The sequence below is a fragment of the Vibrio sp. A1-1 genome, assembly GCF_021728175.1.
In the GTDB taxonomy this organism is placed as follows: Bacteria; Pseudomonadota; Gammaproteobacteria; order Enterobacterales; family Vibrionaceae; genus Vibrio; species Vibrio diabolicus.
Window position 1 is genome coordinate 1 of record NZ_JAKKCL010000019.1, and the last position, 51699, is coordinate 51699.

Below are 51699 nucleotides of genomic sequence, written 5' to 3' on the forward strand. Positions count from 1 at the left end.
ATCGACACACTCGAATTTGGCGGCCAAAGCTTCATAACGGGTGTTCAAGAGCATCAGACTCGGCTGCTTAAGCTTCTTGGTGTTCTGTATGAAGCAGTTTATTCCTAAATTGGCTGCGAAATCTCGGCCCGATATCTCCAATTCAGATCAAGGCAGTCAGTTTACCAGCACTGAGTTCACACAGAAGTTGATCGACCATAATGTACGGATCATCATGGATGGGAAAGGTCGTTGGATCGACAATGTTTTCATCGAACGATTATGGCGAAGCCTGAAATATGAGGGGATTTACTTAAAAGCCTATACCACACCTCGTGAAGCCGAGCTTGAAATCGGTCACTACATGGTGTTTTATAATGAGGAGCGTAACCATCAGGGACTCAATAACCTTACCCCTGATGAAGCCTACTTCGGCAGGCAGAGATACGCAGCATGAGCTGGATCAACCACTTAAGGAATTAGCTTATGTGTCCAACCATTGGGGTCCACTTCTAATAATAATACTGTGGTAAATATGAAAAGAGATATAAAATCCTCCACTAAGTTCGTTTTTACCTACTTTGTGTTTGCGTCGCTATGGGTTTGGTTGTCAGATAAAGCAGTAGAACTCCTATCGAGCAATACACAAGTCTATACCTTGGTTCAATCACTGAAGGGAATGTTATTTATAGTGGTCACATCTTTATTGCTGTGGGGACTGGTAAAAAAGAACAATCGAGAACTTGAACAGGCGAATGACATTGACTCTGTAACAGGTTTACACAGCCCTTTGGTATTTTTTCGCTGCCTAGAACAAAAAATCCAAAATGCCAAAGAAGATGAGCACTACGTTCTTTTTCTTCTTGATATTGATAACTTTAAACCCATAGCCGATCGCCTCGGTTTTACGAAAAGTAGTCAGTTTTTAAAGGATATCGCACAATCTATTGACTCTCATACGGTCTTTCCTCTTCTCTCATCACGAATACACTCTGATGGGTTTGCTTGTTTGGTAAGAATGCATGATGAAAATCAAATAGCTCTGCACTTAGCTCGCGTTCAAAAGCAGTTTAATCAACATGCAAAAAATCATGAAATTGATGTGACATGCTCTATTGGTGTGGCCTTCTACCCGTATGATGGAGAGAGTGTCAAGCAACTCATGTCGTCGGCAAAATATGCTCTAGCTCAGGCAAAAAAAACAAAAAATACTATCCGATACCACGACAAAAAACTCGCTGAAGAAGATTTCCAAAAACAACGCATGATTATAGAGTTGCGTCATGCGATTCAAGAAGAGCAAATACAGATAGTCTTTCAACCAAAATATCGCCTAAAAGACAAGAGAATGACGGGAGTTGAAGTGCTATCTCGCTGGACCCACTCTCAATACGGAGATATATCTCCATCAGTATTTGTCACGCTGGCAGAAGAAAATAATCTTAGTAGCGCTTTAACGAAGCTAGTAATCAAGCAAGCATCAAAGCAACTTAAAGAAGCTCAGCTCCTAGGCCGTGTCATCCAAAGCGTATCTGTAAATATTTCAGCGACTGAGCTAAATAGCACTGAGGGTATTCATCAAATTGAGTATCAGCTAAATCAAGACACTGAACTTTCAAAATACCTATGCCTTGAAATCACAGAGACAGCCTCACTTAAGAATATAGAAAAGTGTGCAAGCCTAGTAACAAAAATGAAAAGGTGTGGTGTAGCGTTCTCTATCGATGACTTTGGGGTCGGTTATACCTCATTTAGAATTTTCAATAGACTCGACGTCGATGAAATCAAGATAGATCGTGGTTTCATCAAAGATATTGCGGTTGATTATCGTTCAAGAGCGATCACTTCAGGGATTATCGACATTGCAAAAGGGTTCGGAATTCAAGTCGTTGCGGAAGGAGTAGAAACCGATCACCAGTTACGAATTCTTGAAGAGTTAGGCTGTGAACAAGCCCAAGGTTTCTATCTAAGCCCCCCAATACCTGTTGAAGAATTAAAAGACAAATTAAATATATAGCGACAAGCGAAAGCTGGCTGTACTTGGCGGTAATTATTGACCTTTACTCAAGACAAGTAATTGGATGGTCTATGGATACCAGAATGAAGGCTACGCTGGTCTGTGATGCGCTATCAATGGCGTTGTTCCGTCGCGGATTCCCCGAGCAGGTTATCGTTCATAGTGATCGAGGTAGTCAGTACTGCTCAAAAGATTATCGAGATCTCATAACTGCTTATAATCTAGAAGAAAGTATGAGTAGGAAAGGAAATTGCTGGGACAATGCTTGTGTTGAGTGAGAGCTTCTTCCTTTCTATGAAAGTGGAAGCGATCCAATATGAGCCCATTATGACGAGAGACCAGATGCGCCAAACGATCTTCGAGTATATAGAGGTTGATTATAATCGGATGAGAAGGCACAGTGCTCTTGGGTATCTAAGCCCAGTTAACTTTGAACAACAAAATGTCGCTTAATGAAGTGTCCAGTCTGGATGGAGCAGATCAGTTGGTCACTGGCATCAAATATTGATTGCTCGGGATGGCAGTTAAGGGAGCAACTGTACTATTGAAAGTATTCAGCAAAGCATTACACCTCTTACAATTCTTAGATAGATAAGCGATTGACTCTCACTGCCTGTGTGCAATACTGGATTCATTAAACATTTAAAAAAAGTTTCACGAGATGAGCAGAAAGATTGCGGGAGTTAGCGTCCCACCAGCAAAACCCACTGATTTCATTAAAGTAGTAGAGTTAATCGACAAGCTAGACCCAATTAAATACGGGTTTGACAGTAGCGGTAACTACTTGCATTGGAATGACTTTCAGTACCGTTCAAAAGAGTTTAAACGCGACCAAAAGAACTATGCTTGGCATGCCCTAAAAATTAGACGTAGCCTTAACGACATTTCGCTTGTTGATGAAAAGGGCAATCCGTTCCAACTTAGTGCCGCCAGTCTCGACGCTAAGCTATTCCGTATCGATAAACAGCTCAAATTAGAAGATTTGCCGCTATCTGCGCAAGATAAAAAGGCGCACCTAGTGAAAAGCGTGATCATGGAAGAAGCCATTAGCAGCGCCCAATTGGAGGGAGCGGCCACAACGCGTAAAGTCGCTAAGGAAATGCTTGAAACAGAACGTGAGCCTAAAGATGACTCCGAACGTATGATTATCAATAACTGGCGTTTGATCATGATGGCCGATGATCTTAAGGATGTAGAGCTCACACCAGAATTGATTAGCGGGTTTAATGACATTGCCACCGATGGCGTGTTAGAGAATGAGCACGTTGCTGGCCAATACAGAACGGATGCGGTCATGGTTAGAGACGTGGCCACTGGCGATATTGTTCACGAAGCGCCCGAACATGAGCACGTTTTGAAGCTCATCGAGCAACTATGTGACTTCGCTAATACCGACCATACCACCAGCACCAATTTTATTAACCCAATCGTTAAGGGTTGTATTCTGCACTTTATGATTGGCTACATACATCCATTCATGGACGGCAACGGGAGAACGGCTAGGGCGCTTTTCTATTGGTTCATCCTTAAGCATGGTTATGAGAACTTTAAGTACGTCTCGATCTCTGCTCCACTAAAACTCGCGTCAACCAAGTACGTTAGAAGCTACGTTTACACCGAAACGGACGACAACGACTTAACGCACTTTGTGGACTACCAGTTAACGGTCATCATTAAGGCGATTGAGCGCTTTAACGAGTACATCAAATCTAAAATTGAAGATACGAGAGAGGTGCGCGAGCTGCTAGACGACTCCAAGCTTAAGGATGTGTTGAAGCTGCCGCACATTGTGATTCTGGCCAAGGGATTAGAAACAGCCGGACGTGTCTTTTCAGTTAAGGAAATTCAGTCTGATTTTGACGTGTCTCATACCTCTGCGCGCAAGTATCTTGAGAAGCTGGTGGAGCTGAAATTGCTGTTCAAATCAAAGGATGGCAACGAGAATACCTACATTGCACCAGCCGACTTGAAAGATAGGCTAACCAAAGCTTAAGAGCATCAAAAAAGCCGCCAAACTGGCGGCCTTTTTGTAGGGAATAGAATAGGACTGGTTGGCGATTAGAAATCTACCCAGTTGTATTGCAGTGTGATAGCTGGCTTAACAAGTGCTGCTGAATCTTCTGTCGATAGGTCGATCACGTCTGAACGTACTTTTACGTGCTCCAAACGGAATCGATGCGAGGCTGCACCCTTACCCTTAGTTGATTCTGGCGTAGACTCGATAACGACAGTGACCATTTTCTTTTCACGAACGATCTCACGTAGCATTTCTAGCACTGTACCTGTGATCGTTTCTACGCACGTCACCGCGATTTCGCCTTTGTTCTCAAGCGCACCATTTTGGATGTAGCCCAAGCCCATTTGGCCAAAATCTTCTACGTCTGCACGACCCATTGCTGGAAACTGAGTAGAACGAACCAAAACGCTGATATTTGGGTATTCTTCGATTTTCATTTCGAACTCTGTACCCATCATCTTTTCGCCAGCTTGGACGTTCTTAGTGAATTTCTGTTTCAAGAAATTCATATCGCCTTTTGCGTTAAATGCTCCGGCCATAATTACACCTATTCTATTGGAAGTGGTTTGGAATCTGTGACTGATTAATCATTTGCTTAGGAGCGGCGGTAATAGTTACCGTGTTGTAAGCGAAATTGCCGTCTCGCGTCTTAGGGGCGTTAATGTCATAACTCACCTCGCTAATACGCATAGGTAGATTGAGCGCTTTGCCAATCTTGAATCTCGCATCATTTGGAACACGGCCACCAAGGCCATCGGAACTGACTGGAACAGTATTTTGGAGCTCGGGACTGATCATCTGAGCCAGGTATTTAATGGGATCATTAACCTCTGATTTGGCATTGGTGAACGCGACAAATTTCAGCGTTGCTGTGATTTCTGGCGGTTCGTTTCCTTGCCAAACTTGCTGACTGTTCCATAGTGTTTTACTCGTCTTATCCGACACGGTTTGCGCGACTGAGGACGTTTTATCTAGGGCATTGATGTTACCCACGGAATCGCCCTCAAACGGCGCTTCCCATATCGCTCTAAAGGCAAGCTGACACTCATCAGTCATGTAACCAATGACCGTAACCTCTTGACCGCCTATGACTTGTGTAATGGCGCATTTATTGTGGATAGACACGCCATCATCATTAGGTACGCCGACAATAACAGCCATTGCTTACCCTTACTTGTCCATACCGCGAGAATCGCGCATGCGGTTAGACTTTTTGCGAGCTGCTTTAGCCGCTGAGCTGTGAGCTTTCGCGCGCGCTTTCTTAAGTGCTGCTTTTTGTGCTGCACTCATACGGCGCTTACGGCGATTGGTTTTGATGTAAGTTACCTTGCCGTCACGGATCACTTTCTTAAGCGCTTCAAGCATCATGGATTCACGAACGGCGAACTCTGCAATCGCTTCGTCTGAGTCCACGTTGTCTAGGCCACGCTCTAGGGATTCAAAGATGCGATCTGCTGCTTCTGGATCTTCCAGAGCTTCTAGCATGTCGCCCTCTTTTGGCTGGCCAACTTGAGCAATGAACTCGCTAGCCGCTTCTTGTAGCGATTCGTATAGTGCTGCTTGGCCATCGGTTAGCTCTGCATCGTCATCGCCACCAGCCATGCCAAATAGCATTGCGTCTAGGTTGTCGATTGAGCTGTCACCACCGTTAACCCACTGAACACAAGCCGCTGCTGCGTCTTGGCGAGCCATGATGGTTGATGCACGGTTGATTGACTCAAGAAGTTGGTCTTCTGTTACAGACTCAAAAAATGCAGTTTCAGTTTGTTCCTGCTCGGCCACTTGTGGCATCACAAATGGGCGAGCAAGAACAGAACCCTCAGAAAACATTGATTTCATTCTATTCTTGCTCTTTTGTTGATTAACGGATTAGTACAGGTTCACCAAGGATTCGACGCGCTGAGCCAGTTGGACAGAACGACCAAGTGACTTTCCAGTAGTCGATTTCGACTTGCTTGATTTCCAGTGTCCAAGCGCTTTCGCCGTCTTGGTTTGGATTACGAGGTGTCACTAGCGCACCAACGGCTTCATAGCCCTCTAGGATGCTGGCCATGCCGTCAGTTAGACCCTCAAGCGTTGCACCGTCAGGTTGGTGTTTTAGGCGATTACCTAGTGCGTAGAAGTCGCGTGAGATAGCGTCAGCAATAGACACGACTTGCTCAAAACGTAGGTAGTTTTCAGCCGCAGATGCCGTTAGGGAGTCATCAATAAACAGGTTGCCGTTTTCGTCTGTGCCTAGTTTGTTTAGACGTGCCTTGTACATTTCTTGGTAGTTAGGCTCGCCAGCACCTTGGATTGGTTTTAGGCCAGTACGTTGGATAACAGCACGTTCAACACCTGCTGGTGTGTAGTGCCAACCGCCGACCGGAGAGGTCTTAGCAACGCCAAGCGCTTTAGCTGCAAAGCCGATACCCGAGCCGCCCCATACCGCCATGTTGCCGTAGAAACGACACTTAGCTTGGTAAGGGATATGCACGAATGAAGCGCGATGGTTGTTGAAGTTCAGACCTTTTTTGAACTCCAATGCCGCTTCGTGCGTTAGGCGAGGATCAATATCGAAGTAGCCAGAAATGCGTTTGTCTTTACAGATTTGCGCTAGGTCAGTGATTACCGCTGTTTCGTAGCAGCCCAAACCACAAACGTAGTTGTAGCTGTAAACGGTAGTGCGTAGTGCTTTCACTGCTTTCTGGTAATCTTCAGCCGTAATGTCGCTAATATTGCCGTTGGTTGCGCCAGTGAATTTGGTTTTAGCAATTGCAGTAACTTCGCGTTTCGCTACTTCTGCATCGATACGACAAGTTAGGTACTGCGAACGTTCTTCAAGAACAGTCTCGATAAACGCAGCGCTACCCATTTGGTCTACTGCTGTAGGCTCTAGGGATACAACCCATTCTTCTAGCACTACAGAGCCACCAGCCGCCTGTTCTTCCTCTAGGGTAAGAGTGAACATGCCAGCGCCGTAAGTCGCTTCGTCTGCTTTCGCAAGCGTGATAGAGCGGTTGTCGGATTGAGCACCGTCTTTGATAGCGATCGCTAAAAATTCGCCATCTTCAAGTGACAGGTCAGCCGAGTAGTTGATCGCTTCATTTGTGATCGTTACTTCGTCTGCTGGTTTGGTTAACTTGATAGATGGATAGGTTGCCGTTTTTGGTACGACACGAACCACATAGCCATTACCGCCGCGCAATGCTTCATCAAGAACGCGCATGCCGTCAGCCAGTTTGCCAAGGCTTGAGTGGTAAGGTTTACCTAGCTTATCTAGGAAGTTAGCCGCAGTTACCGGAATAACCTCGAACGGCTTACCTTTTTGAGACACAATCACACCGCCAAACACTAGCTGGTTAGAGCCAGTGCCTTGCTTAGTTGTCGAGTCAGCGTTAATTGGCGCAACCGCAACTTGTGAGACGTTATCCATTGAAAATTCAATCTTACTCATTCTCTGTCTCTTTCAGCGTTAGATCCTGTGCTGCAAGCTGGTCTACAATTTCTTGCAAACCCGCTTGAGCAATACCTTTCACCGCAATCACGTTGTCTTTCGTCATTTCGGTTAGTTGCTCAACCGTTGTCACACCGTGGTTAATCAGGGCTTTTTCAACGCTTGCGCTTAGCTCAAGTGCTGATAGCGCTGTGCCTTTGTCGCTGGTGGCTGTGTCTGGTTTCGTTTGAACTTCTGGTAAAACCGTTGGCTCAAGGCGAACCGAAACGAGGCCGTTTGGATAGGCCGCTTCCACTTCGTGTTTGAAGCGGTTCACGTTGAAAACTGAGAGAGGGAGATCTTTGGCCAGTGGCGGCATAACGTGACCCTGTACCGTGATTTCCTTTGGTGTGTGGTTGGTGATTAAAACGATCGTTTCTTTCATCGAATCCCCCAAGAGCGGCAGCCCGTAAGACTGCCGCTTACTTGCCTTATGCCGCTGCTGCTACAGGAGCTTCGTCGATAAGTTTCACACGGTAGAAGTAGTCTTCTCCGTCGAATGGATGGATTTCGCCGTAGGCCAATTCGTATAGCGTGTTAGACGCTACTAGACCTTTGCCGATTGGATGTGTGTACATGGTTGCTGCGATCGCATCACCCGCTACGTAACCCGCTTCTGAGTGAGAAGAACCGCGACCGTAACAAAGCATGTCGTTCGTACCGATAACTACCGGACACTCGAACACTTTCCACATACCGAACAATTTACCCGCGTAGTGGATAGCGTTTTTCTGTTGGTAGTTAGCCGGAGCAACGAAATACGGAGCACCAAGAGACTTAAGGATTGTTGACGCGCCAGTACCAGCAAAGATACCTGTCATGCCAGTTGTGCGAGTCGCTTGTAGGATCTTCGTAGAAACGTTTAGAAGAACTTCGTTTAGACGTTCACGATGTAGACGCCAATCTTCACCAGCTGCTACGTAGATATTGAATGTTTCTTCGCGCGTACAAGCAAAGTCCATATCTACTAGGTGGCGAGTCGCTTTTTCCGATGCCAATGTGTTGCGCATGTGGCTCATCTGTAGAGATTTCAGATCTTGGCCAAACTCGCGTTGCATTGTGAACATCGCTTGGATAGTCGCGTCTGCTGCGATTGCGTTTTGACGTGGGCGTAGCGTGCGAGAGTCCATGTCGTGATCGATAGTTGGGATCAGGTCAGGGCGTCTTTCAATGTCTACTTCGAACTCGATGTGCAGAATCGTCCCTGCTGATAGGGCTGATGTTGGAGTGACGGTAACTTTGCCTTTTGCATGGTCTATCTGACAGTTAATAACCATACCATTGTGAGTACCTGTCATTATTTGACTACCGTTGCTGTCTAGGTCGCGAGCCACACGTTTATGGTTAATAAATAGGGAAACAGATGTCTTCGTGAATGGGATTTCAAACTTGGTGTGTTGTAGGTCAGTCTTAGAGTCAAAGACGTGAGTTGTCTTAGTGCCGTCTGGTTGCTGTTCAGCGACAAACTTGTAGCGCTGACGCATAGACGAGTATTGGCCAACCGTTGCTTGGTCGATTTCAGTACCCGCAGCGAAGTCACCAAAGTTTGAGCCAGTGCGGCGGTACACTTTGAAGATCTCAACTTCGTTCGCACCCGCTGGGATCATGGTTACAGCGTCAAGTGTTGCTGTTTCTAGAAGAACAGGCAGCACTAGGCCAACCATTTTCGCGCGGATTTCAACACCCTCTGATGTTGATAGAGACTGGTTGATAGACTCAAGCATCATTGCGCCTGTTGAGCCATCGCGCTTAGCGCCCTCTAGCGTCATCATGTTACGCATAGTTGCGTGAGCTGATGCCATTAGCTCATCGCTAGGTAGGTGGCCGTAAGTCTTTTCGTATTCACGTACCGCAGACTGCATGCCTGATACGATGCCAACCGCTGTTTCTTGAGACACTGACTCGAACATAGGCTCATTCGCAATGGCTGACAAAATAGCCGCGCCACGAGAATTGTCGTCAGTTAGAAACATGCCTGTTTGTGAATCGAATTGGGATTCGATACACAGATTACGCATTGCTTGAGCGCCTAAATGAATCGCCTCAATGCGTTTGTTGAAGTTAGAACGTTTATCTGCCATGTAAATAAACCTTAGTTATTAATTGAGTGTGTTCGGAATCGTTAAGCCGCAAAAAAGCGGTAAAAATTCGCTCAATTTCGGATAGTAATTAAGATTTATTGCGAAAAAAACAGGGGTAAAGTTGCGTTTAACTTATTGTTATATAATGAATTTGTGTCTTTTTGTGCGCTTTTGTGGGAATGGTAACGACAGGGGATTTCTATGTCGTTGATCGTGTGTTTTTGTTGAGAGAAAAGGGGATAGGAAAGGGCATCTAAAAAAATTTTAAAAAATTTTCAGTTGTTATAGGGTTCCTGCCAAAAAGCCGAACACGTTGCTTAGTAGCTCTTGTGTGTCAGTCTCTAAGCTTGGAAGCTCAACTCCATAGAAAACGGCCAAAAAGTCACGAACAATGAGTTGATAAATGACCACCAGCGCGATGCTCCACATCATAGCGGCGCGTCCAGTACGTACCAATGTGTTAGAGCTGGCCGCTTCAAGCTCTGCCAGTTTGTAGGCAAACTCTTTGCGTTCTTCGTCACTGGTAAACACACGATCACCAAACTCGGTCAGTTCGTGGATAATGCCACCTACTTTCTCGCTGGTGGCGCTCTTAAATAGACTACTTGTAAACACTTTTGCTAGTCCCATCATTAGTTGCTCTCTTTAATGTGTTCTGCGAACGCTTCTGCCAGTGCTACGGCTAGCTTTTCGCGCAGTTCCAATCCCTTTTGTAACGACTCGTCGTTAGACAAAAAGAACGGCTCCAAAATCACGGCTGGCATTTTGGTTTTCATCAAGAAACGCCAACCGCGAGTATCAGTACCAGTGTTCGAGATAGGCTTAAGGCCACGATCACGCTGTCCGATAAGTCCAGCCACCGCTTTTTGTAGGCGCTGAGCAAGTGCTTGACTCTTGTCCGACTTATGCCAATGCAATGTCTCTGAACCTTGAACTGACTTATTGGCCACGCTGTTACAATGTAACTCGATGGCATAGTCAGCGCCCGATTCGTTCACATCACCGATCATCCGTGAGTAGGTGTCTCGATACATGATCACTGGAAGAATGTCTCGCTTATGTAGCTCGGCGGCCAATAAGCTGGCTAGGGGATGGTTGTATGTGTATTCATTAATTCCGAATGATTTATTGTATGCGCCACCATCTTTGAAGCTATGACCAACAATAACACAGACTTTTTTCATTTTCGGATTTCCAAACTCAAGTTAACTAACATAGGGTTAGTGGTTGACTGTGTTCGGAATAGGAAATATATTATTTAGGTCAGCTCGTTGTCCTAGTCGAGCTGCGGTCATTGACACTGGATGAGTGTTTTAACTTCATTCAACTTTACAAGCCTGTAATTTAGCTTCTGCACTTGCCGCGAACCATCTCACTGTCGCGGCTTTTTTTGCCTGTCGCATAGAAAAAAAACCAGCGCGAACGCTGGCTTTACTTGGATTATGGTCGGTTTTGAACTGGCTCTATCTTGTTTGATTTAAAGTAATCAATAATAGGGCTTACTCGATACGGCTCTACATGGAAGCTGGCCATTACCTGATCGTTGCGCATCAAGTAAAACTGATTTCCGTTGTATCGTACCGCATCAAATATCACGTTCATCCGGCATCCATCGTACATGTACTCGCCATCGACGCTAAGGCTTTTGCGTACCACAAAGGATAGGCGCGCCTTGGTCGCTTTAAGCTCGTTACGGACTTTAACTAAGTTAATCGCCAGTACGATAAGGAGCGACAATAATCCGCATAGCTCGTATGCGTTAAGGTTAATTGCATAGCTCATATTGTTAAATTTTTAGTACGAATAGGAAATTTACAAAATACCAAACCATTCTACAGGGGAAATACCTCCGCTGTCGCGTTTTTGATGCTCGTTTTTTTCGTCTGGTTGCTACAAATGGTAAACGAAATCGCCTTAGTGAAGTAGTCCAGCGCTAAAGTACGTTCCTCTTTTGACGCAATGATCATTGCCTCAATCACTTTGCTTGAGCTGGCCACACCACCAGCAAGGGGAGCCATTACCTCATTTAGTGCATCGGCCTTGTTGGCCAGCTCTGGCGGTAAGACTGGCGGCGGCAAGGTTGCACCGCCACCCGTACCACTACCGCCCGTTGGTGGCGCTGGTGGCGTTAATGCGCCGTTGATTTGTGCCATTAGGGACACGGCTTCATCAACACGGCCAGAAAGACCGTTGATCACTGCCTCAAGCGCTTTCAGTTCTTCCTTGCTGGTAATTGGCAAGATACTCGGAGCGGGTACGTTGTCCTCTGTGCCATCTACCTTGTGTTTGACGTTCACACCAATAGACACTTGTTCGAGGTCGGTTGGGTCGGTGATCAACACTAGGTGCTCATTCCATTGCGTTAACGTGGCCACGGTCGCGCTCACTGAGTCATTTAAGCCCTTAAGCGTTGCGACTAGCTTTGATGCGCCTTGGTAGTCCTCAATATCCTCGCTCACGCAGCCTGATAGCTTCTCTGATTCACCTTAAGGGATTTGCCTCGGGTAAGGTTCTCCGCTTCCTTGAGGCCGCCTAAGTCTAAAAACTGGCGAAACTGCTCGATTTGCTCTTGTGTGTCTAACATCAAATTGCCTCAATCAATCGTCATCAAGTCGTTACCGTTCACCAGCGTAGCGCCACACCCAAGGGCATCGCCTACCACGGCGACCGGAACGCCATTAACAGTAAGTTTTGAACTACCAGTAATAACGCCAACGTGCGGCGGGTTATCTGGTTTTACGTGCATGACGGATATATCACCCGTACCTAATACATTGATTCCATTCACGGTCAGTAGTGGCCGACCAGTAACAAAAACACCTGGACTAAAGCCACCATGACCACTATCTACACTCCCTACAATTCCTACGGCTGGCATAGTGCATTACCCTAATGTAAATGGAGCTGCGGCAGCTTTAACAGCGAACTGGCCACCAGCGTCGATATTGACGTTACCACTCGCTTTAATGGTCACTTCATTGCCCTCTAGGTTGGCTTTACCGGACGCTTTAACGGTCGCATTACCACCCGCCTCGATGTTTGCATCGCCTTTCACTTTGATAGTTAGTGCGCCACCGACTTGCTCCAATGTGCTCCCTGTTGAGCTGCGAAATGCATTGCCCTCGACGTGGATAACACATTGGCCATCTGGTGTGATTTCAATGGCCGTGCCGCTTTGGGTATGCGTTACTGAGTAGCCGCCTTGATGCGTGATGAGCTCGCGCAAACCAAATCGCACAAAGAGCGCATCTTTGCGGTCATAGGCTGGTGGCTCGGGTTCACCCTCGGCTCGTTTAGGCTGATAGGCTTCGCCGTTCACCTCGCTTGGTAGGTACGATTCGTAGTTAGGCGCGTAGTAAAGCGATCCGGTAATACGGGGATAACGGGTATCGCCATTGCGAGGAAAATCCACCCAAACCAGATCGCCTTTTTCCACTGGCACGACTTGGCCACAACTCGGTTTTGCACCTAATGGCAGTAGAAACTCGGCAAAGGGGAGATCTTTATCGGGGATAGCATCCCAATAGCCAAGCAAGCGAACGGATACCATGTACAAGCCTTTCGGATGGACAGGATTAACCACCTCGGCCTGATAGCTACCAAACAAGCGGTTAGTGACGTTGGTGCGTGTTCTGTTCTCTGACGAATCACTCATAGATTTCGCACTCCTAACTCGATACGACACTGATACCGGTTCCCACGTTGGCAATGGGCGACACGGTTCATGATTTGTTTCTCTGGCATGGATTCATCCAGCTCGGTAGCGGGTAGCCGTTTATGGAATAGCACTGAGCACACCGAAAGAGGCGTAAAGGCAGTATTTCCGGTGAGCTCCACATCCAAAATAGGGATGATGGCCATGTGTTGATTATTCAGCGCCTTGGCTTGTGGAACGCTAACCATAACCATAGCGCCCGAACGTTTACCGCCTTGGAAGCCCTCGACGGTATCCCAAGAGGCATAGTTACGGTTAAGAACGCGCTCAAACAGGGCTTCCTCTCCGATAATGGAGTAGTTCGCAATGCTGTGCTCTGCTTCCTCTGGATTCGACTGTTCCAGCTTGAATTGCTCGCTCATATCCATGTTCTTGAGCGACTTAAAGTGCATAACACCACGGCAGATAAACGCCGCTGAGCCGTAATCTCTGGCCATTGTTCGAATTAGGCGAGACTTAGTGCCACCAGCGTTTAAATGGTACGTAGCGCCACGTTCAAAGCTGTCACATTCGATTTTTAGGTCGGGTAATAGCTCGGCCAGAATGTCTCTAGGCTGCATTTCGACAAAGAATCGAGGCGTTGTGACTGGCTCTTTAAGTAGGTGCGCATCCTTTTGGAACGCTTGAACCGTTAGCATGCCGTCAGCGCTGGTGGACTTGGCCACAATGAATTTTTCAATCCAAACCTGATCGCCTCGTTCGTTCACATCGGCCATCGTGACCTCTATCTCTGAACCGCGCTTAATCCCGTAGTCATCCCGATAAACGGCAGCCTGATCCATGATTTCCATAACCAGCTTGTTGCCGTCCATCGAAGCGCACTCAATGTAGGTAAACGAATGAATGTGCTCGATAGGTATGTCATTTTCGTTGGTGACAACTTTTTGGGCGAGAAAGTATTCTTTATTACTCAATGACTCGGCCTCCCATACCAATCGCGCCCTGACGGACAGTGATCGACTCGGCCTCATAAACCTCTGCAATCACTTCAAAAGAGATTGAGGAAGCAAACAGGCGAGTATTTTCATGGTCTACTTCGGCGGGTTCGGTCATCGCATCTTTACGGCCACGTATCTCGATGCTGATTTCCATTTCAGTATCAGCGAGCATGGTTTTCGCTCTGAATACGTGCTTACGCTTGCCCTTGGTATGACGTAGCCAAACGATTAAACCTAGCGCTAGGCGGCTAAGGGTAGACTGGTTCCAAGCTAGGGCATTAATGCGGTAGGTAAGTGCGACAAAGGACTTATTAACCACGGCATAAGGTTGATCTTGCTCATTGGTTAGTTCGCCACAATCAGCAATATCGACGTACTCCGCGCCATCAACAAATCCAATCACCGGATCGCGCGTGATATAGCAAACAGGCAAAAGCTCATTACGGTTTGCTTTCACCTTGTCACCTAGTTTGGCTGTCAACTTAGATAGGAATGACACTGGATCGGTAAAGTTGCCGTAATAAATCTTTCTCGATTTATCACGGCCAACAAAGCGAGAAAACTCACTGTTCTCTCGCCGTTTAGTGTCAGTCACAACTAAGGAATCAAGCACGTTCTGGAAAAAGGCAGCCACCGCACGATCGATGTCGGTTAGCTCTGTGTGTTCCACCTTGCCATCGAATGTCACTACATCGCATGGGATTTCAAAGAACGTCTCATTCAGTTGCATGATTAGTCCTCCAAATCGTCCAGCTCGTAATACTTACGGCCTTTTACGATAGTGATGCACTTATCGCTTCGGTGTAAGGTCACATCGAACTTGTGGAAGTTGCTCGTTAGGATAGGGAGGTAAGCCGATACTGGCTCATTGCGCTGGTAGCCGTCTCGCGTTTTGCGGCCTTTACCGGATCGGTTGCCCTCATAGATTTGAATGACCGCGCAATCAAAATCAATCTTGGCCATATCTGCGATCGCTGCGTCTAGGTCTTTGCACACGTTAAGTACGTTCGCGCATAACATGACGCAAAAACGGCGTTTTGAGCTGTCAATTTCGGCAATATTGTTTACTACGTCTAACGATTTCGAGTTCGGGTCATAGTGAGTGACTGTCATGATCTGCTTGTGGTAGTTAGTGAGGTATTCTTCTGTTAGGTCGGGAAACTTACCGCAACCAAAGTTAAGAATGTTATTCGCGTATGACCAGTTAGGTGCAAGTCTACTAAGGCGCTTGGCACTGGCTGGCACCTGCTTTCGGCTAGTCTGTAATGTCATGCACACTCCAAAATTGGAGTGGCGCTTTAAGGATGGGGTGGACTAGGGCTGATATGAGCGCAAATTATACACCTCGACGCTATTAACCCTAAATAATCAAAATGGCGCATATAAATGTGATGCGCATCATATACATCTCGTTAACTCTCGAGTAAATAGCACACTATTAAAAATCATTATCATTTTCATTGGCGTCAGTTAAGTAGCAAGGGCTGTATTTATGCGTATTTATACTTTGATATTTTTCTTCCTCTTTTCCACTATTACACCAACTCTCGCAATGGCTGACTATCCACCTCTTTGTAATATTGTAAAGGCAAAAGAGCACCATAAAATCCCTAGTGAAAGCCCATACTGCATTGAAACAGAAAAAGCTCAGATCACGTTTGTTAATCTATCGTCAAACCCTGTTGAAGTGGTCAGCTTAAAAGATGCTACTCACCTTGTTTATCCAAATGAGTATGTAGTTACTACAGGCAGATTTGTAGTCGCAAACTCTAAAGGCGCTGTAGTTGGTAAAGAAGAACGAGGCATCGTTGTGGCTCGTGATTATGGTGGTAAAAAAGCAAATGTGAATCAAAGGATTGCACCTTTAGCCGTTTGGATTCCTAGCGCTGTTGGTGGAGCAATCTTGGGCGGAATGGGAGTTGTAGCTTCGAACCCTAGCGCTGGCCTTAGACCTATTGTGATTGGAGCATTCTCAGGAGCGCTTGGTGGAGCATTGGGTCCATTGATGGGAGCTGGTCAGTTTGGAGTAGTTGCAGGTGGTGCTTTAGGTGTCTCTGCTGGTGGAGCGTGTAGCAGTTGTCATATTTAATCTGGACGTTTGCAGTCGCATCATACTTGGTGCTTTGCTTTACTCTGTTAAAGGGAAAGAAAGAACGATTATTATATGGCTGCATAATAATCAGTTTAATTGTAGTGAACATCATATTTGACATCAGGGAGCCTCATTTTTTTGATGTTTTGTCTGCGTTCATTATCTATTTTCTTTCTAAGTGGGTTAAAGCAGATCCTAAGTATTTTCTTATCACAACCACAGTCATATATTGGCTCTACCCTCTAGTGTTGAGTATTCCAAATACTTGAAACTAAAGTAATCATTATATGACTGAAAAGAGTCGCCGGAGAGGCGACTCTTTCTTTTATAAACGCTATAAACAAGCCAATTGCGTTGCGTTTGATGTTTAGGGTGGCATTAGAATGCTCGGTAAGAATCAGAAAATAGTCCGTGGTTTTCAGTTAGCTCGTTGCAAGCATTAATGGCATCAGCATTTTGCTCTAACCATTCAGCTTTCAGGCGTTGACTCACTTCTTTCTCAAGTGCCTTTTCCTTTGGCGCTTGCGTACTATATGCGTTTCTCAAGAAAGTAACCTATGCGTATTGTATGTGCGCCTAAAATATAGGCACAGTACAAGCATATAACAAGGCGTTTAAGATGGGGTCAAGCTCACTCCATGATTGAAGCGGCGCTTTAAGGATGGGTTGGAATAGGGCTGACATGAACGTTAAAGCTCGATCACTTCACCGTCTTGTAAGTTTTCTTCCGGTTCTGGTAAGAAATCTTCCTCCGGCTCTGGCTCAATCGAACTATCCGGTAATTCCGGTAAGTTCGCTGGTGGCTGGTTAAAATCACGCATTGGTATGCAGATATAAATCACGCCCACGTTCGCCGTACCATAGCCAACGGCCTTGTGTACATACCACCACACGGTTCGTAATCCCTCGGCGGTTTCTTCATCCCATTCCAGTACACTACCGATAGGAACATGGTGCGAAGCAATACGCAGCATTAGCGGCTCTAAGGACTCGCCAAGGTTTTCGTCGCCATCGTCCATCATGAAAAAGTTCTCTTGCTCATCTGGACAATCCAACACGGCCACCAGCTCGGGATCGCTATAAGTGAGCGTGTCTTGGTTGGTTTCGAGCTCTAATACTGACTCGCTTTGGTAATTATCATCCGTTGGTGCCGATTCTGGCTCAACAGGGCGATACAGGGACGCTTCAAAGTGATCAGGTGATAGTTTGATAGCCTTAATCCAATCTTCCCTTAAAACGCGATTAAAGGGCTCATGGCCTTGGTATCGAGCCTTTCTTACTACAGGTTTAACTACGTCACTCACTTGATGATTCTCTCTAATTTGCTTGGTGTTACGTTCATCAATTTTGCGAAGTCGGCCAGCGCTTCACCCTTAGTCTTTCCTTGCAGCTTGTAGCCGTCATGGAAGTTCTGGAAGCCGACCTTAATCATATCGATATAACCTTTCTTCTCGTTGGACTCCTTACGCAGTTTGCGCGCTTGGCGCTTGATGGTTTCGCTTTCCCGTTTCTGTTTGGCGATCTGTTTTTCCATTGCTTTCTGAGCGCGTAGATATTTCGCGTGTTCGCGCGTAGCGGCGGCCTTATCCACCACCGTTTTACGGTTACGTGCGGCAGCTTTCTTCTCGCGTTCGTTGAGCAAGTACGTTTTGTTATCTGAGCCAAAACCAACACGGCGCGCTTGCTGCTTCATTTGGTTGGCCAAGATGCGTTGCCATGCCAGCGATTGCAGCATGGTTGTTGCCTTGAGAACGTGTTTACATGCCACACCGGACAATTCAGGGTTTCGGATTTTCGGGAACGCAAACTCTTTAGGCGGCGCTATGCAGTAGTTACCCATAGTGGCCAAGTATCGATACCAATACTGGTGACGGCCACAGTCGCAATCAAAGGAAATACGGCCAGCACACGCCAGTTGCACCGCTTGGTTGTAATCCCCATTAGGCGGTTCGTGTAGTAGTTCATCCCACTGCTCAAAACGCACCTTTACTCGGTGTTCCTCATGTTTCGATACGCTTGAGGCTCGGACACGAATCAGCGCGATATTGTTCTTAATACCGAACATCGTGGCCTTGTGAATGCCTGTACCGTCATCGACACGGTTGTTTGCACGGTCTACGTCGATTTGACGCGAGTTCTTCACCAAAAAGGCGTAGGTGATACCCGCCGTCTTGCTGTCATAGATCTCTTTGTGTCGCTGGCGAGCCTTGTCGAACTTGATCAGGTCTTCTTTGGTAAACCGTTGCCCTTTAGCCTTTTCGCCTAGCGCCTTTAACGCCTTGTTCGTTGGTTTGGTCAGCGTTGAGGCGGTCAGCGTTCGCTTAGCATTGCGGCGGTTTTTCTTTTGCGCCTGTTCAATCTTGTTGAATAGCTGGTTGAACTGCTTTTCATTGAGGCCAAGGCTGGCAAATGAGCCGTTATCCCGTTTTTCCGCTTCAAACTTCTTCGGCATAGGTTACAGCCCCATTTCGTCCATGAATTGACGCATAGAGCGGCGCACCCACGCTGCTGGTGGCAGTTTGATAGTTTGGCCAACGGGTAGCGGATTCATTGGGTCATCTACGTCACAAACCAGACTCACTAGCCAATCAAGCTCAACCGTGCCATAGGCGCGATAAGAGGCCAGATCGGCACGGTAGGTTTCATCAAGTCGAATGGTGTACTCAAACAGCTCGGTATTGCCCGAACGGTTGACGTATTCCATGACGATGGCAAAGAAATGTGCCCGTAGAATATCGTCCTCGATGTTCTCTGCTGAGAGGCGGGATAACTTACTCATTATCGCCACCCATACGATACTTACCGTCTGCGATTAGCCCCGTTTTAGCCTTAAACAGTCCAAACGCGCGCGAGGCCATTTCCGGCTCTTTCTTGGGCTTGCGTAACATGCCAAACAAGCTCTTAAGCGTTACCGTGTCGCTAAGGTTGTCTTGTGTGGCCGCATAGACCACAAACATCAGCGCGTAGGTATCAGGGCGCAGTTCTGACCAGTCGATGTTGTACATTGGCTTGCCATCTGTTCCCCGTACTTCTTCCACGATGGACGGCGACACTTCATAACGGCCACCAGCATTAGGCGGGTAGGTGATAGCATTTAGGGATGAGAGATAGTTATAGGCTTCCATTGCCGACACAATGATCGGTCTGCCTTTTGCGTCCGGCTCGGATAAGCGAACGGCGCGCCCATACTTCGCAAAATAGGGCGTAACCTCGTCCACCAGCACAATAAAACCGCCTTTTTTGAGCTTTTCTAGCTTCTTAGGCAAGGTAAGTTTGAGGCTCATTAAAGAGCGCTCTAATTGCTGGCATTCGATGATATGGAGTTGGCCATCATCCACACCAGCAAGCATAAGCCGTGGCTGGCCGGATGATAGAGTAAGTACAGCTATGCGCTTTCGTGCCATGTTGTGACCTCTAAGCGCGCTTTTTAAGATGGGGAATCTTGGTCAGTTTAACACCATTAACCAAGCTTTTGAGCCTCGTTAATGGTGTTTATGTTAATTAATGTTCGGAATACTTAGGATAAATATTTTCCAGTAGTTCAAGCGGCAATCCCGCCAGTTTATAGACCTTAAACAACAGTTCTATCTCTGTACCGTTGTAGATCTTCCATTGCGCCTTACCGCCGTATTTCCCTTTCGCATGGAGCGGTATCATATCTGGATATTGCTCGCGCTTTTCTGCTTCCAGTAGCGTGTCGTGGTGATAACAACACAAGGGCAATACATACGCATGCGCCCGTTCTCCAACACGGCCAAATACATGATGTAAGGAGATCACCGGATTCTCTCGGCCATGCAGCCAACACGCAATACATGGTAATCGGCCAATGGCATCCATGATGCGCCTTTCCTCTGCCGTTGGCGTTCGGCCTTTCAATCCCTTACTGGCGATCTTCTTGGTTGGTTTCTTCACTACAGGCTTCGCCTTTTGGCGCTCGATGCGCTGCTGCTGTTTGTCACGCTGCTTTTTCTGATATTCGGGATCATTTAAGCGCTCGATTTGGCGCTGGCGCTGACGTTCTTGTTGCTGTAATTGCTTTTTGAAGCGCTTCTCCCGTTCCTCTGGGTCATTCATCTTGGCGATTTGCTTTGCGCGCGCCCGTTCCATTGATTGTTTTTGCTTCTCTCGTTGTCTTTGAAGTTTCTCTGCTATTGTCAAAGCCATTAAAAACACCTACTATTCGCTTTGCTCATGTTTCACATTTGCTGGTGGAACACGAAAAGGCTGGTAACTCGAATTTTTGCTGATTCGAACTGTTTGCTAAGGCCAGCCGCAAAAAAACCGCGTTTATTCGCGGTTTTTTTGTACCTATCAAAAGTAACTCTCAATCAAAACCCGATGGCATGGCTTGCCCTCATCGTTGCTAAGTCTCTGCCCTAAAGTGACGATCTTCATCAACTTGCCCTCATAGTCCCAAGGCTGGTTTCGAGTTAAGCACTCTTTGGCTCGTTTAAGTGCTGGCGAGCCAACTAAGAGATAAACGGCCTTTCTAGGTTTCATGCAACATCCTCCGTAGCAATGCTTCAGGAAGTGATCATTGATAGGGAACGTTCGGCAAACTTAAGCTCTGCTTTGCGCATATCAATGTCACGCTCTACATGTAGAGTGAAGTTGTCACAGAACACGCCTTTCTCTTTCTGGTGCGCTGTTAACTTCTCTTTAAGTTGAGCGATTTCTTGGTTTAGTTTTTCAATGTACGACTTGAAGTACGTCTCGCTGCCGATTTCCAGCATCACCGATGCAGGACTGCGAATGATGGACAGGTCGCGGCACGTAGATTCGTTGCGTAAAAGGTCAAGAACGCGCTCACCATCTTGAGTTAGGCTGTAGTTCTTGCGGTCTGGTTTGCCGTCTTGAGCCTGCAATTCGTGCGATACCAAGCCCATTTCAGCCATGCGGTTTAGTTCACGGTACACTTGCTGGTGGCTAGCTTGCCATGCGCCAGATTCAGGCATGGCTTTGTTTGTTAAGTCGTAACCAGTATGTGTTTTGCGCTCAAGAATTGATAGAAGTAGATTACCCAAAGTCATAGTTCGTTACCTTTTGTTATTGTTGCCAAATTTCACCTGAGTCCTCGTCAATAAATCCATGACATAGGTACTCTCTACTTGCTGAGTAATGCGTAAGTTTTCCCTTTAACGCCTTTTTGTTACGGTAATGCCAGTGCTCGTATCCGGCAGTAAACGCATATTGGTTAGTGTTGTAATCTGCATAATGCAGATCTGAGCCATTGCGAGCATCGCTCACTCCCGCCGACCAGCTTGCTAGAAAATCGTCACGCTCATTGAGTTTGATAGCTTGTCGCTCATCATCATGCACCCCAAGTAACGTGATAATTCCTAGTCCTTGCATGCGGTCAATGACGGTCGTATCGAAATAGCCGATATAGATTTCATCGTATGGGATAAATTCTACTTGTGGTGGCATTTCGTAGACCGTGCCACCTAGCGGTAGAGCTTCCATAAGCTCTATGAGTAGGCTCAACTGGTTTTTTGGAATTGCCATTGGCCAGCGCCTTGTCTAGTTGCTTAACCACATCAGCACACATGGAAAAGCGAGGCATTTCATTTCGTATCGCTTTTTCGTCTGCGCCCTAGATAAAGGCTTTCGCCTCATCTACACTTCCTAACACCCAACTCACACATACATTCGCTACCGCGCCAGCGTTGCGGCTAATGGCCATCGATACTGTTGCTCCGTGGTTCGACAGGACAATAGTTCCTTTGCTGGCATTGAATGTTTTTATGGTCATTGGTCGATAATTTACGCACTGCGTTCGGAATGTGCAAAAAAGACTACCATAACAAGGATGTGATATGCAACTACTAGTTTTCGGCTTAAAATCAAAAATTTATAACTCAATATAATTTGCCATGTTCGGAATAAAAAGGAGTTACCATAATCCATAGCTGGGATTAGGTTACGCCCTAAGTAAACAGTCGGAGCAGTTTAAGAAATGAATCTAATTAACGGATTTTGCAGCAATAACCCACTAATTAACCCTGATATGGTACTAATGCAGAGAGGCACATGCGCCCAACAGCTAAAGCGACTTTTCGCTGACAGCAAACTACGTGTTGGCCATCTTTACGAGATGAAAGCGACAGCAAATAGCAGCGAAAAGCATTGGGAGTCATTGGCCGCCTATTTCGACGAAATCACCTTTAAAGCCAAGAAAAGTTATACAGAAAGCGATTCTCAATGTCATTTTTTAACTTACTTAGCCGATGCGGTTTATTTGATAGAGAAAAAGGGCATTGATTGGGATGTACTCATTCATTCTTTGATTTTGGATAGCGACCAAACGCAAGAAACCCAAGATCAACAGCTACGCAATATCAGCCACCTTTTGAAAATGACACAGCAATACTCAGAGCAGTTTTAACGATGCTGACGATCTACCCATTAGACGAATTTATTAAGGCAAATTTCCGAAGCAATTCGGAGTTTGCCAGGATACATGGCGTTGTCTTGAACACCGTCTACAAAATGAATGCCAACGGAGTCCATGCCAGCGGTGACAGAAACAATTACACCCTTTGGTATGGCAAGAAACACGGCAGTGAACAACAGCAATTGTTCTAGTTCCACCAGCAATTAAGAAATATCGAGAGAAAGAGAGAATGATCAATATGACTTTATTCGAACTGATCACCCCTAGCGACCCATACACTTTCTACGCCCCGAACCTTGAAGTGGCGGCGGTCGTCGCTTACTCGCTATCAAGCCACTACGGCGCTGTTTCAGTCGATAATCCCGAAGAACGTTCACCGATCCTTTTGGGTTGGGGAGACTGGTTTGAGGAAAGAAACATCGATGGCGACTGGATGAAAGCAAACCATCTTGTTTTGGCCGATGCCTTTGATTCGTTAGTGATTGGTAAGCCGGAGAATCGCGCGCAGTTCGACGCGACACTGGCCGCACTATCTGACAGCCAGAAAGAGGCATTCAAGCACGAACACAACGATAAAAAGCGCTCAAGCTTGAACAATATTGCTAGCGTTGCTTACGAGTACGCAGCGAAGTGTCGAGAACTGCATAAACGAGAACAGGGTAAAGCCAATGCTATTTGAGAAGCTAAATAAGGGCGATGTGGTTTATGTCAGACGTACCGTTAATGTTAACTCCGGTTGGTGTACTCGAACATTAGGCACGTTTTTTATCCCTGCCGAGGTGACAGCGGTTACTAAGGCACGTTTTAAGGCAATGGTACTACGGGACGTTTTAAGCCCCATTGAAATGACGTTTAGACGCGATGACGGCGTAGAGCATCGAAGCGGTAGCCAGCGCCTAATCGCATTCAAGCTAGGCCAAAACACGCCAGATGGCGTTGTCACTGACCAGTTCAAAGAATGGCAAGAATGCTGCAAATTGGCTCGGGGTATTCGTGACGTTCGCCACCTAGTGAACGTTAACGATATTGACCCTATGAAGATGACCCAAGCGCTATGTGATGAAGTGTTGGCGGTGATTGCCAAGCTACCACGAAAAGCAAACGGCTATTAACTTTCCATTGGCTGCCAGTTCGCTGGTGGCCATCCCCATCCTGATTTACGACCACTTTAGATGAACGCCAACGGATAGATGCAGTTATAAACTCTGGTGTATTATGTGCACTCTAACTACCCAAAAGATATACAGAAAATGACTTTCTTCAAAACCAAACTTGCTTCGATTTTATTGTTAGTGCCAGCTTTGGCAATGGCTAAGACTGACGTTATCGATATACCCGCAGAACAGAACCGCTCATCGTCTTACAGCTGGAAGATAGATGAGGATACAACATTAACCATATCTCGATACTGTGACCCTAAATGGGACGAGCTCCGCATTTTCGCGTCTTACAATGAAAGCTACTGCAAGAACTTTGTCGATGTTCGTAGCACTATGGCAGATGACTCAAGAACGCGATTTGGCCATAGCTATACCGTTACGATTAGCTATGGAGAAACGAGTGCCAAGTCTAACAATTATTGGAATACGTATAGTCGTAGAGAAAAGGAGACGTTTGTTCGCTCGCTATCTCAAGAGTCCGATCCTGTTGTTAAGGTGAGTGGGTATGGTCAAATATCCGATGACAAGCTAATTAAACTGGATGGCCTTAAACAAGTTAAGGTTCCAAAAGGTCTGATTGAGAGCGACCCAACATATTCAATTGTTAAGTCCGTTCGTTTGGTTGGATACCGTGATGCCTACAACGCTATTCATGATGGCGCGAAAGCCGAGTTCAATGTTAGGTATGATGCTCAGAACCAAAGAAATGCTCTAATACTGATTATGGTTGTCATAGCGGTTCTTGGTGGAAGCTATGTGACTTGGAAGTACGTATTAAAGCCAAGTGCGAATAAGCTAAGTAAAAAGCGCAAAGAAGTGGCTGATAAGCTTGAGAAAAGCAAAGTTAGAAGAATTGCCAAAGAAGAAGCGATTCGACAGACCGTTCGTACCACAATCGAAAACGACAATGCTGCGATTACTGCACTAAAGGCTCAGATTAAAGAAGCTCTTGATAACAATGACGCTAAGACAGCAAAAATTCTGATGGAAGCGTTAGATAAGATGGAAAACAGTTAACCATTAAGCCACCAGCTCGGTGGCTTTTTTGTGTCTAATTGGTAGTATGGGCACAATTGTATATATGAATAGAGAGCAGAAAGTTCGATGAGCGTTTATGAGTTCACTTTGAATATCGGCAATATCAATATCACAAACGATAACGACCTACTTGATGTATCGCGCAAACTGTACGAGGGCGCTTGCGCTGACGCTGCGGTTATGTCTGTTGATGAAATGCTATATATCGAATTTGAGCGAGAGGCTGAAACGTTCGTTCAAGCGGTTACGCAAGCAATTAAGGACGTAGAATCGGTCGAGGGCTACGATTTACAAGTTATCTCGATTGAGGGCGACCTAGTGAGCTTGGGCGAAGCGGCTGAATTTACCGGAGTAAAGAAAAGTACATTAGCAAAATACAAAAAGGGCACATTTGGCGGCGGCGGCTTCCCTGTGCCAGTTCGCAAAGCTTCAAAGAAAGATCCTCTTTGGCGACTTAGCGACATAGTGGATTGGTTATACCAAAAGAGTAAAGTCACTAGCGAGCTGGTGGAGCGCGCTCGAATGATGGATGTAATCAACCATCAACTAGCAAGCAGAGCTATGAAGAATAGCGATAAATATGCAGGTATGACCGTTCAAATCTAACCCTTACACCACGCCATCAAGTAGCTTGCATATTGCCACCAGCACGGTGGCTTTTTTTGTATTTAGATGTAATCGGCATAAAGACTCTAATCGCGCTTTGGCTTAAGCGCATGCTTGTATATAATCCAGTTTCACTCTCATTTGTCTACAAGTGTTGACATGTGCACATTATGTGTCTACACTTGTGGACATGGTAAGGTTTTCTTACCTAACTACGTTTACGTAGTTTGTTCTTTGAAAATGAGATCTATCAACCTTGTCTATGGAGGAAAGCTTATAAACTATCACTCTGATAAAGACGTAAACAAGGCAATTGTTTACGCCGTGGAAAAGGGTTGGCGCTTTGTAGAAAAGGGAAACGGCCATACGGTCGCATACCTATACTGCACAAGTGATTCGGACGGAAAGCATGAAGAAGTTAAATGTTACATCGCTATCTTCGGCAGCCCTAAGAACCCAACCAACCATGCTAAAAAAATCAGAAAGGCCGTTGACGGTCATTCTTGTTAATAAAGGTCGCCAGTGTGGCTGGCGACCTTGTTCAGAGAGATAGATAGTATACCTAAGACAATAATAGATTCTCTAACTCAAAGCATGGAGTTTACTATGAGAGAGTATGAATTTGCGCTAGTTGTATCTAGCGACACACAAGTATCAGGAGAGTTAATCTGTAAATATGCCGACATGCTATTCGAGGCCGGAGCCGAGGATTGCACCGTTTCTTCAAAAGGAAATGTTTTAGTTGTAGATTTTGACCGTGAAGCTGACTCATACGAGGAAGCGGTCGTAAGTGCTATTAAGCAAGTAAATTCAGTAGATGGACTAACCGTTAAAAGCGTCGATGCTGGCCAATATGTAGGGCTATCAGACGCAGCGGAGTTATCCCAATTAACACGCTCAGCTTTATCTAAATTTAGCAAAGGCGAACGAGGTGATGGCACATTCCCAACACCTTACTTACGAGTGCAAGGCAAAGCTCCTTTATACGATTGGAGCGAGATTGCACAATGGCTTGAAAGCAAAGGCTTGGTTGAACAAGGCATTGCAGACAACGCCAAGATCACTGCACAACTTAACATGGCGTTAAAGCTAAAGAACGGCGAGCTAGAAAACGTATCACGACTAGCCTCAATGCTTTAGCAGTTAGAATAATAACTCCATAGACAAAGTTAGATCTCAAGGTTGCCACCAGCACATCGCTGGTGGCTTTTTTGTATGCGCGACAAAAATAATCTATTCCAGTTGTTCGGTTTGGCCGAACTACTCACTTAGTAATCCGTTCGGAATTTAATCAATTTAGTTTCATTTCTATAGAACTGAAACTAAACGCAGGGCGCGCCTCAATGGTGCGCTTTTTTTGTCCTAAATAACGTCATTGGCATACAAGAATTAATCAGTTTATATCTCTTTATAAAAAATGTGTTCGGAATTAGGAAAAAGTGATATATTCAACCCGTTCCTAATCTCCTTGAACTTTCAGGGGAAGTACAGAAAACGGAGACTACAATGATTGTCTATAAAGTTGGACGTTACACATTCTCTGCCGACCTTTGCCGATACTCAAAAGAAGTCGGTAAAGAGGGCAACTACACACTAGGCTTTTGCACGGTCGAGTACCTACCTAAAGGCAACAGCCTATACCACCCTGAGCCGAAGATTATCGACGCTAACAAACCATACGACATTATTGAGTTTGACCCTAAAGCGAAGATCAACGGCAGCCTGGCAATTCAATGCGAACCAGACAAGTACAACGCGACACAAGCGGAGGAAATTAGCTGGATTGCCATTAAAATAGACGCACCAAATGGCGACCTAGACGGACTTATCCGCAAAGTGGCCGAAGAACGTGGCATTGAGCTTACTGAGCGCGTTATGGCTCAAACCCGAGAAAGACTATTCACCAAGTACGCAACGCCTCAATACAGCGATCCAGCAACGGTTGGTGCGCTTGTTCGCAATACCTCAACCCTTAAGGCCGATTACTACTACAAATCGCGCCTTGATGCGCTGGCTAAGCACTTCAACACGACCGTGCGACAAGCTGAATGGCTGGTATTCCTCGATCGCGGTTCGAAGATGGCCAAGCGTGACGATGGTTGGCATCCAACACTACTCGATTTAGACGAACCAGCCACAGAGAAAGAGCTTAATGAGTTGGTGGACGCTGGCGCAATCGCCTTTGATGCAGAGAGCAACACGTACACCAACACTGAAAAAACAACCTTAGCACTGAGAGAAAACTACCTGTAAGAGAGCACTACCGTGAACAAGAAAATAAAAATTTACGTACTGACGACTATGAACAAGGAAAGAGTTGAGTTCATGAAACAGTTACTTAAGGACGTTAACTTTGAATTTGTGGAATCACTAGGCACGGAAGCCTTAAAGGAACTAGAAGCGAAATACGCCCGTAAATCGCTGCGCTACAGAAAGAAAGCGTTAATGCTTGGCGAACTTGGCGCATTCAAAACACATGCTATGGCTTGGGAACGCATCGCCAAATCTGGTGAAGCGGGAATTATCATCGAGGATAGCGCTGATTTCGTTCGTGACGCATCGATCTTGCTAAGCGACGAAGTACGCAACCAAATCAACAATTGTGGCCTCGTATCCTTTACGGATTACGAGTACAAGCTGCATCCAGATAGACCAACGCTATTTAGAGATATTCCATTGCGCAAAGCGTTCCCAATTCGCTGCTATGGCATAACTCCGCATCGAGCCAACGTACTGCTATCTATGCTCAACAAAACGGGAATGGTTTTACCTGTAGACCGTTGGATGGGTACACCTAAGCTATCCGGCCTGTTTGGGTTTGTCAGCAATATCGGCGTAGCTATAAGACGAAACACCACCAGCATAGCGAACGTGAGACGAGGCAAAGCGTCTTACAACCCGCTTAATCTGATATTCAGAGCATTCAACAAGCACAAATACCAATACTAACCACCACCAGCAAATGTGAACAATTAGGAGCAAATTATGACACTTGACGATTTGGTTTTTCTTGTTTGGAAAGATGCAACCATTGACGGCAACGAACTACACGGCGTAGTGACGTTAAACGAAATAGAATTACTTGGCCTTGTTCGTGAGGCATTCGAGCGCAAAACTGGCCTTAAGGCTCAACACATCGAGCTACGCGCCATCACCAGCGAACCAGACGAGTTTTACGCTGACTTACCACGCATCAAAGTAGGAGAGGACGATGAATAATTTCTCTGAATTAACGTGCTTTGATTGCGGTTGTGGCGTTGAAGCTTTTTATCAAGATAACGGCGCACCGTTCTATCAAGTTTTCTACTGTCCAGATTGCAAAGACAAAGCAGTAAGAGAACAGGCCGAAGAACAGGAGGACGAGTAATGCCTAAAATCATCATTGAAATCACGCAACCAAAAGACCACAGCGGCGTTGTTGCCTTACCAGAAGCCGGAGCGGTTGCCACGGCATTGCATGTGGACATTTACGTTGATGGCGACGACAGACAAAAGCTAGCCACACTGGTAGCCGATAAGCTGGCCGACGTGTACGCAGCAACGATACAAACAGGCATTAAGGCGGCGGTTGATTCCGTTCTAAAGGAAAGCATTAAAGACCAATCATGTTAATCAACGGCATTGAAGTTACACGCGCATTGATCATCCGTAAGCCTTGGATTCACCTTATCCTTGCTGGCTTAAAGACTTGGGAAATGCGCTCAACCAAAACCAAGATACGAGGCACCATTGCCCTAATTGAACAGGGCACTGGTTTAATCGTTGGCCTAGCGAACTTAACCGACTCTTTAGAGCCGTTATCGCATGCAGAATTGATGGCCAACTTTGATAAACACAAGGTGGACTATGACGCTATGCCTGAGCTGGCTAAATGGCGTTGCCCTTGGGTTTTGGAGGACGTACAGCGCATTGAACCAATCCCTTATGAGCACAAGGTAGGCGCTGTAATTTGGGTAAATATCTAGGAGTAATTAAATGGCTCGCTGGTGGAAGAAAACCAAATACACGATCGAGTACAAAGGCTATGTGTTTGAGTACGACACAGCCGAGGAACTAGGGCGCATGGTGGCGCAATCAGGCTGCGGCATGGAAAACCCTTTCGACCCTAACACCGTGGAATTTGACCAGTTCTATGACAGCTACGCGACAACTAAGGAAAAAATGGCCAAGGCATCAAAAATAGCGAGAAACGGCGAAGTGTCGATCGCTTTACTATAAAATCCAAACACCATCAGCAACATAATGCGAGTAATCAGCACTTAAGGTAAGTATCTATGTTTAAAAAGGCATTGTTAATAGGCATGTTAGCCTTAGCATCAAGCAACGCCTCTGCGTATTTTCTGGCTGGGAGCGACTTGATAGAACCTGTTCGAGAATACAGAAAAGCAGAAAGAGGCGAGACAGGCGTAGATTACAGCATGGCTTGGTATTATCGAGGGTACGTTTTAGGCGTTTATGACACTAATGATGTGAGATATTGCACCCCTCAAGGGTTCACAATAGCCCAATTGATGGCTGTAACAGCGAAGTATATCGAGGACAACCCGAAATACTGGAATGAGCCAGCAGATCAATTAATCGCTAGCGCAATCATGGCCAACTTCCCATGCAAGTGAAAAAGCTCAATACAAAAACACCGCCCATCGAGGCGGTGTTATTTTTTTAACTTCACACTTAACGGTAGTGACTCTCCGATATTTGCAATTATTACACCTATAACCCTGATTCAACAACTACTTTTACCCGCCAATTGCTGTTAATGTGTAGCTCAAACAACGCCACCAGCAAGGAAAACAACGTGAACGACAAGATTGATTTGGACAAGGTACTCGACAAGCTAACCAGCATGACACCTGACCGCCTAGAAAAAGTCATGGACAAGTTCAACCTAGCCCAAGAAAGACAACGGGCAGCCCAAGAAGATAGAGAGGCCAAGGAATCAGGTATCGAGCGTATTACTTTGTTCTTTGCTGGTGGACATAAGGCACTATTGGTAAAGCCTAATCCATTAACGGGAGTATGGTTGCTGAATCTATATGGAGCTGGCACTGTTACCGCCCCGCAGGATGTGAACGTAGAATTTGAGGTAACAGACCACTTCACTGAGCTATTCCGCTTCTCGATGACGTTCAATGGATTCACCTATTGGCATGACCTTGTTGATGAGCAGATGGCGCAAGAATTGGCTACGTTCCTTAATGTACCGTTACAGATTCAATAATGACGATGAAAACAGACCAAAAACACCAAGAAAGCCGAGCTCTGCTTGCGCTGGTGGCGATTTCTCATAGTGACGTGAGCAATGGGCGCACTATGACCTCAAAAGCGCTTAAATCGCGTCTGACAGCGCGCAGTAGAAATGAAAAAAGCGCCTAAAAAGGCGCTCTTTCAAACGGAAAAACAAATCTGGTTTGGTCTTTATGTGAGATTATCCTGTTCACTGACTAGGGGAGTCACCTCCGACACTAACGCCCTCTCAAAGAGTTCCAGTTGCGTTAGCAAGCCAATTATCACAAAAGAGTCGTCTTGGTGCGACTCTTTTTAGTATTTATATGGCCGTAGTCATCCCTAATAACACACCGTTGAAGTTCCAGTAGTGTTGCAATATACAGGTCGCATTTGGTCGTTAGCGCGCTGTATAGAGTCACTTAATGCCTTGGCGTTCGCTGCTTCTTCGTACTTGCGTTGCCGAGCGGTGTTCATGGTCGCATACGCATTAGCCTCGGCCATTCGACAATCTTGCTCCGTTACCTCTGCATATTGATAGTAGTTGTTCATGGTGCGAATTAGACGATCTTCATCATAGCTCCAAGTACCTAGCAAATAGCCATAAGCGCCTTTCGAGTCAACGTATAGTTTCGGAGACATGCTTCCATTTTCGAAGCATTTTTGTAGATGCACCAACTGCACTGCATATTGGTCATAAACGTTATCTGGCATGGTCTGAGCGCAACCAGACACCAATAGAACACCAAGTATAGAAGCCAACTTTTTAATAGACATAGATTTCACCTGTTTTGATTACTACTTTGGCTAATAGCCATATCAATAGTGCGCCAATTATCCCGCCGTTTAACTGGCGCATCAATGAGTTAAATGCAAACTCTTTGAGACACATCGCCAGAACCAGTAGTCACTCGGCCACGAACGCGACCGCACACCACATCGCCCGAACCTGTACGAACATCGCCGCCAACGTCTCCGCATTTCACGTTACCCGAGCCAGTGTTAATCGACTTCGCCCCGTTGCAATTGACGTTACCCGAACCAGCGTCAATATCGCCCACATCGCCATTGATATGGATGTTGATATTCACGCTCTTAATGTCCTCTTGTAGCTTGCCATCAACAAAGACACGGCCATCGCTATCGATCGAGATAGAATTGCCCTTGTAGACCTTGCCGTTGATTCTGATTTCGCTACCAGCGCTAATACTTGAGATAGATGCAGCTACGTTTGAAAATCGCAGCTTGCCAAACAGTTGATTTAACCAAGACATATCAATCCCCCTTTAACGTTTCGATTGGCCTCAAGCCTCTCGATAAAATCTCTCTGATACGGTTTTAGTTCGAATTGGCCACACGCCTCAACAAAGGCCGTTAGGCTCGGTATCTCGCGCTTAAAGCTGGCGTACTGGCGCATAACTTGACGTGAATACGTCTTACCGCTCCGACCATCTGACAGGCCACCAGCAACGGCGGCCTTTTTGTTTAATGCACTGGCCACACTGACGGCCAATAAAGACTTTCTATGAATGGCCAGCTCACTGCCGTAATCGTCACAAATTACGATGGTTGCTTGTCGTCCTCTCATACTTACATTGCTCGCATTTTCTCGAACTCAATCAAGCTTCGAATGGTCGCCATTTCTTCTAGGCATACCGCTTCTTTGTGCATGACCTTGCTAATATCGCGCGTCTCGTACTTGGCTTGTTCTATTTTCAGTTCAGCCAGCTTCTTATTGGATTGGCGTACATAGTTGGAAAAGGCGCGTGTTCCGGTCTTAAGCGTTGGTAACTTCTCTTGGATTTCCTTTCGCAGTTCGAAGAACGCTAACAAAGGCATTTCTTGTTGCGCCTTATATCGTGCTGCTTTCTTCTCAAGCCGTTTGTATTCAGCCTCAAGCGCATCGATGACAAGTTGCGTTCTACTTCTCATGACTATGTGCCTCTTTCTGGCGCGCTGGCTTCCATATCCAGCGTTTTGCGCCCAAACCAGTACCAGACAATGACCCTTGGATATAAACGCCTCTACGGCCAATATTGAGCGTTAACCAGCGCCCACCAATTGAGACGCTAGTAAAGCCAGTTTTGCCAAAGTTAACCCTTATCAGGCCAAGTATTCGGAATGATTTGCGGAAAGTAATGTTCGTTTTTCGCATGGTATGTACTCAAAATGGTTTGCATTCTTGGTGCGAGCTGCCCCTGTTACTATCAGGGCGTTATCATCATTGGTGATTGTGGCCATTAGCACCTGTTTGGCCTTATCGGTTAAGTAGGATTCGTTAACGATGATCTTAAAGTTATGTAGACACCAACCCGCCAGCGCTTCCTCTCGACCACTACGGTAGTGTTGAAACATGATCGACGGTCGGCCACATGTATCGGCGTTCTTAAGGTAAACCTCGCCACTATGTTTAACGATGTTCTCTACCATTAGGCAATCTTCAATCAGGGATAAATATTCGTGCTTATCCTGGACTGAACATACAAACAGAACGCGACGTTTGGGATTGTGCTTAATACAGGCCATCGCAAAACGCATGGCATCAATCTTTGAGTTACTAGCTACCGTAGCAAAGTAGTTCTCTGTATTGGTGATTAGGTTCATCAAGACACCGCCTTAAATATAAAATCCGACATAAGGACGACCAGAACAAGGCCGATCACAATGCGCAAGAACTCGGGCAACTTGATCACATCGAACACGCATTCCAGCACAAAGCAAATCGCAACGGCCAACCAGAACGCTGGCCAGTTAATCATATTCATTACTATCAACATCCGATAAAGGGATTAGTCGTTTTAAACCCGCGAACGCAGTAGAAAGAGCGATCGCATCCAGTGAGCGAGGCTTATGGATAGTCCATTGGCCTTTGCCGTTAATGGCCACCAGCTCGCGCTTAATATCGTGGCCAGTATCACTCGCCACCAGCCCCGCCAACTCAAATAAGAGCTTCACACGCGCACTAGCAAAGCGGCTTGTTTCGCCTACAGGGATGAATACGTTTTGTGTCTTAACTTTGCAGCGTAGGAACTCGTAAATGAAGCAGCCGCAACCGTGACTGGACACAACCGCATGGTCGTCACCAATCAGCGCTAACAGGTTTGCTTTCCAATCGTCGTTAAAGACCTTGGAGGCATCCAGAAAACGGAATCCATCCACGATAGGGCGCTCTTGTTCGTCCTTGTGGCACTTGATTTCACATAGGTAAGGCTGGTTCTTATGAAAACCAACCGATACAACTCGTATTTGCTTGCTCATTCGGTTAACTCTCGTAGTGTTTGGCCAAGGCAACGCGCTGACGCTGCCAAGTGCCATAGGATTTGAATCGTTAATTACTTGCGTAGCTGGCGCTCTGTATTGCGGCGTAGTACCCAATATTGTGAGTCTGATGTAGTCATCGCCCAATTGAGGTAGTGCTGGTTAATGCGCTCTACACGGCGGCGTTCTTTGATGCTGAATGCCTTATCGCTTAAGGCTAGGTAAAGCATCCAAGCCGATATAACGAATATGACGGCGGCACTTATCCAAAATGCCACGGATATGAAAGTGCTAAATGAAATGCTCATGTTTCTTTTTTTGCTGCTGGTGGATGTATCGAGATACCGGCTTTTGCTGGAACCGGTATGTAGTTAGTTGTAGTGGCGAACCTCGAAGCGTTTAACCTTGGATTCTTCTAGGATTGCGGCTAGTCGGTCTAATCGCCATTCCCTCGGCTTATCATCGCGCGTGTAGCGCACTGAGTAGGCTTTTAGGTCGTCGGTAGTGTTATCGATGGCCAGTAGGGAAAAACCGCCGCTCGCTTGCTGTTGAGCGACGATACTGAGCTGGTGGCCATGTTCCACCAGCCGTTTGAACTCACATAATTTAATCGGTGTAATCTTTGCCATGATGCAAATTCGTCATTTTTAAACGTCTAAAACGCCACGTTTAACAATAGGAGCGTATTGTAACTGTGAGTAACGTATTTGCAATGTCTGTTCGGAATGAACATAAACGACAGCAATTTACTTAAGCTGTACGCTGCTGACCTTTTCGATGTGCATCAAAACATCCAGAACATCGCTGTGAGCTTGGAGTAGCTTTCTCTTTGCAATTGTCCATGCCGCTAATTTTCCGTAAGCGTTCACGCTCACTTTGATGTAATGCTCATGCTTCTGGTCGTTCTCATCGTACTTGGTGTACCGTGCTACATAGTATTGCTTGCCATCGATGGTGGTTAGCCGTGGGTCTAGGCTTTTTGGCAAACGCGCCAGTAAGTTGAATTGCTTGCGAACGCGATCCCAACAACGTCCCCATAGTTCTTTGCCGATTTGGTTTCGTATTTTGGTTGCCTTGCGTAGCCCTTTCTTTTCCCCAATGCGAACAAACCCGACAGAACGATAAATATAACCGCCCTCCGGTTTAGGTACGCTAACTGCGTAACAGGTCTTTTTCTTGGTGATAAATCGGTAGCCCGTATTAGAAACAAAATACGCATAAGCTTTGCTGCATTCTGGCATTGTCTTACCCTCAAAATAACAGATCATGCGATTCCTTTCGTTTTTAGTTTGATTGGCCGTTGCTGCCCTTTCTTGGCCAAATGGACAACGTTACACGGTAACGCTATTATTTATATTCTGAATTAATGCGACAGATTGATATTCTTCAAATCATCATAACTGCACCCAAGCACTAACTTGATGGCCTTTTTACTGAACCCCTCTTTCAGTAGTTTGCGCACTTTTGGTTTAAGTTCATTCGGAATGGGTTTGCGGGATAATTCCTTTTGTCGCAGCTTAAATTCGTTTACTCGTAAGTTCGCATTCATTAGAGCTTTACACATAATTATCCCCTCCCGTCACAGTGCTTTTGGTGTTAGTGAAATACCCGTTGTGTACTCTTTTGCTTCGTCGTGGAACGTTCTTAGATAGTGGTCGGTCACGGCAATACTAGAATGGCCTAGCGCGTCCTTGATGACCTTAAGAGACGCGCCACTATCCAACAGTAGCATGGCGTACATTTTGCGCATGGAATGTGTTGATAGTTGGTATGGCAGTCTCAATTCCATCGCTATGCGCTTATATACACGGTTGATGTACTGGATGCTGATCGCGTTGCCTTTCTTGGCCAAGTGGTGATTGGATTGAAACATCACCTCATTATGGCCATTGTGTAGATAGATACGTCGAATCAGTTCTTCCAGTTCGGCATTAACGTGAATGGTAATGCGGGATGCTTCCTTAGCGGCCTTTTGGGTCTTACCTCGGGTAATTCGACCGTTATAGCCTTTTGACTGAACAATGGTAAATGACGACTTAATCACGCCATTTATCATCACATCGCTGAATTTTAGCTTCGAAATGTCGCAATAACGTAAACCTGTACGCACTTCCATTTCAATCATCATAGAGATAAGTGGGTTAATGTCATCCATTAAACGGATTATTTGTTGTAACTCGTTTAAGTCACGCGCAGGGAAAGCGGCCATTAGATTAACTCCACATCATTAGCACTAACCGTTTTAAACTCGCCACCAACGAACACTTGGATTTGCAGGGTTCGAGATAGCAAGCCAAATCCCAAGAACAAGCCTAGCTCGCCATCGACGCGAACAAAGTCGTGGTGAACAGGCAAGCGGCCAAAGTGGTTGATCATCTTGGTTTGCGCTTGGACGCTTTGAGGCTCTTTGATGGTATTGATAGCAAAGCGAAGCTGAGAGCGGATTTTCATTGCGTTGCTGCCTTTGCGCGCTTTGCTGATAGTGCCTTGCGCACAAGGGTAGCCGTAGAAGTTACGGATAACAGCGGCGGCTTGCTCTTGGCCACCACATTCATTAATTAGCTCATCCAAAGAAACAAGGATAAGGTCACGGCGTTGCTCTTGAATCGCGTTGCGTTTGCTCGCCCACGCATCAGAAAGCGACAACAACTCATTTTTTTTAAACATTTTTTGCTGATCCTTTTTGGCAGTATGCCTCTGTTTGCTTGCTTATTAATATATTCCCTTGGAATATGTTTTGCAAGTATGTTCGGAATACTTCTCTTGAAGGTACAAAGAGTTCCAAAAGTCGCTATTTCATCGCTTTTTGATATAAAGCGCAATAGCGGCCAAAATGCCACCAGCCACACAGGTTTTTTAGTCAATATTCCTATGGAATATATAGTATTCCGCACACGAAATACTAGGATTAGACCTGACAAGTAAAATAACACTAAGTGCCTGTTTTTATTGGTTTTTGTGGTATTTGGTGGCCATCGGCAACCGAAAAAGACGTGATAAGTTAGTTTCAGTTCCGAGCAGAACTGAAACTAAAAGGGGTTTTTTAAAAACAACTGAGTCCAATCGCCCACTTGTGGCAATATAATGACAGGGTTACACCGTCACGCGACACTAGCAAAATTGCATAGCCACACACATTATGCGGTCTAGCTCACGTTATGAAACCTTTTCAGTGAGTAACGATACAATTGCATTATTTTGCATATATAGACAATCACAGATCACAGTCTCATAATACTGCGCACAAAAGTGTCCGATTGGGTAGCATACCCCATTTACAGCTTACCAATCAGGACGATACATGTTTGGTTGGCCAGTTGGTTGGCTTAAGAGATAAAGATTGTGCAGCGCATGTTGAATCAATTAATCCCACTAGAAATCTTAGATAAATGCGACCTTTCCTTAGACGTATTCAGTGAGTCGTTCTTAGAAGACGCAACAGACATTTGTATGCTCCACCTTATCCAATCGCATCCGAACGCACTATGCAATTCGTCTATTAATCGGGATGATGTCTTAAACTTCGTTCGAGATCACTTCTCCGCTTAAAAATCAAGACTTCTCGCGTCCTCCTGTTCGTTTTTTATTTAATTCCGAACACAAAAACGGTATGCTTGGTATCAAGGGCAAGGGTAGGGTTTTTCGTTACTCGCATACGCTCATGGATGGAGTGTAACCCCTGTCCTCCAATATTATTTGGAGCAACCGTTCACCATGATTAATAAATTAAAGACTGAAATTAAAGATTCTAAACCTATTGATATAGATACACTTAATCAACTTCTTGCAAATAAACAAACGGCTGATGCTCGCCTTAAACGTGCCTTGAAGCACCGCGCGACATTTTCCGAACAAATTGATGGCAAGGAAGATAGTGGACTATTCAATGACCGTATCGTAGCTGTAGTAAAACGTGGCAATCCAACCACTCGTTTACTTGAGTATATTGATGCCGCTAAAGCTGCAAATAAGGAGCTTTTAGAACGCGCGCCTCAATACTTCAATAGCTCATCTAACTCGTTTAAAGAGACAACCGTAATTGATCACGTTCGTCGCGTTAACATCACAATCAATAAAGCAGCAAGCAGCCAAAAAATGACTGGCGCTCGCTTAGTTAAACGCCTTGAAGCGTACTTACGTGACGTTGACCGACAACTCTCTTACGAATTGCCAGAAGATGAGTTAGAACAGCTTAATAAAAACAAAGCTGACGCTCTGCGTGAAATGGATTACTTCCAAAAGCATGCAGACGTTGAATTTAGGAAACGTGGCCAAGAACACAACGACATTGTGGCTATCATCCATACCTATGATGGTGACAATGGCGGTATGTCGCGTGTAGCGAAAAAGGTTCACGTTAACGCTGGTGGCCTTGTTGTTATTAGGCATCGCTCTTGTAAAGATCACGATGTTCTCATTACGAACAACACCACTGAGGGACGTTCGATATTTGATGAAGCTAATGGTTTTAAATCCGTGCTTTACCCAACGTCTACCATGTACATCGAAAGCGAACTAAACGCTATTCGTGAAACACGAAAAGAGCTGAGAAGTAAGAACGAAAACAAAGCCCGTTCGCAGTTCGACGGCTACGTTAACTAACTTCCAGCCCAACAGATTGTTGTTCCGCTTAAATTGGTGATCAGGCGGCGATATATGGTGTATCGCCGCCTTTTCTTATTTTTGTTGTCACCAACGGAAATTACGCCTCATCGGAATCCAGCGCTTCCAGTACCCATTGTTCTACAGAGCTGCGTGACTCTAGCATGTTCTCTGTCACTTCCATTTCGTGCGGTACATAGTCCACCAGTTGAGAGAAACAATACGTATCCCAACGGTCGGGAGAGGGTATATTTAATTTCTCTTTCATGGCTGGCTTAGGCATCATTACCCATTGGCCTGACTCATTGATTGCACAAGGTATTTTACTGCCTTGCTCGGCGGTCTTAACGTTCTTATCTATCTGCATCCGGCCTTGGTTGATAGAATCCCGCGCCATAACGTTCGCATAGGCACGTTGGTTAAAGAAACGCTGCTTATCGCTGGTGGAGTGCATCTTTTTACCCCAACGAATGCGCTGTACGCGCCGTCCGTAGCGTTCTAAGCAAGTCGCCGTGTCATAACCTACACCGTCACTATCCACTGCTATCGTGATGTTTGGGTACAAGTCCTCACTACACTCTGCATGGATAATGTCAGCAAACCGAACCGGATCGACCGTGCTTGGCTGTTCAAGTAACTTCACGTTCTTAACGATGCGCTCCATGCGCTGACCCCAAACCTTGCAGATATTGAGTATCGATCTATCTCGACCATTACCCACGTCCACCAGCGCAGCCCAACCCCAACCATCGGGCATATCGAGGTTGAGCCTTGAGCTTTTATCCAGTGCATCCCGACTAAGCAGCATGCCAGCAATGGAACTTGGGAACTCCCCACGTACTTTAATCAGGTATTCCGGTGCCTCTCGACCGCCATACTCCAATCGCTTATCGAGGATAAACTCCACGGTTACGAACGGCGATTCCTCGGAGTTAAGCCGGATGGCTCGCCATCGACCGCTAGGCTCGGCTAATCGGTGATGAGTATCGTAGAAATAGCCGCTAGGGCGCGTTGGCTGGCTCAATAACAGCATTCGGTTATCTTTCTCGGTCAATGCACCCGCTAACACACCAAAAGCCTTGTCAGAGACGCCTGACGCCTCATCGACAATAACAAACAAGTGTTTAGCGTGTTCACCCGCCAGCGCTTCCTCGTTACCAATACGGCACGATTTAGCACTGGTTTGCCAGATACCTTTTGCTGAGTTTTCAAAAAAGGCCGTCTCGGTAATGGTGAAGTATTGCTGTAACCAACCGTGCTTTTGTAACAGCGTGTTCCAGTTGGACTTTAGGTACTTCCATACACCGATTTGTACCTGTCTCGCGTTGTTCGCCACCAGCACAACACGCGCATTGGGGAAGCAGAGCATGAAAGCAATGATCATGATACTGGTCATGTCTGACTTACCCGTACCGTGGCCAGAGCTGACAGTCGTTCGCGCACCAACACGCTGAGCACTATCAATGATTTTGCGTTGTTGCCAGCTCGGTTTCTTACCGACTAGCTCTACCGCGAGGCGTTTCCAGTCATAGCGATACCGCTTAACTAGGGCAGGGTAACGGGGATCTTGTGTTACGCTCTTTATTCGTTTAGCCACCAAGTACCTCGAAGCTATCTAGGTCGTCAAACCCTGATACTTCCTCGTCATCGAGGGCATCATAGGCTTGCTCTTTAGCGGCTTCGTTCTGTATTTGGGATGGGGATAGGGTAGGTTCTATGCCGTTCTCTAGGTCTTCGGCTTCTTTGATTCGTTGGTTAATTTCTTCTTTACGTGCTGGTAGCCAGCTATCTTCCTGTTCAAGCTGTTCTAACGTGTAATCATCAAATAGTTCATCCAGCTCTTGCTCACTGATACCAGTGTCGTCTACTTCTGGCTCTAGGTTCGCTAGTTCTACCTTAGCTTCATGCAATAGCGTTGCTGGTGGACGTGCGCCTAACTTCTCGATTTGTTGGCACGTCTCTAAGGCTGTCCAGTTGTTCTTAGTACGCAGAGAAAGCATTTCTATTACTAGGCTGGTTTCTTCCGCTGGTAGTAAGTGTGGCATCATCAATTCAGCGTATTCCTGTTTACGCAAATCGATATAGCGTTTGGCCTCTTGCTTGGCCATCGTGGAAATACTTAATTCCAGTTCACGCAATCTGGTGCCATAGCCAAAGATGAGACGGTCACGCATGGCGTTAATGTCTACTGGTTCATTCTCATCATCGAGCGGGATGTTTCCGGTTTCCTCCATTTCATCGATCTCTTTAAGACGCTTGGCCAACGTCTCATTCATTCGGTAATACTGCGAACGGGCAATAATGAGCTCGTTGCAAACCGACAGTGGATCGGTGTCCATGAGAATATCCATGATTTCGCCAGTAATACCCGCACTACGGGCATAGCCACCGTGGATGATTGGGCGACCAACTTGCGCACTGGAATACTGCGAAATTCCCTCAATTGATCGTGGCTTGCGCAGTGATCCAATACCCCCTGTTTTCGCGCGATCGCCTTGCGCACTTTGCGCTTGCTCAGTTGCCCCCGCTTGCTTGGACTTTGATTTATCAGCCCTTTTTTTCTTCTTGTCGTTCTTCGCTTCTTGGAATTTCGCCACTTGCTCATCGTAAAGATCAAATAATCGATCGAACTCGGGCAGCGATCGCATGGAATTGAACTGACGGCGCAATGTCGCACCGTTCACCCCTTTATCTTTCGCAAAGGCGGCCATTGTGAGCGTTGGATTTTGAGCGCCACGCACCAGAAATTCTTTCAATAGGGAATGCCAGTCATTGCCCTGACTGGTCTTTTTCGCTTTGATTTTTGGCATGATGGACGGTTGGAACTTACCGCCCTTTCTGGCTGGCCGTTTTATATATCGTTTAGCAGTGCCGTACTTTAGTCCGTTGGCTTCGCAATACTCGGCCAGCGTCAAAGTCGGCTGCTTCTCTAACTGCTCCCAAAACTGCTGTTGGTGAGCCTGATAGTCAATCTTGCCGGACACGGTTAAACCCCATTTATTTCGTTACGTTCGGAATAATACAGAGTTTAGAGAGCTGATCACAATACGAACGAAAGCAGATGAAACAATCATTTAATTGTCAACAGTATTTTAAATGCAAAATTTACTAACACGACACTAAGCAGTATTTACAGTAACGATTTTTTGCATATAATCATGACCAGCTAGTGAGTAACGCTATTTTTGTTCAATTGATTCTGCGGCACGATATAGTAATTGGCTGCGTTATCTCACTAGCCACCTTTCCCCCATACCCAAGACAACGCGCTACGTGATGAAAGGAACCCCGCCTTGAAAGCACCCGAGCGCATCAAATTCAGACACAAAGCCAAAACCAAAGCACGACAAGCCACGTTTAGAACTCGCCAACGAGAAAAAGGCTTAGCGCTGCTCCAAGTGCGCATTTCTCGCCTTGCTCACGCCAAAGCATGCGAACAGTGCGAACAGAACGGCATTACCCTGACCGACCTATATCAATTGGCCATCAACCACACTGACCCGAACCAGCTACCAGAAAAGCACCCCGAGGTGACAGAGGGCGACCTTGTAGGCACACGCCAAATCAGCCCTTGGATTGATCCCGAAGTGGCAAAGACGTTCGAGAAATTGGCCACCAACTACCGCAATCGCACCATAGCGATGAGCGCCATCGTCTATGCGTATTGTGTTCATTGCGAGGAAGAATGAACCGAACCGGACACGCTTGGGGAGCACTGTGCTTTGCTCCCGTTCCTCTCGCCTTGATGGCAGACGCTACACCGCTGCATTCAATCCTGGCATTTCTTGCGTGCTTAAGCGGTTCGAGCGCACCGGACTGGCTTGAATTTGACAGAATCCCGCACCGAACTTACACCCACATCCTTTCGTTATGGCTCGCTGTAACGGCCTATGGCTATCATTTGGCATTAGGGGATACATTCGTACTCATTGAGGCGTTAAAGGCCACCAGCACGATTCTAGGTGCGATTCTGTGTGGATTTGGATGCGGTTGTATCTCGCATTGGCTTGGGGATGTGCTAAACCGCCAACCAGTGCCGATTTTCACCCCATTTGATAGGTACTGTTTGAATCTGTTCGCCTCGGGAAGCCACCAGCGAATCACATGCGCATTCATTTTCTCGGTAGCATGTATTTTAGCGGCCTTTTTACGGCCTTTGTCATTCCGAATAAACTTGCTAAAAATGACGTTTTTGACATAAAAAAAGGCCACGTTTTACCGTGGCCTTTTGATTTTGAGGAGTTGTCAATAACAGGTAATTTCAATAACCAATGGCTTCGCCATCTGTAATCTGGAGTATCCACGCCCATTTCTTGTGAGCAAGGCAAATATAGGACACCCAAAACGCCTTTTCAATAGGTTGAAACGCGACACATACCACAAATAAAAAAAGAGCCAGTATTTCTACCAGCTCTTTGACTCTCTTTTGCAAACCTTTCTTTGAATCACTTGCCGAAGCTTTACACTTCAACACGAAACAGGGCAATTATATTGATACTTACCTTGAAAAATCAACAAAAAAAGCGCCGATGGTGTAACCAAGGGCGCTTGAGATCAGCTGTCTAAGATTTTAAAGGAAAACACGGTCGTCACAATGGCAACTAATGTAACTCGCGCATGAATAAATTTAGCCGTTCGGAATAATCAATTCAAGTGCTTTTTAGCAATTAATGGCAAGTTAGACCCTCAAAGCGGCGAACCGATGTAAGTATGCCTGTTCCATCCTTATCAACGATGTTGGCAAACATGAGCGTACTGCTCTTTGGCTCTTTTACCAGCGTTACATACTCGCTCTTTTCGTTATGGCCATAGAACCACACGTACTCGCCATCCTTGTTTAAATCGGAGACTTTAGTGAGCTTGTAATCGTGCGTATATATCTTGCCTTGAATATCAGTCTTAACAGCAATGTCCTTTGTTTCGGTATTAATGCTTATGGCCTTTGCATTGTTACCGGAGTAAGGGAAGTCACTCTCATTGATACATAGCGTTGTTGAGGATAATGCACTAAAGGATGTTGCTAAGGTAATTAGTCCAAGCAGCGTTCGCTTAGTTGTTCTCATTTTGGTTATTCCTCGCCCTAATTGATTAAATTCAAACTGTTATTGATAACGGCGGGATTCTATCTGAGTCTTATTGTTTGCTCTACATAATCTAGCTGACGCTTTCAGTTTGCTTTAGGTGATTGTTTATCTCGTGAATCATTTTGCGTAGGGCGTTATCCAGCTCTTTGGTGTACAGCTTATCCTTGGCCAGTTCTCGCTTAAGGATGCGATCGTGTTTGCGATACCAGAATAATTCGTGGACTTTTCTCATAGTGCCTACTCTCATAGGCGTTCTTTGGTAGGGGATAGATAGAACAAAGGGCTGACCCTCTTTCGAAGATCAACCCTTTGCCCTCTTTGGGAGCCTGTAGGTTTTACCCTACAACGCTTGCACAACCTTACTAAACAAGCGCACCGTATAGGAAGTCGTATCCGTCACTGTCCTATGGAGCTGCATATTAATCTCATTCCGAACACAGCACAATATTAGTTTATAAATTGGATTTTGATATTGCTCAATCTTTTGATTTATTTTTTCGCTTTTGGCTGGTGGCTTTCTTGAGTGTTTCGTAGTAGCCAATCTTTATCAAAAAGAAGTACCAGAGCGCATTAAGAGGCGTGATTTGCCTAAACTGTAGGTCAGCAAACCAGAATCGCTTTTTCAGATGCTTAATGGCCATGTAGGCTAACCATTGGTGTTTGAATCTAAGCACTGTCACTAGGCGCGCTTTCTTCACCTTAAGCGTGAACACATAGACTCTTGTTTTTTCTGTCTTACTCATTGCTTGTCTTTCCCTCTAACTGGTATCGAAGCGGAGCGGTAAGCCATCCCCAACGCTTATGTCGCCAAATATCGCTAATGGTGGACTGGTGTACCCCGTATTCCTCGGCTAACGTGTGTTGGCATACCTGTTTAGTGAATAAGAGCTCGTAGATGCGTAGAACTTCACTAGGGGATAGCTTGGAAGCGCAGTTCTTTCCTCGGCGGTCTACATTGTCCTTTACGGCCTTTTCAGCGGGTACACCAGCCTTAAGCCGTCTTAGCACTCGGCGGTAGCTGGTATCGGTAGCGGCGCATAGCTGTCTTGCGGTCATTACTTTGCCTTGGTAGGTCACTAGGTGCTTGGTAGCCTCGGCCAGTAGTTCCTCTCCGGTTCGTAGTCCTTTGTGATAGGCGCGATAAAGGGAAGTCATTGGATAGCCAGTTAACTGAGCGAGACGGTACACGCTCATGGCTTGACCCTGATATTGAATACTCATAGCGGCTCACTCCCTTAAGCCACTTTTGCGATTTGCTCATAGATACCAGTAAGGTGCGTTCTGCCTACCTTACGGTTAAAGCGCATGGATGGTGTTTGCAGACCTTTCTCGGTAAAGAGCACTAAGGCACTGCCGAAGTTCACGCCTTGCTTTTTGGTGTATCCATCCGTCTCATAGAACGGGTAACGGCCATCCGGCTTGTAAATCATCGTGGCGTAGCCCTCAACCAAGTCCAGCCACCACGTTGTGAGTTCTTCATGTGGTAACAGCATCATGCCGTCACGGCCTTTTCTGGCTTGTTCTAGCGCCTTTTCCAGAAACTCAAACTTAAGGTCGAACGGAGGATTGCACCACCAGCTATCTTCCCATTCGCCTTGTAGGCCATCAAACCCCACACAAACAGGGTTTAGGAGCTGAGCTGCCTTGTGTTTTGGCTTAAGGCTTGGGAATCCACTCGGCTGTTCGTTAATCCAGTCAGGAGCCACGTAGAAGCGGTTTACCTTGGCGGTTTGTGGCTCGGCGGCCACGTCTAAAACAAACTCTTTTCCGGTATCACGTCGAAAGAGGAATTGAGCATCAAAGAAACAGTCCCAACGAGTCGCCCATTTGTTCTTTGCGCCCTCGACGGTCTTACTTTTGACTAGATGCGCCATTCTCTGACTTCTCCCCACTCTTGGCCGCGACCGTAATGCGCTCGATACGTTCTGCGTCCAAATCAATCTTCACTCGCTCTATCTTTGGATAGACCACCAATCCATAAAAGCTGTATGTGCCAATACCGATAACGGCCACCAGCGCTAACACAATGGTTATGGCCAGTAGCCGAACGGAGCCGATAAAGACACGTAGCCCTATCGCCTTGCTATCACTCATGGATGCGTACCATGTCCTTGTAAGCAGAGAACACTACGCTGTGCTCGGTTTTTACGCCTAAGCGCGCTTTAGTGGCGGGATTGATGGTAGCGCGTTCGCGCTCAACGTGACGTAGGCGACCAAAACCACGGATTTGCACCTCTCGGCCTTTCGCCAGCTCCACCAGCATGTGATTGAACATTGCGTCCAGACAATCGCCTATGAGCTCTGCATCATCACCAGTGAGTTTTAAGCCAAGGCGTTTTGAAATGTTTCTCTCGATGTCAGTACGGTTTAGGCGTGTGGTCATTAGTTTGCTCCCTTAATCTCGTTTACCATGTTTGCTAGTGCTTCACGGAATACATCCGATGCGTTAAAGGTCAGCTTGACGCGCGCTGGTACGATGGCTGGTACTCCCGTTTTTGGATTACGGCCAGCTCGGGCTTTCTTATGGCGAGCAGCGAACGTACCGAAGCCACTAAGCAATACGGTATTGCCCTCGACCATTGTTTGAGTTGAGATTTCTTCGATAAAGGCATTGAAGACCAGCTCGCATTCTTCACGCAATGCGCCCGTTTCTTTCTTCATTGCTGAGATGATTTCGTACTTTCCGACGGCTTTTTGTTTAGACACGCTAAGTCCTCTTGAATATCTTTCAGATAAATTCCGTGCTGTTGTCCTAGAAGATTAATGGCATAAAGAACCAGTTCTTCTCGACTGCTACAGCCAAGTTCTATTTGGAGTCGCCTAATTTGCTCTCGTTGTGTCGCGCTGGCGCGGTAGTATTGGCGTTTAATGTCAAACTTAGCCATTTTGGCCAGATGACGATTCCAGCGCTGTTGAGGTGTTAAGGCGTTTTTCTTGGGTTTACGTCCTGCCATGAGACGATTATAACCATTCCGAACACGCCGTAAACATTCCGAACACGATTTCTGTTTTTAATACAAAAAAATACCGCCCTTTGAGGCGGCATTTATGGAAAGATGATCAAGGATTGGCGTTAAGCGCGCTTGAATGGCGAGAAGTGGCTGCGTACTCCCTCTCGAACCTTAAGAGGCGTTTTGCGCAGTTTGGCGCGTGTTGCTGTGTCGTATAAGTATTGTTCCCATTCCCAATACGTTAGGTCACGTAATCGGCCTACAGGTTCACCAGCACTATTCATGAATATGTAGGTGTTCTTGGTTTGGCCGTTCGGGATTGAGTTGCCGTTGCCGTCCAAAATCTCAAACACACCTCTCGCTGCTACAAACTCCACGGTCAGACCGTATTGAGCGGCAGTGGCCTCGATCATTGCGCCAGTCACGCTTATGGTGTCATTGAAGATTTTGGTGCGGAGGATTTCGCGTCGATATTTCTTAATGTCTCGAATCCATTCAAAGATGACGCAACGGGTATGTGGTGTACGGATGTTTGTTTTTACTTTGATTAGACCAGCATCGAATAGCATTCTAATGACTCGATAGTTGATCTTCTCTCTTGGTGCAATGGTGTTCCCTGTACCATCGTAATCACAAATGTGTCCACCAGTAAGCCAACGATACGCTTGAGCGCTACCAAATTCCCCAGCGGGTGCATAGCTTAGCAATAGCTTGTCGTAGTAAAGGTAATCACATAGAAAGTTACGGACTACCTTTGTTGCATCCAACACATCTAAGTTAACTGGCTTTTGGCCAATGTTGTGATATTCACTCGCTAACATGAGAAAATTTAAGCCCTTTTAATGTACTTATGCGGCTAGTCTAGTTTTGTTATCAAATGTTGGCAATTGAAGATAGCTATTAATTTGACAAATGCACTCATCAAACCCCTTGGCCACAACCACGTAATACCCTAATTCTTTGAACATTTTTATCTTTTCCAGTTGTTCCTTACTTGGACGGCCTTTTTCCGTTTTTACCTCCAAAAAGAAGCCGTGATATACCCCTCTCGGGATAGGAAAGAATATGTCCGGTACACCTTTCTTTTGTCCCTCATAGCTCATCATCGAAGCCGCTTTAGGCGTTCGGTAGCCACCATTAGGAATTGAGAAAACCAGCGGGTAAATGTCCTTGTACTGCGTCTCTAACGTGTAGAACAAACGAACCTGTAACCAGTGTTCGGCCAGCTTCGTGTCGTTAAACTCTTTCGGGCGCTTAATCCCTTGCGCAAGGCGCGTTTTGTGTGGTGAATCCAGTTCCACTTTCTTCTGTGTCGCAGCGCGCGCAACGTCAATGTCTTTCTCAAGAATACGAATGAGCCAAGATGGCAGTTCCGACTTGTCCACCAGCGCGGTATTAGGGACGTTTATCGATACCGGGTTAATGATGTGATTAACAGAGCGGTTAATCTCGTTAAGTGCTGCATCGATATTGAAGTCGCCGCCGTGGCCAGCTTTCACGCCTTTGCTTTTCCACTTCTTGCGCTTAGCGACTTGGTTTGCGAGAAAAGAGTGATCGAATCGTGGTGCTCTGGCCATAACTAGATAAGCCCTTGTACAACTAAAATCTCTTGCTCCTTACGGCGGTTGAAGTAGGCAAACACCTCATCCTTGGTGAATTGCTTAGATACCACTTTTCGGCGGCCACCTTGTGAGAAAACACGCTTGGCAATGTCCTCAGAGAGCGTCCAACAAAGTGCGGTTTCTATTTCGGATTCGTCATTGATAGCGCGGTAGGCAGTGATCACCTTGGGTAGCTTGGCGAACGCCTTGCGCTCTGACGACTTCATCACCTTGTGCTTGTTGCGTCTCGGGCACGTAAACAGGGACGACCACACACCTTGATGTTGGTGCGAGCCTTGTGCTTTCCATAGCGTTCCTAGCGTGTCCCAATAGGTTGAGTCGTCTTGGATAGCTGGCGCACTGCGAACAAAGAAATCGAGCTGATAACACTCAGGAATAGATAACAGGCGGGAAATGATATTGGAGTCGTTAACGTTAGCCACTTTGCACCTCTTAATTGCCGCCTCACGCTGCTTGGTAAGGCGGCCTAACGTTATGATGTTTCAGTTAATGTATTGGAGAAACTATAGGCTCATCGGCTTTGCGCGCTTGTGAGCTCATCGAGTCGAGGATTATCGCTATCATCTCCATCGGTGACGGCGTATCGCCTACTTCTGGATGATTAGCTCGGATGATCGCACTTTCCTCTTTCAACACTTTGGCCAGTTTCTTATTGGCCAGCGTTGCCAAGGTGCTAACGATGTACATCATGCGGTTGTGCGCTTCCTCTCGGCTCTCACACGATCTCCATAGTGCTTTTGAGCATTCGTTGGAGAATGTCAGTAGGCGAACGTCCGACAACACCAAATCAAGAATGCGCTCGAATCCAGATAAGATCTCACTGCCACGGTCTTTCAACTTCTCGCTAAGCGTAGTTCGAACCGCTTCGCGTACACCTCGGAAATGGTCGTAGTAAAAGCTCTGACCCAAACAAACTCGTTGGTTTGCGCTATCGAATGTAAATGCCAGTCCTTTAACTAATCGGGTTCCACAATGAAAATCAGTCATCTTTCTGCTCGCTCTTGAAAAATACGTGTTTGTACTCTGGTTTGATTGGTTGTAAGCCCTCTACAGACTCCACTCGGTCGCACTCTCGGAAGAACGACAAGATTGGACAGTACGTTGAATTGATACCGCTCGTTACCTTGCACACTTCTTGGAACACTAGGGCGTTCTCATACTGCTCTGTTGAGCAAGCCGTGAAGAACATCGGATTGACCACCAGCGAGCCGCTAGAATCGGTTTGTGCCGCAGAACTGTTAGCAACAATCATTGGCACGGTCATCATTAAAGCAGCGTTCGCCGCCGTGCTTGTTGTGCTGGTGGATGTTTTAGTTGGCGTAGCGCTGCGAACGGGCGTTACCGGACGTACTGGCGTTGGTGCAATGCGTACTGGCGTTGGCGCTACGCGAACAGGGGTTACTACTGGTGCTGAATGCGCTTGAAAAGCGGCCAGCAAGGCCGCCGCTAGTGTGACTTTCTTAAGCATTAGTGAATTGTCTCCCCGCTAATTGCAACTCGCTTCACGTCCTCAATTTTGAATGATTCATCGGAGCGAGTTTCCACTCTCAGTGCGGTTAGCACGTCCATCACAATTTCAATTAGCATCTTGGTATCTTCGGAAGTACCACCAAGGCGCTCATCTACAGCGCTGATACTGTTCTTAAGGTTCTCTACTAGGAAATCACAAGCCTGTTGAGAAAGGTTTGATAGCACTTCTGGCAAGTGTTTTTGTGGATCGAAATCTTCCTCGCCCTCGTAGATATATTCCAGTTTGTCAGCTGCGCTCATAGAAATGTTAAACAGCTTGTCATCCATCAATAGGGTTTCAGCAATCTTGGTAGCGATTCCAATAACGACTTGAGGCGGTACTGCATCTTCATCGTTCTCGTCGTACTCGTAGGATTTATCAACGTGCATTGGGATAGCTTTAAGAACAATGTCACGCACTGCGCGGTAATGGTCGAAGTAGTACGGAGCCATCAAGATAACGCCGCCCGTTTCTGGATTAAAACCAACCATCATGTTGTTAAGGTTGCATTGGGTTTCGATTCTGGTTGATGTATTCATGCTCATGCCTCTCACTTTCTGGCTTAAACAAATCTATTAGGGGAAGTAGGAAGCAAGGGAACGTTTGTCCCTTGCGGGTTTAAATTCTCAGTATTTGTGGCTTTGATGTGCCAAGTGTGGGTATTCCTTTTCTAGCATGTACCCTTTGCTGCATTTCTCGCATCGATGCGCAAACTCATTACCGATGCGCACCTTGCCTAGTCGAACTACATTGCCCTTGCACTGCTCGTCATCGCATTGGTAGGTCACTAGCACGGCTGAAAATGGCTTACACTTCTCGCTCATTTGCGTTTGCCTCGTTTTTGGTTGCGTTTTGGCTTGCTTGGCTTCGCTGGTGTATCTGGAATGCGGCCACCTGCGGAATGCAGCGCGTACTCAGTATCAAATCGTTTGTTGATGCGCTTAATTAGGCTTACGTTGCGTGGTGCCAGCTCTTTCGCACGTTCAATGTGTGTTAGCGCTCGGTTTAGCTCGTATTGAGGTACGTAGTCGCTTAGGCGCTGCGCAATCTCGACTAGGTTCACTTGAGTACACCAATCCAAATCGAGGACTTTGGCCACACTCACGACTTTCTGTGTGCGTTTCACTGCGCGGTCTAAAGCAAGCTCAATCTTGTCTACTGGCACTTGCTTAGCCGCCTCGGTAAATTCTTCCCAATACTCTTGTGGAAGTAGGCAAGATTCGTGTAGCAGCTTAGACATACATAGGGAGCCATCTTCACCAATGTAAGCCGTGTGGCCAGCTCCGGTATGCGTGTTCATTAGGTAAATCAGACCAAAACGGTGATCGGGTTTGCCTAGACCCTCTTGAGGCTGAATCGCGGTAGACTTGCAAAGCATGTACGCTTGCCAGTCGCCACCTTTCCAAACGGATTTAAGATCGTGGTATTGAACCGCTTCGCCTAGATATAGGTTGTCGTTGCGTAGTTCTTCGTTTTCGTGAGCAATGATCGCTGCGTAGGCCAACACCTCATCAATGTTGTGCATCACGTAGTGATAGTTCTCATCAGCGTTTCTCAATCCCTCGGTCATGCTGTTGATTTGCTCGGTTTGGTTGGCCACCAGCTCACTTAGCATTTGGATGTGTTCTTTGCTCTTAGTCAGCTCAGTTTCAGCGGCCTTGTTGGCCTCATCCAGTGTCGCGTTCTTAGCGGCGGTTGCTTTGCGTTTGTCCTCGGCAATGCGTAGTTGCTCTTGAACACTCTCAAGTTGCTGATTAAGCGATTCCAGTTCACCAGATGATGCCACTTGGTTAGCCAATGCAGCGGCTACCTTGTTCTCCACCAGCTTAGGAATGCCGTCCAGTTCTTGTTGAGCGTGACGCAACTCAGTGGTAAGGCGTTTGATCTCAGCTTCTAGGCGTTGGTTGTCCTTACCTAGACGCTCGTTTTCT

General features: G+C 46.3%; 79 protein-coding genes and 2 pseudogenes (1 of these 81 only partly in view). 24 read left to right on the forward strand and 57 right to left on the reverse strand.

Annotated features, from left to right (window positions below; translation table 11 throughout):
* Positions 1-127: 127 nt before the first annotated feature.
* The 4 genes and pseudogenes from L3V30_RS20585 to L3V30_RS20600 form a co-directional block, all read left to right on the forward strand.
* A pseudogene (locus L3V30_RS20585) lies at positions 128-436 on the forward strand (integrase core domain-containing protein); the annotation flags it as partial.
* 78 nt (positions 437-514) lie between these two features.
* Positions 515-1996, forward strand: a complete 1482-nt coding sequence (locus L3V30_RS20590; protein WP_237309689.1) for a bifunctional diguanylate cyclase/phosphodiesterase — start codon at positions 515-517, stop codon at positions 1994-1996.
* Positions 1990-2449: pseudogene (locus tag L3V30_RS20595) on the forward strand (IS3 family transposase); the annotation flags it as partial. The gene L3V30_RS20590 and the pseudogene L3V30_RS20595, both read left to right, overlap by 7 nt.
* Before the next feature lie 208 nt (positions 2450-2657).
* Positions 2658-3989, forward strand: a complete 1332-nt coding sequence (locus L3V30_RS20600; RefSeq protein WP_237309691.1) for a Fic family protein — start codon at positions 2658-2660, stop codon at positions 3987-3989.
* Positions 3990-4054: 65 nt separating this feature from the next.
* On the opposite strand, the gene L3V30_RS20605 is transcribed toward L3V30_RS20600, so the two are convergent.
* The 16 genes from L3V30_RS20605 to L3V30_RS20675 all read right to left on the reverse strand — a co-directional run bounded on the left by L3V30_RS20605 (position 4055) and on the right by L3V30_RS20675 (position 15494).
* Entirely contained in the window at positions 4055-4552 is a 498-nt protein-coding gene (locus L3V30_RS20605) for a hypothetical protein (protein WP_237309693.1), read from the reverse strand.
* A 13-nt stretch (positions 4553-4565) separates the two neighbouring features.
* On the reverse strand, positions 4566-5174 hold the full coding sequence (locus L3V30_RS20610) for a hypothetical protein (protein ID WP_033905450.1): 609 nt from the start codon (positions 5172-5174) through the stop codon (positions 4566-4568).
* A 9-nt stretch (positions 5175-5183) separates the two neighbouring features.
* Positions 5184-5852, reverse strand: coding sequence for a hypothetical protein (locus L3V30_RS20615; protein ID WP_024703854.1), 669 nt, complete (start codon positions 5850-5852; stop codon positions 5184-5186).
* Between the two features lie 22 nt (positions 5853-5874).
* A complete protein-coding gene (locus L3V30_RS20620) occupies positions 5875-7449 on the reverse strand; it encodes a hypothetical protein (RefSeq protein WP_237309695.1) in 1575 nt (524 codons plus the stop codon).
* A complete protein-coding gene (locus L3V30_RS20625; RefSeq protein WP_237309697.1) occupies positions 7442-7873 on the reverse strand; it encodes a DNA-directed RNA polymerase subunit alpha C-terminal domain-containing protein in 432 nt (143 codons plus the stop codon). The genes L3V30_RS20620 and L3V30_RS20625 overlap by 8 nt, the downstream gene beginning before the upstream one ends.
* A gap of 46 nt (positions 7874-7919) precedes the next feature.
* Entirely contained in the window at positions 7920-9569 is a 1650-nt protein-coding gene (locus L3V30_RS20630) for a hypothetical protein (protein ID WP_237309699.1), read from the reverse strand.
* A 282-nt stretch (positions 9570-9851) separates the two neighbouring features.
* Entirely contained in the window at positions 9852-10202 is a 351-nt protein-coding gene (locus L3V30_RS20635) for a hypothetical protein (protein ID WP_042522741.1), read from the reverse strand.
* On the reverse strand, positions 10202-10753 hold the full coding sequence (locus tag L3V30_RS20640) for an N-acetylmuramoyl-L-alanine amidase (RefSeq protein WP_237309701.1): 552 nt from the start codon (positions 10751-10753) through the stop codon (positions 10202-10204). The genes L3V30_RS20635 and L3V30_RS20640 overlap by 1 nt, the downstream gene beginning before the upstream one ends.
* A 256-nt stretch (positions 10754-11009) precedes the next feature.
* A complete protein-coding gene (locus L3V30_RS20645) occupies positions 11010-11351 on the reverse strand; it encodes a hypothetical protein (protein WP_237309703.1) in 342 nt (113 codons plus the stop codon).
* Between the two features lie 50 nt (positions 11352-11401).
* On the reverse strand, positions 11402-12028 hold the full coding sequence (locus tag L3V30_RS20650; protein ID WP_237309705.1) for a hypothetical protein: 627 nt from the start codon (positions 12026-12028) through the stop codon (positions 11402-11404).
* Complete coding sequence (locus L3V30_RS23985) at positions 12025-12153, reverse strand: hypothetical protein (RefSeq protein WP_267136964.1); 129 nt, start codon at positions 12151-12153, stop codon at positions 12025-12027. The genes L3V30_RS20650 and L3V30_RS23985 overlap by 4 nt, the downstream gene beginning before the upstream one ends.
* 9 nt (positions 12154-12162) lie before the next feature.
* Positions 12163-12447, reverse strand: coding sequence for a PAAR domain-containing protein (locus tag L3V30_RS20655; RefSeq protein ID WP_140084749.1), 285 nt, complete (start codon positions 12445-12447; stop codon positions 12163-12165).
* Between the two features lie 6 nt (positions 12448-12453).
* Positions 12454-13224 (reverse strand): hypothetical protein, encoded by a 771-nt coding sequence (locus L3V30_RS20660; protein ID WP_237309707.1) that lies wholly within the window; start codon positions 13222-13224, stop codon positions 12454-12456.
* Positions 13221-14198 carry a hypothetical protein gene (locus L3V30_RS20665; protein ID WP_237309709.1) on the reverse strand — a complete coding sequence of 326 codons (978 nt, stop codon included), beginning with the start codon at positions 14196-14198 and terminating at the stop codon, positions 13221-13223. Before L3V30_RS20665 ends, L3V30_RS20660 begins: the two co-directional genes overlap by 4 nt.
* Positions 14191-14952, reverse strand: a complete 762-nt coding sequence (locus L3V30_RS20670) for a hypothetical protein (RefSeq protein WP_237309711.1) — start codon at positions 14950-14952, stop codon at positions 14191-14193. Before L3V30_RS20670 ends, L3V30_RS20665 begins: the two co-directional genes overlap by 8 nt.
* A 2-nt stretch (positions 14953-14954) precedes the next feature.
* Positions 14955-15494, reverse strand: a complete 540-nt coding sequence (locus L3V30_RS20675) for a hypothetical protein (RefSeq protein ID WP_237309712.1) — start codon at positions 15492-15494, stop codon at positions 14955-14957.
* A 220-nt stretch (positions 15495-15714) separates the two neighbouring features.
* Here L3V30_RS20675 and L3V30_RS20680 point away from each other — a divergent pair, with 220 nt between their 5' ends.
* Positions 15715-16311, forward strand: a complete 597-nt coding sequence (locus L3V30_RS20680) for a hypothetical protein (RefSeq protein WP_237309713.1) — start codon at positions 15715-15717, stop codon at positions 16309-16311.
* A gap of 381 nt (positions 16312-16692) precedes the next feature.
* Here L3V30_RS20680 and L3V30_RS20685 read toward each other — a convergent pair whose 3' ends face one another.
* The 10 genes from L3V30_RS20685 to L3V30_RS20730 form a co-directional block, all read right to left on the reverse strand.
* On the reverse strand, positions 16693-16860 hold the full coding sequence (locus L3V30_RS20685; protein ID WP_069497722.1) for a type II toxin-antitoxin system CcdA family antitoxin: 168 nt from the start codon (positions 16858-16860) through the stop codon (positions 16693-16695).
* Positions 16861-17003: 143 nt separating this feature from the next.
* Complete coding sequence (locus tag L3V30_RS20690) at positions 17004-17618, reverse strand: hypothetical protein (protein ID WP_140084746.1); 615 nt, start codon at positions 17616-17618, stop codon at positions 17004-17006.
* Positions 17615-18766: a phage tail protein gene (locus L3V30_RS20695; protein WP_237309714.1), complete on the reverse strand. Its 1152-nt coding sequence runs from the start codon at positions 18764-18766 to the stop codon at positions 17615-17617. The genes L3V30_RS20690 and L3V30_RS20695 overlap by 4 nt, the downstream gene beginning before the upstream one ends.
* A gap of 3 nt (positions 18767-18769) precedes the next feature.
* Positions 18770-19093 carry a hypothetical protein gene (locus L3V30_RS20700; protein WP_074518809.1) on the reverse strand — a complete coding sequence of 108 codons (324 nt, stop codon included), beginning with the start codon at positions 19091-19093 and terminating at the stop codon, positions 18770-18772.
* Positions 19086-19718, reverse strand: a complete 633-nt coding sequence (locus tag L3V30_RS20705; RefSeq protein WP_237309715.1) for a hypothetical protein — start codon at positions 19716-19718, stop codon at positions 19086-19088. The genes L3V30_RS20700 and L3V30_RS20705 overlap by 8 nt, the downstream gene beginning before the upstream one ends.
* Positions 19719-19815: 97 nt before the next feature.
* Positions 19816-20424, reverse strand: a complete 609-nt coding sequence (locus L3V30_RS20710) for a Ref family recombination enhancement nuclease (RefSeq protein ID WP_237309716.1) — start codon at positions 20422-20424, stop codon at positions 19816-19818.
* 204 nt (positions 20425-20628) lie between these two features.
* On the reverse strand, positions 20629-20817 hold the full coding sequence (locus L3V30_RS20715; RefSeq protein WP_237309717.1) for a hypothetical protein: 189 nt from the start codon (positions 20815-20817) through the stop codon (positions 20629-20631).
* A 23-nt stretch (positions 20818-20840) separates the two neighbouring features.
* Positions 20841-21347 carry a PadR family transcriptional regulator gene (locus L3V30_RS20720; RefSeq protein ID WP_237309718.1) on the reverse strand — a complete coding sequence of 169 codons (507 nt, stop codon included), beginning with the start codon at positions 21345-21347 and terminating at the stop codon, positions 20841-20843.
* A gap of 16 nt (positions 21348-21363) precedes the next feature.
* On the reverse strand, positions 21364-21822 hold the full coding sequence (locus tag L3V30_RS20725) for a hypothetical protein (RefSeq protein ID WP_237309721.1): 459 nt from the start codon (positions 21820-21822) through the stop codon (positions 21364-21366).
* An 88-nt stretch (positions 21823-21910) separates the two neighbouring features.
* Positions 21911-22069 (reverse strand): hypothetical protein, encoded by a 159-nt coding sequence (locus L3V30_RS20730; RefSeq protein WP_237309723.1) that lies wholly within the window; start codon positions 22067-22069, stop codon positions 21911-21913.
* Between the two features lie 204 nt (positions 22070-22273).
* Between L3V30_RS20730 and L3V30_RS20735 the strand changes: the two genes are divergently transcribed.
* The 16 genes from L3V30_RS20735 (at position 22274) to L3V30_RS20810 (ending at position 30891) form a co-directional block, all read left to right on the forward strand.
* Entirely contained in the window at positions 22274-22702 is a 429-nt protein-coding gene (locus tag L3V30_RS20735) for a hypothetical protein (RefSeq protein ID WP_237309725.1), read from the forward strand.
* Positions 22703-22940: 238 nt separating this feature from the next.
* Positions 22941-23390, forward strand: a complete 450-nt coding sequence (locus tag L3V30_RS20740) for a hypothetical protein (RefSeq protein ID WP_237309727.1) — start codon at positions 22941-22943, stop codon at positions 23388-23390.
* Complete coding sequence (locus L3V30_RS20745) at positions 23380-23823, forward strand: hypothetical protein (RefSeq protein WP_237309730.1); 444 nt, start codon at positions 23380-23382, stop codon at positions 23821-23823. The genes L3V30_RS20740 and L3V30_RS20745 overlap by 11 nt, the downstream gene beginning before the upstream one ends.
* Positions 23824-24018: 195 nt before the next feature.
* Positions 24019-24888, forward strand: a complete 870-nt coding sequence (locus tag L3V30_RS20750; RefSeq protein ID WP_237309732.1) for a hypothetical protein — start codon at positions 24019-24021, stop codon at positions 24886-24888.
* An 87-nt stretch (positions 24889-24975) separates the two neighbouring features.
* Positions 24976-25515, forward strand: coding sequence for a hypothetical protein (locus L3V30_RS20755; protein WP_237309734.1), 540 nt, complete (start codon positions 24976-24978; stop codon positions 25513-25515).
* A gap of 606 nt (positions 25516-26121) precedes the next feature.
* Entirely contained in the window at positions 26122-26655 is a 534-nt protein-coding gene (locus tag L3V30_RS20760) for a hypothetical protein (RefSeq protein ID WP_069520212.1), read from the forward strand.
* 366 nt (positions 26656-27021) lie between these two features.
* Entirely contained in the window at positions 27022-27768 is a 747-nt protein-coding gene (locus tag L3V30_RS20765) for a hypothetical protein (RefSeq protein ID WP_237309735.1), read from the forward strand.
* Positions 27769-27780: 12 nt separating this feature from the next.
* A complete protein-coding gene (locus L3V30_RS20770) occupies positions 27781-28464 on the forward strand; it encodes a glycosyltransferase family 25 protein (RefSeq protein WP_272165592.1) in 684 nt (227 codons plus the stop codon).
* A gap of 36 nt (positions 28465-28500) precedes the next feature.
* Positions 28501-28734 (forward strand): hypothetical protein, encoded by a 234-nt coding sequence (locus L3V30_RS20775; protein ID WP_069497739.1) that lies wholly within the window; start codon positions 28501-28503, stop codon positions 28732-28734.
* Positions 28727-28882 (forward strand): hypothetical protein, encoded by a 156-nt coding sequence (locus L3V30_RS20780; RefSeq protein ID WP_180790732.1) that lies wholly within the window; start codon positions 28727-28729, stop codon positions 28880-28882. The genes L3V30_RS20775 and L3V30_RS20780 overlap by 8 nt, the downstream gene beginning before the upstream one ends.
* Positions 28882-29127: a hypothetical protein gene (locus tag L3V30_RS20785; RefSeq protein WP_237309739.1), complete on the forward strand. Its 246-nt coding sequence runs from the start codon at positions 28882-28884 to the stop codon at positions 29125-29127. The genes L3V30_RS20780 and L3V30_RS20785 overlap by 1 nt, the downstream gene beginning before the upstream one ends.
* Positions 29121-29480, forward strand: coding sequence for an ASCH domain-containing protein (locus L3V30_RS20790; protein WP_237309741.1), 360 nt, complete (start codon positions 29121-29123; stop codon positions 29478-29480). Before L3V30_RS20785 ends, L3V30_RS20790 begins: the two co-directional genes overlap by 7 nt.
* A gap of 10 nt (positions 29481-29490) precedes the next feature.
* The gene (locus L3V30_RS20795; protein ID WP_237309743.1) at positions 29491-29733 is read left to right on the forward strand and encodes a hypothetical protein; all 243 of its coding nucleotides are present in this window, start codon (positions 29491-29493) and stop codon (positions 29731-29733) included.
* A 56-nt stretch (positions 29734-29789) separates the two neighbouring features.
* Positions 29790-30131, forward strand: coding sequence for a Rap1a/Tai family immunity protein (locus L3V30_RS20800; protein WP_237309745.1), 342 nt, complete (start codon positions 29790-29792; stop codon positions 30129-30131).
* A gap of 182 nt (positions 30132-30313) precedes the next feature.
* A complete protein-coding gene (locus L3V30_RS20805) occupies positions 30314-30736 on the forward strand; it encodes a hypothetical protein (protein WP_025558951.1) in 423 nt (140 codons plus the stop codon).
* Positions 30736-30891 (forward strand): hypothetical protein, encoded by a 156-nt coding sequence (locus L3V30_RS20810; protein ID WP_237309747.1) that lies wholly within the window; start codon positions 30736-30738, stop codon positions 30889-30891. The genes L3V30_RS20805 and L3V30_RS20810 overlap by 1 nt, the downstream gene beginning before the upstream one ends.
* A gap of 192 nt (positions 30892-31083) precedes the next feature.
* Here the strand turns inward: L3V30_RS20810 and L3V30_RS20815 are convergent, their stop codons facing one another.
* The 12 genes from L3V30_RS20815 to L3V30_RS20870 all read right to left on the reverse strand — a co-directional run bounded on the left by L3V30_RS20815 (position 31084) and on the right by L3V30_RS20870 (position 36666).
* A complete protein-coding gene (locus L3V30_RS20815) occupies positions 31084-31518 on the reverse strand; it encodes a hypothetical protein (RefSeq protein WP_237309749.1) in 435 nt (144 codons plus the stop codon).
* An 89-nt stretch (positions 31519-31607) separates the two neighbouring features.
* Positions 31608-32015, reverse strand: coding sequence for a hypothetical protein (locus L3V30_RS20820; protein WP_237309750.1), 408 nt, complete (start codon positions 32013-32015; stop codon positions 31608-31610).
* A complete protein-coding gene (locus tag L3V30_RS20825) occupies positions 32003-32329 on the reverse strand; it encodes a hypothetical protein (protein WP_237309751.1) in 327 nt (108 codons plus the stop codon). The genes L3V30_RS20820 and L3V30_RS20825 overlap by 13 nt, the downstream gene beginning before the upstream one ends.
* A 2-nt stretch (positions 32330-32331) precedes the next feature.
* On the reverse strand, positions 32332-32673 hold the full coding sequence (locus tag L3V30_RS20830) for a hypothetical protein (RefSeq protein ID WP_237309752.1): 342 nt from the start codon (positions 32671-32673) through the stop codon (positions 32332-32334).
* Between the two features lie 171 nt (positions 32674-32844).
* Positions 32845-33345, reverse strand: a complete 501-nt coding sequence (locus L3V30_RS20835; protein ID WP_237309753.1) for a hypothetical protein — start codon at positions 33343-33345, stop codon at positions 32845-32847.
* On the reverse strand, positions 33345-33500 hold the full coding sequence (locus tag L3V30_RS20840) for a hypothetical protein (protein ID WP_180790731.1): 156 nt from the start codon (positions 33498-33500) through the stop codon (positions 33345-33347). The genes L3V30_RS20835 and L3V30_RS20840 overlap by 1 nt, the downstream gene beginning before the upstream one ends.
* Positions 33493-33999, reverse strand: coding sequence for a hypothetical protein (locus tag L3V30_RS20845; RefSeq protein WP_140203138.1), 507 nt, complete (start codon positions 33997-33999; stop codon positions 33493-33495). The genes L3V30_RS20840 and L3V30_RS20845 overlap by 8 nt, the downstream gene beginning before the upstream one ends.
* A 74-nt stretch (positions 34000-34073) precedes the next feature.
* On the reverse strand, positions 34074-34307 hold the full coding sequence (locus tag L3V30_RS20850) for a hypothetical protein (protein WP_140203137.1): 234 nt from the start codon (positions 34305-34307) through the stop codon (positions 34074-34076).
* A 63-nt stretch (positions 34308-34370) separates the two neighbouring features.
* Complete coding sequence (locus L3V30_RS20855) at positions 34371-34628, reverse strand: hypothetical protein (protein ID WP_069497750.1); 258 nt, start codon at positions 34626-34628, stop codon at positions 34371-34373.
* Between the two features lie 117 nt (positions 34629-34745).
* Positions 34746-35267, reverse strand: coding sequence for a Fe3+-citrate ABC transporter substrate-binding protein (locus tag L3V30_RS20860; protein WP_180790730.1), 522 nt, complete (start codon positions 35265-35267; stop codon positions 34746-34748).
* A gap of 311 nt (positions 35268-35578) precedes the next feature.
* Positions 35579-36208, reverse strand: coding sequence for a tyrosine-type recombinase/integrase (locus tag L3V30_RS20865; RefSeq protein WP_049879888.1), 630 nt, complete (start codon positions 36206-36208; stop codon positions 35579-35581).
* On the reverse strand, positions 36208-36666 hold the full coding sequence (locus L3V30_RS20870; protein ID WP_237309754.1) for a hypothetical protein: 459 nt from the start codon (positions 36664-36666) through the stop codon (positions 36208-36210). The genes L3V30_RS20865 and L3V30_RS20870 overlap by 1 nt, the downstream gene beginning before the upstream one ends.
* 1047 nt (positions 36667-37713) lie before the next feature.
* Between L3V30_RS20870 and L3V30_RS20875 the strand changes: the two genes are divergently transcribed.
* On the forward strand, positions 37714-38601 hold the full coding sequence (locus L3V30_RS20875) for a hypothetical protein (RefSeq protein WP_025558938.1): 888 nt from the start codon (positions 37714-37716) through the stop codon (positions 38599-38601).
* A gap of 100 nt (positions 38602-38701) precedes the next feature.
* Here the strand turns inward: L3V30_RS20875 and L3V30_RS20880 are convergent, their stop codons facing one another.
* Together L3V30_RS20880 and L3V30_RS20885 are read right to left on the reverse strand one after the other, a co-directional pair.
* The gene (locus tag L3V30_RS20880; RefSeq protein WP_025558937.1) at positions 38702-40198 is read right to left on the reverse strand and encodes a hypothetical protein; all 1497 of its coding nucleotides are present in this window, start codon (positions 40196-40198) and stop codon (positions 38702-38704) included.
* Complete coding sequence (locus tag L3V30_RS20885; RefSeq protein ID WP_237309755.1) at positions 40191-41585, reverse strand: hypothetical protein; 1395 nt, start codon at positions 41583-41585, stop codon at positions 40191-40193. Before L3V30_RS20885 ends, L3V30_RS20880 begins: the two co-directional genes overlap by 8 nt.
* A 309-nt stretch (positions 41586-41894) precedes the next feature.
* Between L3V30_RS20885 and L3V30_RS20890 the strand changes: the two genes are divergently transcribed.
* A complete protein-coding gene (locus L3V30_RS20890) occupies positions 41895-42290 on the forward strand; it encodes a hypothetical protein (RefSeq protein ID WP_237309756.1) in 396 nt (131 codons plus the stop codon).
* Entirely contained in the window at positions 42287-42802 is a 516-nt protein-coding gene (locus L3V30_RS20895) for a hypothetical protein (RefSeq protein ID WP_237309757.1), read from the forward strand. Before L3V30_RS20890 ends, L3V30_RS20895 begins: the two co-directional genes overlap by 4 nt.
* Positions 42803-43268: 466 nt before the next feature.
* On the opposite strand, the gene L3V30_RS20900 is transcribed toward L3V30_RS20895, so the two are convergent.
* The 17 genes from L3V30_RS20900 to L3V30_RS20980 all read right to left on the reverse strand — a co-directional run.
* The gene (locus L3V30_RS20900; RefSeq protein WP_237309759.1) at positions 43269-43664 is read right to left on the reverse strand and encodes a hypothetical protein; all 396 of its coding nucleotides are present in this window, start codon (positions 43662-43664) and stop codon (positions 43269-43271) included.
* A gap of 91 nt (positions 43665-43755) precedes the next feature.
* A complete protein-coding gene (locus tag L3V30_RS20905; protein WP_237309761.1) occupies positions 43756-43917 on the reverse strand; it encodes a hypothetical protein in 162 nt (53 codons plus the stop codon).
* A gap of 244 nt (positions 43918-44161) precedes the next feature.
* On the reverse strand, positions 44162-44428 hold the full coding sequence (locus L3V30_RS20910) for a hypothetical protein (RefSeq protein WP_237309763.1): 267 nt from the start codon (positions 44426-44428) through the stop codon (positions 44162-44164).
* Complete coding sequence (locus L3V30_RS20915) at positions 44421-44906, reverse strand: hypothetical protein (protein WP_237309765.1); 486 nt, start codon at positions 44904-44906, stop codon at positions 44421-44423. The genes L3V30_RS20910 and L3V30_RS20915 overlap by 8 nt, the downstream gene beginning before the upstream one ends.
* Before the next feature lie 14 nt (positions 44907-44920).
* Positions 44921-45559, reverse strand: a complete 639-nt coding sequence (locus tag L3V30_RS20920; RefSeq protein ID WP_237309768.1) for a phage N-6-adenine-methyltransferase — start codon at positions 45557-45559, stop codon at positions 44921-44923.
* Positions 45537-45779: a hypothetical protein gene (locus L3V30_RS20925; RefSeq protein WP_024703921.1), complete on the reverse strand. Its 243-nt coding sequence runs from the start codon at positions 45777-45779 to the stop codon at positions 45537-45539. The genes L3V30_RS20920 and L3V30_RS20925 overlap by 23 nt, the downstream gene beginning before the upstream one ends.
* Positions 45772-46068 (reverse strand): HU family DNA-binding protein, encoded by a 297-nt coding sequence (locus tag L3V30_RS20930; protein ID WP_024703922.1) that lies wholly within the window; start codon positions 46066-46068, stop codon positions 45772-45774. Before L3V30_RS20930 ends, L3V30_RS20925 begins: the two co-directional genes overlap by 8 nt.
* Positions 46068-46391: an HU family DNA-binding protein gene (locus tag L3V30_RS20935; protein ID WP_237309770.1), complete on the reverse strand. Its 324-nt coding sequence runs from the start codon at positions 46389-46391 to the stop codon at positions 46068-46070. Before L3V30_RS20935 ends, L3V30_RS20930 begins: the two co-directional genes overlap by 1 nt.
* Positions 46343-46639 (reverse strand): hypothetical protein, encoded by a 297-nt coding sequence (locus tag L3V30_RS20940; protein ID WP_237309772.1) that lies wholly within the window; start codon positions 46637-46639, stop codon positions 46343-46345. Before L3V30_RS20940 ends, L3V30_RS20935 begins: the two co-directional genes overlap by 49 nt.
* Positions 46640-46758: 119 nt before the next feature.
* Positions 46759-47457 carry a hypothetical protein gene (locus L3V30_RS20945; RefSeq protein ID WP_145535859.1) on the reverse strand — a complete coding sequence of 233 codons (699 nt, stop codon included), beginning with the start codon at positions 47455-47457 and terminating at the stop codon, positions 46759-46761.
* 27 nt (positions 47458-47484) lie between these two features.
* Entirely contained in the window at positions 47485-48213 is a 729-nt protein-coding gene (locus L3V30_RS20950) for a VRR-NUC domain-containing protein (RefSeq protein WP_152934320.1), read from the reverse strand.
* Positions 48214-48215: 2 nt separating this feature from the next.
* On the reverse strand, positions 48216-48680 hold the full coding sequence (locus L3V30_RS20955; RefSeq protein WP_237309773.1) for a hypothetical protein: 465 nt from the start codon (positions 48678-48680) through the stop codon (positions 48216-48218).
* A 64-nt stretch (positions 48681-48744) separates the two neighbouring features.
* A complete protein-coding gene (locus L3V30_RS20960; RefSeq protein ID WP_237309775.1) occupies positions 48745-49245 on the reverse strand; it encodes a hypothetical protein in 501 nt (166 codons plus the stop codon).
* Positions 49238-49726, reverse strand: a complete 489-nt coding sequence (locus L3V30_RS20965) for a hypothetical protein (protein WP_237309776.1) — start codon at positions 49724-49726, stop codon at positions 49238-49240. Before L3V30_RS20965 ends, L3V30_RS20960 begins: the two co-directional genes overlap by 8 nt.
* Positions 49726-50307, reverse strand: coding sequence for a hypothetical protein (locus L3V30_RS20970; protein ID WP_237309777.1), 582 nt, complete (start codon positions 50305-50307; stop codon positions 49726-49728). Before L3V30_RS20970 ends, L3V30_RS20965 begins: the two co-directional genes overlap by 1 nt.
* 87 nt (positions 50308-50394) lie before the next feature.
* Positions 50395-50592 (reverse strand): hypothetical protein, encoded by a 198-nt coding sequence (locus L3V30_RS20975; RefSeq protein WP_025559829.1) that lies wholly within the window; start codon positions 50590-50592, stop codon positions 50395-50397.
* Positions 50589-51699, reverse strand: the 3' portion of a protein-coding gene (locus L3V30_RS20980) for a hypothetical protein (RefSeq protein ID WP_237309778.1). It continues 293 nt past the right edge of the window; 1111 of the gene's 1404 nt are visible here — the last part of the coding sequence; its start codon lies off the right edge, out of view — the gene reads right to left on this strand; the stop codon is at positions 50589-50591. The genes L3V30_RS20975 and L3V30_RS20980 overlap by 4 nt, the downstream gene beginning before the upstream one ends.

What these genes read in the sequence shown, in the direction of transcription:
- L3V30_RS20590 (WP_237309689.1), top strand. Translation starts at nt 515, where the DNA reads ATGAAAAGAGATATAAAATCCTCCACTAAGTTCGTTTTTACCTACTTT.
- L3V30_RS20600 (WP_237309691.1), top strand. Translation starts at nt 2,658, where the DNA reads ATGAGCAGAAAGATTGCGGGAGTTAGCGTCCCACCAGCAAAACCCACT.
- L3V30_RS20605 (WP_237309693.1), bottom strand. Translation starts at nt 4,552, where the DNA reads ATGGCCGGAGCATTTAACGCAAAAGGCGATATGAATTTCTTGAAACAG.
- L3V30_RS20610 (WP_033905450.1), bottom strand. Translation starts at nt 5,174, where the DNA reads ATGGCTGTTATTGTCGGCGTACCTAATGATGATGGCGTGTCTATCCAC.
- L3V30_RS20615 (WP_024703854.1), bottom strand. Translation starts at nt 5,852, where the DNA reads ATGAAATCAATGTTTTCTGAGGGTTCTGTTCTTGCTCGCCCATTTGTG.
- L3V30_RS20620 (WP_237309695.1), bottom strand. Translation starts at nt 7,449, where the DNA reads ATGAGTAAGATTGAATTTTCAATGGATAACGTCTCACAAGTTGCGGTT.
- L3V30_RS20625 (WP_237309697.1), bottom strand. Translation starts at nt 7,873, where the DNA reads ATGAAAGAAACGATCGTTTTAATCACCAACCACACACCAAAGGAAATC.
- L3V30_RS20630 (WP_237309699.1), bottom strand. Translation starts at nt 9,569, where the DNA reads ATGGCAGATAAACGTTCTAACTTCAACAAACGCATTGAGGCGATTCAT.
- L3V30_RS20635 (WP_042522741.1), bottom strand. Translation starts at nt 10,202, where the DNA reads ATGATGGGACTAGCAAAAGTGTTTACAAGTAGTCTATTTAAGAGCGCC.
- L3V30_RS20640 (WP_237309701.1), bottom strand. Translation starts at nt 10,753, where the DNA reads ATGAAAAAAGTCTGTGTTATTGTTGGTCATAGCTTCAAAGATGGTGGC.
- L3V30_RS20645 (WP_237309703.1), bottom strand. Translation starts at nt 11,351, where the DNA reads ATGAGCTATGCAATTAACCTTAACGCATACGAGCTATGCGGATTATTG.
- L3V30_RS23985 (WP_267136964.1), bottom strand. Translation starts at nt 12,153, where the DNA reads ATGTTAGACACACAAGAGCAAATCGAGCAGTTTCGCCAGTTTTTAGAC.
- L3V30_RS20655 (WP_140084749.1), bottom strand. Translation starts at nt 12,447, where the DNA reads ATGCCAGCCGTAGGAATTGTAGGGAGTGTAGATAGTGGTCATGGTGGC.
- L3V30_RS20660 (WP_237309707.1), bottom strand. Translation starts at nt 13,224, where the DNA reads ATGAGTGATTCGTCAGAGAACAGAACACGCACCAACGTCACTAACCGC.
- L3V30_RS20670 (WP_237309711.1), bottom strand. Translation starts at nt 14,952, where the DNA reads ATGCAACTGAATGAGACGTTCTTTGAAATCCCATGCGATGTAGTGACA.
- L3V30_RS20675 (WP_237309712.1), bottom strand. Translation starts at nt 15,494, where the DNA reads ATGACATTACAGACTAGCCGAAAGCAGGTGCCAGCCAGTGCCAAGCGC.
- L3V30_RS20680 (WP_237309713.1), top strand. Translation starts at nt 15,715, where the DNA reads ATGCGTATTTATACTTTGATATTTTTCTTCCTCTTTTCCACTATTACA.
- L3V30_RS20695 (WP_237309714.1), bottom strand. Translation starts at nt 18,766, where the DNA reads ATGCCGAAGAAGTTTGAAGCGGAAAAACGGGATAACGGCTCATTTGCC.
- L3V30_RS20700 (WP_074518809.1), bottom strand. Translation starts at nt 19,093, where the DNA reads ATGAGTAAGTTATCCCGCCTCTCAGCAGAGAACATCGAGGACGATATT.
- L3V30_RS20705 (WP_237309715.1), bottom strand. Translation starts at nt 19,718, where the DNA reads ATGGCACGAAAGCGCATAGCTGTACTTACTCTATCATCCGGCCAGCCA.
- L3V30_RS20710 (WP_237309716.1), bottom strand. Translation starts at nt 20,424, where the DNA reads ATGGAACGGGCGCGCGCAAAGCAAATCGCCAAGATGAATGACCCAGAG.
- L3V30_RS20715 (WP_237309717.1), bottom strand. Translation starts at nt 20,817, where the DNA reads ATGAAACCTAGAAAGGCCGTTTATCTCTTAGTTGGCTCGCCAGCACTT.
- L3V30_RS20720 (WP_237309718.1), bottom strand. Translation starts at nt 21,347, where the DNA reads ATGACTTTGGGTAATCTACTTCTATCAATTCTTGAGCGCAAAACACAT.
- L3V30_RS20725 (WP_237309721.1), bottom strand. Translation starts at nt 21,822, where the DNA reads ATGGCAATTCCAAAAAACCAGTTGAGCCTACTCATAGAGCTTATGGAA.
- L3V30_RS20730 (WP_237309723.1), bottom strand. Translation starts at nt 22,069, where the DNA reads ATGACCATAAAAACATTCAATGCCAGCAAAGGAACTATTGTCCTGTCG.
- L3V30_RS20735 (WP_237309725.1), top strand. Translation starts at nt 22,274, where the DNA reads ATGAATCTAATTAACGGATTTTGCAGCAATAACCCACTAATTAACCCT.
- L3V30_RS20740 (WP_237309727.1), top strand. Translation starts at nt 22,941, where the DNA reads ATGATCAATATGACTTTATTCGAACTGATCACCCCTAGCGACCCATAC.
- L3V30_RS20745 (WP_237309730.1), top strand. Translation starts at nt 23,380, where the DNA reads ATGCTATTTGAGAAGCTAAATAAGGGCGATGTGGTTTATGTCAGACGT.
- L3V30_RS20750 (WP_237309732.1), top strand. Translation starts at nt 24,019, where the DNA reads ATGGCTAAGACTGACGTTATCGATATACCCGCAGAACAGAACCGCTCA.
- L3V30_RS20755 (WP_237309734.1), top strand. Translation starts at nt 24,976, where the DNA reads ATGAGCGTTTATGAGTTCACTTTGAATATCGGCAATATCAATATCACA.
- L3V30_RS20760 (WP_069520212.1), top strand. Translation starts at nt 26,122, where the DNA reads ATGAGAGAGTATGAATTTGCGCTAGTTGTATCTAGCGACACACAAGTA.
- L3V30_RS20765 (WP_237309735.1), top strand. Translation starts at nt 27,022, where the DNA reads ATGATTGTCTATAAAGTTGGACGTTACACATTCTCTGCCGACCTTTGC.
- L3V30_RS20775 (WP_069497739.1), top strand. Translation starts at nt 28,501, where the DNA reads ATGACACTTGACGATTTGGTTTTTCTTGTTTGGAAAGATGCAACCATT.
- L3V30_RS20780 (WP_180790732.1), top strand. Translation starts at nt 28,727, where the DNA reads ATGAATAATTTCTCTGAATTAACGTGCTTTGATTGCGGTTGTGGCGTT.
- L3V30_RS20785 (WP_237309739.1), top strand. Translation starts at nt 28,882, where the DNA reads ATGCCTAAAATCATCATTGAAATCACGCAACCAAAAGACCACAGCGGC.
- L3V30_RS20790 (WP_237309741.1), top strand. Translation starts at nt 29,121, where the DNA reads ATGTTAATCAACGGCATTGAAGTTACACGCGCATTGATCATCCGTAAG.
- L3V30_RS20795 (WP_237309743.1), top strand. Translation starts at nt 29,491, where the DNA reads ATGGCTCGCTGGTGGAAGAAAACCAAATACACGATCGAGTACAAAGGC.
- L3V30_RS20800 (WP_237309745.1), top strand. Translation starts at nt 29,790, where the DNA reads ATGTTTAAAAAGGCATTGTTAATAGGCATGTTAGCCTTAGCATCAAGC.
- L3V30_RS20810 (WP_237309747.1), top strand. Translation starts at nt 30,736, where the DNA reads ATGACGATGAAAACAGACCAAAAACACCAAGAAAGCCGAGCTCTGCTT.
- L3V30_RS20815 (WP_237309749.1), bottom strand. Translation starts at nt 31,518, where the DNA reads ATGTCTATTAAAAAGTTGGCTTCTATACTTGGTGTTCTATTGGTGTCT.
- L3V30_RS20820 (WP_237309750.1), bottom strand. Translation starts at nt 32,015, where the DNA reads ATGTCTTGGTTAAATCAACTGTTTGGCAAGCTGCGATTTTCAAACGTA.
- L3V30_RS20825 (WP_237309751.1), bottom strand. Translation starts at nt 32,329, where the DNA reads ATGAGAGGACGACAAGCAACCATCGTAATTTGTGACGATTACGGCAGT.
- L3V30_RS20830 (WP_237309752.1), bottom strand. Translation starts at nt 32,673, where the DNA reads ATGAGAAGTAGAACGCAACTTGTCATCGATGCGCTTGAGGCTGAATAC.
- L3V30_RS20835 (WP_237309753.1), bottom strand. Translation starts at nt 33,345, where the DNA reads ATGAACCTAATCACCAATACAGAGAACTACTTTGCTACGGTAGCTAGT.
- L3V30_RS20840 (WP_180790731.1), bottom strand. Translation starts at nt 33,500, where the DNA reads ATGATTAACTGGCCAGCGTTCTGGTTGGCCGTTGCGATTTGCTTTGTG.
- L3V30_RS20845 (WP_140203138.1), bottom strand. Translation starts at nt 33,999, where the DNA reads ATGAGCAAGCAAATACGAGTTGTATCGGTTGGTTTTCATAAGAACCAG.
- L3V30_RS20850 (WP_140203137.1), bottom strand. Translation starts at nt 34,307, where the DNA reads ATGAGCATTTCATTTAGCACTTTCATATCCGTGGCATTTTGGATAAGT.
- L3V30_RS20855 (WP_069497750.1), bottom strand. Translation starts at nt 34,628, where the DNA reads ATGGCAAAGATTACACCGATTAAATTATGTGAGTTCAAACGGCTGGTG.
- L3V30_RS20860 (WP_180790730.1), bottom strand. Translation starts at nt 35,267, where the DNA reads ATGATCTGTTATTTTGAGGGTAAGACAATGCCAGAATGCAGCAAAGCT.
- L3V30_RS20865 (WP_049879888.1), bottom strand. Translation starts at nt 36,208, where the DNA reads ATGGCCGCTTTCCCTGCGCGTGACTTAAACGAGTTACAACAAATAATC.
- L3V30_RS20870 (WP_237309754.1), bottom strand. Translation starts at nt 36,666, where the DNA reads ATGTTTAAAAAAAATGAGTTGTTGTCGCTTTCTGATGCGTGGGCGAGC.
- L3V30_RS20875 (WP_025558938.1), top strand. Translation starts at nt 37,714, where the DNA reads ATGATTAATAAATTAAAGACTGAAATTAAAGATTCTAAACCTATTGAT.
- L3V30_RS20895 (WP_237309757.1), top strand. Translation starts at nt 42,287, where the DNA reads ATGAACCGAACCGGACACGCTTGGGGAGCACTGTGCTTTGCTCCCGTT.
- L3V30_RS20900 (WP_237309759.1), bottom strand. Translation starts at nt 43,664, where the DNA reads ATGAGAACAACTAAGCGAACGCTGCTTGGACTAATTACCTTAGCAACA.
- L3V30_RS20905 (WP_237309761.1), bottom strand. Translation starts at nt 43,917, where the DNA reads ATGAGAAAAGTCCACGAATTATTCTGGTATCGCAAACACGATCGCATC.
- L3V30_RS20910 (WP_237309763.1), bottom strand. Translation starts at nt 44,428, where the DNA reads ATGAGTAAGACAGAAAAAACAAGAGTCTATGTGTTCACGCTTAAGGTG.
- L3V30_RS20915 (WP_237309765.1), bottom strand. Translation starts at nt 44,906, where the DNA reads ATGAGTATTCAATATCAGGGTCAAGCCATGAGCGTGTACCGTCTCGCT.
- L3V30_RS20920 (WP_237309768.1), bottom strand. Translation starts at nt 45,559, where the DNA reads ATGGCGCATCTAGTCAAAAGTAAGACCGTCGAGGGCGCAAAGAACAAA.
- L3V30_RS20925 (WP_024703921.1), bottom strand. Translation starts at nt 45,779, where the DNA reads ATGAGTGATAGCAAGGCGATAGGGCTACGTGTCTTTATCGGCTCCGTT.
- L3V30_RS20930 (WP_024703922.1), bottom strand. Translation starts at nt 46,068, where the DNA reads ATGACCACACGCCTAAACCGTACTGACATCGAGAGAAACATTTCAAAA.
- L3V30_RS20940 (WP_237309772.1), bottom strand. Translation starts at nt 46,639, where the DNA reads ATGGCAGGACGTAAACCCAAGAAAAACGCCTTAACACCTCAACAGCGC.
- L3V30_RS20945 (WP_145535859.1), bottom strand. Translation starts at nt 47,457, where the DNA reads ATGTTAGCGAGTGAATATCACAACATTGGCCAAAAGCCAGTTAACTTA.
- L3V30_RS20950 (WP_152934320.1), bottom strand. Translation starts at nt 48,213, where the DNA reads ATGGCCAGAGCACCACGATTCGATCACTCTTTTCTCGCAAACCAAGTC.
- L3V30_RS20960 (WP_237309775.1), bottom strand. Translation starts at nt 49,245, where the DNA reads ATGACTGATTTTCATTGTGGAACCCGATTAGTTAAAGGACTGGCATTT.
- L3V30_RS20965 (WP_237309776.1), bottom strand. Translation starts at nt 49,726, where the DNA reads ATGCTTAAGAAAGTCACACTAGCGGCGGCCTTGCTGGCCGCTTTTCAA.
- L3V30_RS20970 (WP_237309777.1), bottom strand. Translation starts at nt 50,307, where the DNA reads ATGAATACATCAACCAGAATCGAAACCCAATGCAACCTTAACAACATG.
- L3V30_RS20975 (WP_025559829.1), bottom strand. Translation starts at nt 50,592, where the DNA reads ATGAGCGAGAAGTGTAAGCCATTTTCAGCCGTGCTAGTGACCTACCAA.